The 56,034-nt window shown below is 71.4% G+C and carries 55 protein-coding genes and 1 pseudogene (1 of these 56 only partly in view); 17 read left to right on the top strand and 39 right to left on the bottom strand.

Features of this window, described 5'->3' with window-relative positions:
• The 5 genes from QM621_RS10970 to QM621_RS10950 form a co-directional block, all read right to left on the bottom strand.
• On the bottom strand, window positions 1-1,326 hold the 5' portion of the coding sequence (locus QM621_RS10970) for a TrkH family potassium uptake protein (RefSeq protein WP_414990420.1). Its footprint begins 21 nt before the window's first position; the window shows 1,326 of its 1,347 coding nt (coding positions 1-1,326); it begins with the start codon at window positions 1,324-1,326; its stop codon lies beyond the left edge, outside the window.
• A gap of 182 nt (window positions 1,327-1,508) precedes the next feature.
• A complete protein-coding gene (locus tag QM621_RS10965; protein ID WP_414990419.1) occupies window positions 1,509-2,327 on the bottom strand; it encodes a glycosyltransferase in 819 nt (272 codons plus the stop codon).
• Window positions 2,324-3,289: a glycosyltransferase gene (locus tag QM621_RS10960; RefSeq protein WP_414990418.1), complete on the bottom strand. Its 966-nt coding sequence runs from the start codon at window positions 3,287-3,289 to the stop codon at window positions 2,324-2,326. Before QM621_RS10960 ends, QM621_RS10965 begins: the two co-directional genes overlap by 4 nt.
• Entirely contained in the window at window positions 3,282-3,974 is a 693-nt protein-coding gene (ispD, locus tag QM621_RS10955) for a 2-C-methyl-D-erythritol 4-phosphate cytidylyltransferase (protein WP_414990417.1), read from the bottom strand. Before ispD ends, QM621_RS10960 begins: the two co-directional genes overlap by 8 nt.
• Window positions 3,971-4,762, bottom strand: a complete 792-nt coding sequence (locus QM621_RS10950) for a siderophore-interacting protein (protein WP_414990416.1) — start codon at window positions 4,760-4,762, stop codon at window positions 3,971-3,973. The genes ispD and QM621_RS10950 overlap by 4 nt, the downstream gene beginning before the upstream one ends.
• Window positions 4,763-4,779: 17 nt before the next feature.
• Between QM621_RS10950 and QM621_RS10945 the strand changes: the two genes are divergently transcribed.
• Together QM621_RS10945 and QM621_RS10940 are read left to right on the top strand one after the other, a co-directional pair.
• Window positions 4,780-6,732, top strand: a complete 1,953-nt coding sequence (locus QM621_RS10945) for a M13 family metallopeptidase (RefSeq protein ID WP_414990415.1) — start codon at window positions 4,780-4,782, stop codon at window positions 6,730-6,732.
• The gene (locus tag QM621_RS10940) at window positions 6,729-7,937 is read left to right on the top strand and encodes an MFS transporter (RefSeq protein ID WP_414990414.1); all 1,209 of its coding nucleotides are present in this window, start codon (window positions 6,729-6,731) and stop codon (window positions 7,935-7,937) included. The genes QM621_RS10945 and QM621_RS10940 overlap by 4 nt, the downstream gene beginning before the upstream one ends.
• 103 nt (window positions 7,938-8,040) lie before the next feature.
• Here the strand turns inward: QM621_RS10940 and QM621_RS10935 are convergent, their stop codons facing one another.
• The 6 genes from QM621_RS10935 to fdxA form a co-directional block, all read right to left on the bottom strand.
• Window positions 8,041-8,574, bottom strand: a complete 534-nt coding sequence (locus QM621_RS10935) for a hypothetical protein (protein ID WP_414990413.1) — start codon at window positions 8,572-8,574, stop codon at window positions 8,041-8,043.
• Complete coding sequence (locus tag QM621_RS10930; RefSeq protein ID WP_414990412.1) at window positions 8,574-8,858, bottom strand: hypothetical protein; 285 nt, start codon at window positions 8,856-8,858, stop codon at window positions 8,574-8,576. Before QM621_RS10930 ends, QM621_RS10935 begins: the two co-directional genes overlap by 1 nt.
• A gap of 116 nt (window positions 8,859-8,974) precedes the next feature.
• Window positions 8,975-10,036: an HTTM domain-containing protein gene (locus tag QM621_RS10925; RefSeq protein WP_414990411.1), complete on the bottom strand. Its 1,062-nt coding sequence runs from the start codon at window positions 10,034-10,036 to the stop codon at window positions 8,975-8,977.
• Complete coding sequence (locus tag QM621_RS10920) at window positions 10,036-10,782, bottom strand: DUF5819 family protein (RefSeq protein WP_414990410.1); 747 nt, start codon at window positions 10,780-10,782, stop codon at window positions 10,036-10,038. The genes QM621_RS10925 and QM621_RS10920 overlap by 1 nt, the downstream gene beginning before the upstream one ends.
• A 393-nt stretch (window positions 10,783-11,175) precedes the next feature.
• A complete protein-coding gene (dapC, locus tag QM621_RS10915; protein WP_414990409.1) occupies window positions 11,176-12,285 on the bottom strand; it encodes a succinyldiaminopimelate transaminase in 1,110 nt (369 codons plus the stop codon).
• Between the two features lie 3 nt (window positions 12,286-12,288).
• On the bottom strand, window positions 12,289-12,612 hold the full coding sequence (gene fdxA, locus QM621_RS10910; protein ID WP_414990408.1) for a ferredoxin: 324 nt from the start codon (window positions 12,610-12,612) through the stop codon (window positions 12,289-12,291).
• Window positions 12,613-12,687: 75 nt separating this feature from the next.
• On the opposite strand from fdxA, the gene QM621_RS10905 reads away from it, so the two are divergent.
• Window positions 12,688-13,467, top strand: coding sequence for a hypothetical protein (locus QM621_RS10905; RefSeq protein ID WP_414990407.1), 780 nt, complete (start codon window positions 12,688-12,690; stop codon window positions 13,465-13,467).
• A gap of 1 nt (window position 13,468) precedes the next feature.
• Here QM621_RS10905 and QM621_RS10900 read toward each other — a convergent pair whose 3' ends face one another.
• Genes QM621_RS10900 through mshB form a run of 4 tightly spaced genes read right to left on the bottom strand, consistent with a single transcriptional unit; the run spans window position 13,469 to window position 17,113 of the window.
• Window positions 13,469-15,346, bottom strand: coding sequence for a VanW family protein (locus tag QM621_RS10900; RefSeq protein ID WP_414990406.1), 1,878 nt, complete (start codon window positions 15,344-15,346; stop codon window positions 13,469-13,471).
• Window positions 15,343-15,876: a flavin reductase family protein gene (locus QM621_RS10895; RefSeq protein ID WP_414990405.1), complete on the bottom strand. Its 534-nt coding sequence runs from the start codon at window positions 15,874-15,876 to the stop codon at window positions 15,343-15,345. The genes QM621_RS10900 and QM621_RS10895 overlap by 4 nt, the downstream gene beginning before the upstream one ends.
• Window positions 15,876-16,211, bottom strand: coding sequence for a hypothetical protein (locus tag QM621_RS10890; RefSeq protein WP_414990404.1), 336 nt, complete (start codon window positions 16,209-16,211; stop codon window positions 15,876-15,878). Before QM621_RS10890 ends, QM621_RS10895 begins: the two co-directional genes overlap by 1 nt.
• Window positions 16,208-17,113 (bottom strand): N-acetyl-1-D-myo-inositol-2-amino-2-deoxy-alpha-D-glucopyranoside deacetylase, encoded by a 906-nt coding sequence (mshB, locus tag QM621_RS10885; protein ID WP_414990403.1) that lies wholly within the window; start codon window positions 17,111-17,113, stop codon window positions 16,208-16,210. The genes QM621_RS10890 and mshB overlap by 4 nt, the downstream gene beginning before the upstream one ends.
• A gap of 46 nt (window positions 17,114-17,159) precedes the next feature.
• Here mshB and QM621_RS10880 point away from each other — a divergent pair, with 46 nt between their 5' ends.
• Window positions 17,160-19,226 carry a prolyl oligopeptidase family serine peptidase gene (locus QM621_RS10880; protein ID WP_414990402.1) on the top strand — a complete coding sequence of 689 codons (2,067 nt, stop codon included), beginning with the start codon at window positions 17,160-17,162 and terminating at the stop codon, window positions 19,224-19,226.
• Between the two features lie 277 nt (window positions 19,227-19,503).
• Here QM621_RS10880 and QM621_RS10875 read toward each other — a convergent pair whose 3' ends face one another.
• From QM621_RS10875 to QM621_RS10860, 4 genes are read right to left on the bottom strand one after another with little or no spacing between them, the layout of a single operon-like run.
• Window positions 19,504-21,219 carry a hypothetical protein gene (locus QM621_RS10875; RefSeq protein ID WP_414990401.1) on the bottom strand — a complete coding sequence of 572 codons (1,716 nt, stop codon included), beginning with the start codon at window positions 21,217-21,219 and terminating at the stop codon, window positions 19,504-19,506.
• A 49-nt stretch (window positions 21,220-21,268) separates the two neighbouring features.
• Window positions 21,269-21,553 carry a hypothetical protein gene (locus QM621_RS10870; RefSeq protein WP_414990400.1) on the bottom strand — a complete coding sequence of 95 codons (285 nt, stop codon included), beginning with the start codon at window positions 21,551-21,553 and terminating at the stop codon, window positions 21,269-21,271.
• Window positions 21,554-21,560: 7 nt separating this feature from the next.
• A complete protein-coding gene (locus QM621_RS10865) occupies window positions 21,561-22,913 on the bottom strand; it encodes a phosphomannomutase/phosphoglucomutase (protein ID WP_414990399.1) in 1,353 nt (450 codons plus the stop codon).
• A gap of 23 nt (window positions 22,914-22,936) precedes the next feature.
• Window positions 22,937-23,269 (bottom strand): DUF3499 domain-containing protein, encoded by a 333-nt coding sequence (locus QM621_RS10860; protein WP_414990398.1) that lies wholly within the window; start codon window positions 23,267-23,269, stop codon window positions 22,937-22,939.
• 50 nt (window positions 23,270-23,319) lie between these two features.
• On the opposite strand from QM621_RS10860, the gene QM621_RS10855 reads away from it, so the two are divergent.
• Complete coding sequence (locus QM621_RS10855) at window positions 23,320-23,796, top strand: metallopeptidase family protein (RefSeq protein ID WP_414990397.1); 477 nt, start codon at window positions 23,320-23,322, stop codon at window positions 23,794-23,796.
• A gap of 32 nt (window positions 23,797-23,828) precedes the next feature.
• Here QM621_RS10855 and QM621_RS10850 read toward each other — a convergent pair whose 3' ends face one another.
• From QM621_RS10850 to QM621_RS10840, 3 genes are read right to left on the bottom strand one after another with little or no spacing between them, the layout of a single operon-like run.
• Window positions 23,829-25,205: a DUF5719 family protein gene (locus QM621_RS10850; protein ID WP_414990396.1), complete on the bottom strand. Its 1,377-nt coding sequence runs from the start codon at window positions 25,203-25,205 to the stop codon at window positions 23,829-23,831.
• Window positions 25,202-28,021 carry a glycosyltransferase gene (locus QM621_RS10845; RefSeq protein WP_414990395.1) on the bottom strand — a complete coding sequence of 940 codons (2,820 nt, stop codon included), beginning with the start codon at window positions 28,019-28,021 and terminating at the stop codon, window positions 25,202-25,204. The genes QM621_RS10850 and QM621_RS10845 overlap by 4 nt, the downstream gene beginning before the upstream one ends.
• A 32-nt stretch (window positions 28,022-28,053) precedes the next feature.
• Window positions 28,054-28,308, bottom strand: coding sequence for a WhiB family transcriptional regulator (locus QM621_RS10840; RefSeq protein ID WP_414990394.1), 255 nt, complete (start codon window positions 28,306-28,308; stop codon window positions 28,054-28,056).
• Window positions 28,309-28,410: 102 nt separating this feature from the next.
• Between QM621_RS10840 and QM621_RS10835 the strand changes: the two genes are divergently transcribed.
• Together QM621_RS10835 and QM621_RS10830 are read left to right on the top strand one after the other, a co-directional pair.
• Window positions 28,411-29,097, top strand: coding sequence for a 2-phospho-L-lactate transferase CofD family protein (locus QM621_RS10835; RefSeq protein ID WP_414990393.1), 687 nt, complete (start codon window positions 28,411-28,413; stop codon window positions 29,095-29,097).
• Window positions 29,094-29,759, top strand: a complete 666-nt coding sequence (locus QM621_RS10830; protein WP_414990392.1) for a TIGR03089 family protein — start codon at window positions 29,094-29,096, stop codon at window positions 29,757-29,759. Before QM621_RS10835 ends, QM621_RS10830 begins: the two co-directional genes overlap by 4 nt.
• 13 nt (window positions 29,760-29,772) lie before the next feature.
• Here QM621_RS10830 and QM621_RS10825 read toward each other — a convergent pair whose 3' ends face one another.
• On the bottom strand, window positions 29,773-31,275 hold the full coding sequence (locus tag QM621_RS10825; RefSeq protein ID WP_414990391.1) for an LCP family protein: 1,503 nt from the start codon (window positions 31,273-31,275) through the stop codon (window positions 29,773-29,775).
• 39 nt (window positions 31,276-31,314) lie between these two features.
• Here QM621_RS10825 and QM621_RS10820 point away from each other — a divergent pair, with 39 nt between their 5' ends.
• Window positions 31,315-32,418 (top strand): LCP family protein, encoded by a 1,104-nt coding sequence (locus QM621_RS10820; protein ID WP_414990390.1) that lies wholly within the window; start codon window positions 31,315-31,317, stop codon window positions 32,416-32,418.
• A 13-nt stretch (window positions 32,419-32,431) separates the two neighbouring features.
• On the opposite strand, the gene rdgB is transcribed toward QM621_RS10820, so the two are convergent.
• Both rdgB and rph read right to left on the bottom strand, forming a co-directional pair.
• Entirely contained in the window at window positions 32,432-33,046 is a 615-nt protein-coding gene (gene rdgB, locus QM621_RS10815; RefSeq protein ID WP_414990389.1) for an RdgB/HAM1 family non-canonical purine NTP pyrophosphatase, read from the bottom strand.
• Window positions 33,046-33,777, bottom strand: a complete 732-nt coding sequence (gene rph, locus QM621_RS10810; protein WP_414990388.1) for a ribonuclease PH — start codon at window positions 33,775-33,777, stop codon at window positions 33,046-33,048. The genes rdgB and rph overlap by 1 nt, the downstream gene beginning before the upstream one ends.
• 78 nt (window positions 33,778-33,855) lie before the next feature.
• On the opposite strand from rph, the gene QM621_RS10805 reads away from it, so the two are divergent.
• Entirely contained in the window at window positions 33,856-35,970 is a 2,115-nt protein-coding gene (locus QM621_RS10805; protein WP_414990387.1) for an acyltransferase family protein, read from the top strand.
• Window positions 35,971-35,983: 13 nt separating this feature from the next.
• Here the strand turns inward: QM621_RS10805 and QM621_RS10800 are convergent, their stop codons facing one another.
• From QM621_RS10800 to QM621_RS10780, 5 genes are read right to left on the bottom strand one after another with little or no spacing between them, the layout of a single operon-like run.
• Window positions 35,984-36,742, bottom strand: coding sequence for an MBL fold metallo-hydrolase (locus QM621_RS10800; protein WP_414990386.1), 759 nt, complete (start codon window positions 36,740-36,742; stop codon window positions 35,984-35,986).
• Window positions 36,739-37,560 (bottom strand): glutamate racemase, encoded by an 822-nt coding sequence (gene murI, locus QM621_RS10795; RefSeq protein WP_414990385.1) that lies wholly within the window; start codon window positions 37,558-37,560, stop codon window positions 36,739-36,741. The genes QM621_RS10800 and murI overlap by 4 nt, the downstream gene beginning before the upstream one ends.
• 35 nt (window positions 37,561-37,595) lie before the next feature.
• Complete coding sequence (locus QM621_RS10790) at window positions 37,596-38,546, bottom strand: PLP-dependent cysteine synthase family protein (protein WP_414990384.1); 951 nt, start codon at window positions 38,544-38,546, stop codon at window positions 37,596-37,598.
• Between the two features lie 4 nt (window positions 38,547-38,550).
• The gene (locus QM621_RS10785; RefSeq protein ID WP_414990383.1) at window positions 38,551-38,826 is read right to left on the bottom strand and encodes a MoaD family protein; all 276 of its coding nucleotides are present in this window, start codon (window positions 38,824-38,826) and stop codon (window positions 38,551-38,553) included.
• Window positions 38,826-39,284 (bottom strand): Mov34/MPN/PAD-1 family protein, encoded by a 459-nt coding sequence (locus QM621_RS10780; protein ID WP_414990382.1) that lies wholly within the window; start codon window positions 39,282-39,284, stop codon window positions 38,826-38,828. The genes QM621_RS10785 and QM621_RS10780 overlap by 1 nt, the downstream gene beginning before the upstream one ends.
• 112 nt (window positions 39,285-39,396) lie before the next feature.
• On the opposite strand from QM621_RS10780, the gene QM621_RS10775 reads away from it, so the two are divergent.
• Window positions 39,397-40,275 (top strand): hypothetical protein, encoded by an 879-nt coding sequence (locus QM621_RS10775; RefSeq protein ID WP_414990381.1) that lies wholly within the window; start codon window positions 39,397-39,399, stop codon window positions 40,273-40,275.
• Window position 40,276: 1 nt separating this feature from the next.
• Here the strand turns inward: QM621_RS10775 and QM621_RS10770 are convergent, their stop codons facing one another.
• From QM621_RS10770 to QM621_RS10740, 7 genes are all read right to left on the bottom strand, one after another.
• A complete protein-coding gene (locus QM621_RS10770; RefSeq protein ID WP_414990380.1) occupies window positions 40,277-40,855 on the bottom strand; it encodes a DUF2017 domain-containing protein in 579 nt (192 codons plus the stop codon).
• Window positions 40,852-41,148 carry an ATP-dependent Clp protease adapter ClpS gene (gene clpS / locus QM621_RS10765; protein WP_414990379.1) on the bottom strand — a complete coding sequence of 99 codons (297 nt, stop codon included), beginning with the start codon at window positions 41,146-41,148 and terminating at the stop codon, window positions 40,852-40,854. The genes QM621_RS10770 and clpS overlap by 4 nt, the downstream gene beginning before the upstream one ends.
• Before the next feature lie 82 nt (window positions 41,149-41,230).
• Entirely contained in the window at window positions 41,231-41,785 is a 555-nt protein-coding gene (locus QM621_RS10760) for an LLM class flavin-dependent oxidoreductase (protein ID WP_414990378.1), read from the bottom strand.
• Window positions 41,779-42,249, bottom strand: coding sequence for an MsnO8 family LLM class oxidoreductase (locus tag QM621_RS10755; protein WP_414990377.1), 471 nt, complete (start codon window positions 42,247-42,249; stop codon window positions 41,779-41,781). The genes QM621_RS10760 and QM621_RS10755 overlap by 7 nt, the downstream gene beginning before the upstream one ends.
• A 78-nt stretch (window positions 42,250-42,327) precedes the next feature.
• Window positions 42,328-42,642, bottom strand: coding sequence for a hypothetical protein (locus QM621_RS10750; protein WP_414990376.1), 315 nt, complete (start codon window positions 42,640-42,642; stop codon window positions 42,328-42,330).
• A 258-nt stretch (window positions 42,643-42,900) separates the two neighbouring features.
• Window positions 42,901-44,583 carry a DEAD/DEAH box helicase gene (locus QM621_RS10745; RefSeq protein WP_414990375.1) on the bottom strand — a complete coding sequence of 561 codons (1,683 nt, stop codon included), beginning with the start codon at window positions 44,581-44,583 and terminating at the stop codon, window positions 42,901-42,903.
• Window positions 44,580-44,858 carry a DUF3039 domain-containing protein gene (locus QM621_RS10740; protein WP_414990374.1) on the bottom strand — a complete coding sequence of 93 codons (279 nt, stop codon included), beginning with the start codon at window positions 44,856-44,858 and terminating at the stop codon, window positions 44,580-44,582. The genes QM621_RS10745 and QM621_RS10740 overlap by 4 nt, the downstream gene beginning before the upstream one ends.
• A gap of 145 nt (window positions 44,859-45,003) precedes the next feature.
• Between QM621_RS10740 and QM621_RS10735 the strand changes: the two genes are divergently transcribed.
• Entirely contained in the window at window positions 45,004-45,777 is a 774-nt protein-coding gene (locus QM621_RS10735; RefSeq protein ID WP_414990373.1) for a MerR family transcriptional regulator, read from the top strand.
• Between the two features lie 83 nt (window positions 45,778-45,860).
• Here QM621_RS10735 and QM621_RS10730 read toward each other — a convergent pair whose 3' ends face one another.
• Window positions 45,861-46,367 carry a hypothetical protein gene (locus QM621_RS10730; RefSeq protein ID WP_414990372.1) on the bottom strand — a complete coding sequence of 169 codons (507 nt, stop codon included), beginning with the start codon at window positions 46,365-46,367 and terminating at the stop codon, window positions 45,861-45,863.
• 145 nt (window positions 46,368-46,512) lie between these two features.
• Between QM621_RS10730 and QM621_RS10725 the strand changes: the two genes are divergently transcribed.
• Entirely contained in the window at window positions 46,513-47,181 is a 669-nt protein-coding gene (locus tag QM621_RS10725; RefSeq protein ID WP_414990371.1) for a TetR/AcrR family transcriptional regulator, read from the top strand.
• Window positions 47,182-47,187: 6 nt separating this feature from the next.
• Here QM621_RS10725 and QM621_RS10720 read toward each other — a convergent pair whose 3' ends face one another.
• Window positions 47,188-48,198: a DUF3048 domain-containing protein gene (locus QM621_RS10720; protein WP_414990370.1), complete on the bottom strand. Its 1,011-nt coding sequence runs from the start codon at window positions 48,196-48,198 to the stop codon at window positions 47,188-47,190.
• A 60-nt stretch (window positions 48,199-48,258) separates the two neighbouring features.
• Here QM621_RS10720 and QM621_RS10715 point away from each other — a divergent pair, with 60 nt between their 5' ends.
• From QM621_RS10715 to QM621_RS10695, 5 genes and pseudogenes are all read left to right on the top strand, one after another.
• Window positions 48,259-52,731, top strand: coding sequence for an ATP-dependent helicase (locus tag QM621_RS10715; RefSeq protein WP_414990369.1), 4,473 nt, complete (start codon window positions 48,259-48,261; stop codon window positions 52,729-52,731).
• 78 nt (window positions 52,732-52,809) lie between these two features.
• On the top strand, window positions 52,810-53,766 hold the full coding sequence (locus QM621_RS10710) for a DNA cytosine methyltransferase (RefSeq protein ID WP_414990368.1): 957 nt from the start codon (window positions 52,810-52,812) through the stop codon (window positions 53,764-53,766).
• 1 nt (window position 53,767) lies between these two features.
• Complete coding sequence (locus QM621_RS10705) at window positions 53,768-54,661, top strand: NgoMIV family type II restriction endonuclease (protein WP_414990367.1); 894 nt, start codon at window positions 53,768-53,770, stop codon at window positions 54,659-54,661.
• Window positions 54,654-55,628, top strand: coding sequence for a DNA-formamidopyrimidine glycosylase family protein (locus tag QM621_RS10700; protein ID WP_414990366.1), 975 nt, complete (start codon window positions 54,654-54,656; stop codon window positions 55,626-55,628). Before QM621_RS10705 ends, QM621_RS10700 begins: the two co-directional genes overlap by 8 nt.
• Window positions 55,629-55,823: 195 nt before the next feature.
• Window positions 55,824-56,034 (top strand): annotated as a pseudogene (locus QM621_RS10695) (hypothetical protein); the annotation flags it as partial.

Below are 56,034 nucleotides of genomic sequence, written 5' to 3'. Positions count from 1 at the left end.
TTCGGGCAGCGTGTAGCGCGGCGCGCGGCGCCGCAGGACGAAGGCCGAAGCGGCGGTGATGGTGCCGACCCGGCCGATGAACATCAAGACGATCAGCACCAGCTGCGACCCGACGTCCAGCGTCGGGGTGAGGCCGGTGCTGAGGCCGACGGTGCCGAAGGCGGAGGTGACCTCGAACAGCGACTGCTCGAAGGGCGCCCCGGACGCCAGCATGAGCGCCCAGGTCGATCCGGTGACCAGCATGACCGCGATCAGCGCGATCGTCAGGGCGGTGCGGACCACCTGCGGCCCGATGGCCCGCGACCCGATGGTGACCTGCGGGTCGCCGCGCAGCTCCGCGAGCACGACGTAGGCCAGCAGCAGGAAGGTGGTGATCTTGATGCCGCCGGCCGTGGACGCGCTGCCGCCGCCGATGAACATCGAGACGGTGGCGAAGCTCAGCGTCTCCGGCGTCACCGCGCCCCAGTCGAAGCTGTTGAAACCGCCTGAGCGGGTCATCACGCCGCTCTCGACGCCGGTCAGCAGCCGGTGGTCCCAGGGCATCGGGGCGAGCGTGCCGTCGTTGTTCCACTCCAGCAGCAGGAAGCCCGCGACGCCGATGACGAACAGGCCGATGGAGCCCCACACCGTCAGCCGGGTGTGGATCGTCCAACGGCTCGGGCGCCGCCAGCCCTGGAACAGCTCGGCGAGCACCGGGAAGCCGACCGCGCCGAAGAACACGCCGACGCAGATCGGCAGGACCACCAGCCAGTCCCCGGCATAGCCGGTGAGGCTGTCGGGGTGCAGGGAGAACCCGGCGTTGTTGAAGGCCATGACCGCGTCGAACACGCCGTGCCACAGCGCGGTTCCCCAGCTGTCGAAGTACTCGCCGCGGTAGCGCAGGGTGAGCGCCAACGCGATGACCGCCTCGAAGCTCAGCATCACCGTTCCGACGCGACGGAACAGCGGACGCACCTCGCCGAGGCTGACCACGTGCATATCGGTCTGGGCCACGAGGCGGGTGCGCAGGCCTAGCCGTCCGCCGATGAACAGGCCCAGCACCGTGGCGAGCGCGACGATGCCGAGGCCGCCGATCTGGGCCAGCGCGACGATGATGCCCTGCCCGGCCGGAGACCAGTAGGCCGCCGTGTCGACGGTCGCCAGGCCGGTGACGGTGACCGCCGAGGTCGCGGTGAAGAAGGCCGCCATGAAGTCCGGCGAGTCCACGCCGGACCGTGCGAACGGCAACAGCAGCAGACCGGTCCCCAGCAGGATGAGCGCGAGGAAGCTCAGCGGCAGGAGCCGGACCGGATGCGCGATGGCGGCCGGGAGGGCCAAACGGGACACAGGCCGACGCTACACCCGCCACCTCCTCCCCCGCGGCCCGTTCCCGCCAAGGCGGTGAGTTATCCACGTTTCACCATCCGTCGGTGCGCTGTCCACGTTATCGACGCTCATAGCGTGGATGAGCCACCGACCTTGCGGCAAAGGTGGACAACTCACCGCCTCAGGGGGTCGGTGGGCCGGGATCAGCCTTTGCGGACGAACACCGCGCGATAGGCCAGTCGGCGGACCGACTCGGGGACGAGGCGGTAGGGCGCGCGGATCGCGACGTTGCGCAGCCACTGGCCGGTGGACACGAAGCCGAGGCGGCGCATCCGGCCCTGCAAGACCAGTTCCGAGCGCAGCAGCCGCAGGCCGCCGCGACGGCTGTAGGCCCCGTCGTCGACCCGGTAGCGCAGCAGCGGCTCGGGCAGATTCTCCGCGCGGGCGCCGCCGTGCAGCATGCGCGCCCACAGCCAGTAGTCCTCCATCAGCGGCAGTTCCTCGTAGCCGCCCGCCTCGCGCACCGCCGAGGCCCGGTAGACGACGCTCGGATGCTGGAAGGGCGAGCGGGAGCGCGCCTGCCGGACGATCTGCTCCTGACCGACCGGCACCGGACGCACCTGTTCGGCGACCCCGTCGCCGAACTCCACCAGCGCCGAGCCGACGATGTCGTAGCCGTCGGCGATCAGCGGGATCTGGCGGGCGAAGCGGTCCGGCGTGCTGACGTCGTCGGCGTCCATGCGCGCGACGACGTCGTGGCTCGCCTCGGCCAGGCCTGCGGTGAGCGCCGCCGACAGACCCCCGTTGCGCTCCAAGACCACATGGCGCACCGGCACGGACGAGGCGTCGATCATGCGCTCGACCCGGGCCGCCAACACCTCGCCGACGGGACCGTCGCGCACGAGGACCACCTCGTCGGGCGGCAGCTCCTGACCGGCGGTGACACTGTCGAACGCCTCGGCGAGCTGCCCGGCGTCGTCGCCGTCGTAGTAGGACATGAGCACCGTGAACGGGACGGTCATCGCCGCTCCCACCGACGTTGGGCGAGGTCGAGCTCGGCGATCACGGCCAGCGCGCGCTCCGGCACGCCGACGCCGTCGAGCGCCTCCCGGTTGGGACGCGGCCCGGCCGCCCGGGCGTCGCGCCAACCGCGACGTCGGCCGTCGCGGATCACCTCGGGGTCGCTGGAGGTGCGGGCCGCGCGCCACCAGCGGCGCAGCGTCGCCAGGGCGAACAACAGCTTCTCATGGACGGCGAGACTTCTGGAACGCGTGAACACCCACAGCTTGTTGCGCACCTCGTAGTAGAAGCGCGGCCCCGGATCGGCGTCGGAATCGGCGAGCGCCTTCGTCTTGTGCAGCACGACGCTGTCGGCGACCGCGAGGCCGATGCCGCCGCGCACGATGCGCGTGGAGTACTCGAAGTCGTCGTTCCAGATGAAGTAGTCGGCGATCGGCAGACCCCGCTCGCGCACCGACGACGCCCGGTACATCGACGAGACGAACGACAGCGACCGCACCGCCGTCGCGCCGGCCGACGCCGCGAGCGCCTTCTGCGCGCCGGTGGCGAGCACCCAGGGGCGCGGGGTGTTCATCGGATGCTCCGAGCCGTCGGTCCAGACGGCTTTGGAGCACACCGCGTCGACGGTCGGACCGGGCGCGCGGGTGGCCGCGAGCAGCGCCTCGGCCGCGGCCGGCTCGGGCACCACGTCGTCGTCCATCACCCAGATCCAGTCGGGGTCGTGGTCGGCGAGGGCGACGGCCATCGCGGTGGCGAAACCGCCCGCGCCGCCGGTGTTGGCGCTCAGCCGGACGAGGTGGACGTCCGGGCGGTCGGCGACCTCGGCCGAGCCGTCGGTGGAGGCGTTGTCGACCACCACGACCGCCGCCAGCGGCAGCGTCTGGGCGGCGAGCGCGTCGAGCGTCTCGGCCAACAGCGGCCCTCGGTTGTAGGACACGACGACCGCGACGACCCGTTCAGACATGAGCCGCCTCCCTCCGTTGAAGCACGCGTTCGGCCACGGCGAGGTCGCCCGCGCGGGTGATCTTGAGGTTGTCCTCGTCGCCTGGCACGACCAGGATCGGCGTCTCGGGGAAGGCCGCGCGCACCACCGAGCAGTCGTCGGTGTGAGCCGCGGCGACTGCGGCGTGCGCGCGGCGCAGCAACCCGGCGCGGAAGCCCTGGGGAGTCTGCACGCGGCGCAGCCGGGCGCGGTCGGGGGTCGCCACGATCCGGCCCCCGGCGTCGACCTCGACGGTCGTGTCGACGCAGTCCACGCCGACCGTCACCGCGTCATAGTCGTCCAGCGCCGCCACCACGCGCGCGATGACCTCGGCGGAGACCAGCGGACGGGCGGCGTCGTGTACCAGCACGAGGGCGTCCTCGTCGTCGGGGACGGCCGCGAGCCCCTGACGTGTGCTCTCGGCGCGCGTCGCTCCGCCAGCGACCACCGCGGCGACCTTCGGCTCGCCCTGCGCGATCCGCTCGGCCTCGGCGCGGCTGCCCTCCCCGGTGACGATGACGACCTGATCGATCAGCGGAGAGTCGGCGAACGCCGCGACGGAGTGCGCGAGCACGCTGCGCCCGGCGAGCAGGCTGAGCTGTTTGGGCTGGCCGGAGCCGAAGCGCTCCCCCACCCCGCCGGCCAGCACGAGGGCGTGGACGGTCATGCGTCGCCCTGTTCAGGACGGACGACCACGGGGTCGCCGGCGGCGCGCTGCTCGGCCTTCCAGGCCCGGAAGCCCTCCTCGGTCACACCGCGCCGCCAGTACGCCGACACCGACAGGTCGGCGCGCTCCACACCCCGCTCCTTCACATAGGGACGGACGGTTTTGAGCAGCGCCGACTCGCCGTGCACGAAGACCCGCACCCGGCCCTCGGGCCAGGCCCAGGCGCGCACGGCCTCGTCGAGCAAGGAGGTGGTCCCGGCGGCGGCCGGAGCGCGGCGCAGCCAGCGCAGGTCGACGTCGGCGGCGGTCTCGACGTCCTGCTCGTCGCCGGACCCGTCCACCTCGACGAACGCCGTGGCACGGGCGCCGGCGTGCAGCGCCTCCAGGCTCGCCGCGACAGCCGGCCAGCCCGCCTCGTCGCCGACGAACAGATGGTGGTCGGCCTCGGGATCGGGCCGGTAGCCGCTGCCGGGTCCGCGCAGGTCGATGGTCGCGCCGGGCTCGGCCGCGCGCGCCCACGGTCCGGCCAGCCCCTCGTCGCCGTGCACGACGAAGTCGATCCAGATCTGACGGCTCTCCCGGTCGAAGCGGCGCACCGTGTAGGTCCGCAGCACCGGCTCGTCGGAACCGCCCGTGACGAAGGCGAGTTTGACGTAGGCGTCGGTGTCGCCGTTCCACCGTTCGACGAACGCGTCGAAGTCGTCCGAGGTCAGCACGAGACGCCGCATGGACCGCGTCAGATCGACGGCCCGGACGACGGTCCATCGGGTCAAGGGGATGCGCGACACGCCTGTAGCCTAACGAGGTGACTTCCCCGGGCATCGACCTCGCACAACTCGACCCGGAGGTCCGGGTCGCCGACGATCTGTTCCGCCACGTCAACGGACGCTGGCTGGCCTCGGCCGAGATCGCGCCGGACCGCGCCACCGCAGGCTCCTTCGTGACCCTCGTGGACGAGGCCGAGAAGAAGGTGCGCGCCATCATCGAGGCGGCCGCGGAGAACGCCGACGACGAGAACGAGCGCAAGATCGGCGACCTCTACGCGTCCTTCATGGACACCGAGCGGGTCGAGGCGTTGGGCGCGTCGCCGCTGCGCCCCGACCTCGACCGGATCGACGAGGTGGCCGACATCGCGGGCTTCACCCGTCTGCTCGGCTCCTTGGAGAAGACCGGGACGCGCGGCGTGCTGGGCCTCTACATCGCGCCCGACCGCGGCCGGCCCGACCGCTATCTCGCGCACATCGTGCAGTCCGGGATCAGCCTGCCCGACGAGTCGTACTACCGCGAGGACGAGTTCGCCGAGATCCGCGAGGCCTACGTCGCCCATGTGGCGAGCCTGCTGACGCTGGCCGGGGTGGACGACGCCGAGGCCCGCGCCGCACGGGTGCTCGACCTGGAGACGAAGGTCGCCGCCTGCCACTGGGACCGGGTGGCCTGCCGGGACGCGCAGAAGACCTACAACCTGCACACCTACGCCGAACTGGCCGAGGCGCTGCCCGCCTTCGACCTGACCGCCTGGCTCGCCGCGGGCGACATCGAGCCCGCCGTGCTGGCCGAGTCGGTCGTGTCGCAGCCGTCCTATCTGGCCGGTCTGAACGAGCTGCTGACCGAGGAGCTGCTGCCGTCTTGGCTCGACTGGCTCCGCTGGCAGGTCGTGCACGCCTCCGCGCCGTACCTGTCGAACGACCTGGTCGAGGAGAACTTCGCCTTCTACGGCCGCACGCTCAGCGGCACCGACGAGCTGCGTCCCCGCTGGAAGCGCGCGGTGTCCTTCGTCGAGGGCGCGATGGGCGAGGCGGTCGGCGAGATCTACGTGCGCACCGAGTATCCGGCGACGTCGCGCGAGCGCATGGACGAGCTGATCGCGAACCTCATCGAGGCCTACCGCCAGTCGATCGCCGAACTGCCGTGGATGGGCGAGGAGACGAAAGCCCGCGCGCTGGAGAAACTCGACGCGTTCACCCCGAAGATCGGCCACCCGGAGGAGTTCAAGGACTACTCCGCGCTGGAGACCGACCCGACCGACCTGCTCGGCAACGCCCGCCGGTCGATGGCGGTCGAGACCGCGCGCGAGCTGGCCAAGATCGGTTCTCCGATCAATCGCGACGAGTGGTACATGACGCCGCAGACGGTCAACGCCTACTACAACCCGACGATGAACGAGATCGTCTTCCCGGCGGCCATCCTGCAGCCGCCGTTCTTCCACGCCGGCGCCGACGACGCGGTCAACTACGGCGCCATCGGCGCGGTGATCGGCCACGAAATCGGCCACGGCTTCGACGACCAGGGATCGCAGTTCGACGGCACGGGAGCGCTGTCGAACTGGTGGACCGACGCCGACCGGGAGGCCTTCGAGCAACAGACCGCCGCGCTGATCGAGCAGTACGACGCGCTGAGCCCGGAGGGCGCGGACGGCGGATGCGTCAACGGCGCGCTGACGATCGGCGAGAACATCGGCGACCTGGGCGGCTTGAGCATCGCCTACCGGGCCTTCCGCATGACCGAGCCGGGCGAGGAGCTGATCGACGGCCTCACGCCCGACCAGCGCTTCTTCATCTCGTGGGCGCAGGCCTGGCAGTCGAAGGTGCGTCCGGCCGAGACGGTGCGCCGGCTGACCGTCGACCCGCACTCGCCGCCGGAGTTCCGCTGCAATCAGGTGGTCCGCAATATCGACGCCTTCTACGAGGCGTTCGGCGTGACCTCCGACGACGCCCTGTGGCTCGACCCGGAGCAGCGCGTCACCATCTGGTCGTCATGAGCGCGCCGGAGCAGGCCGCCTACCCGCAGACCCGGCTGGTCGCCTCGCTGGCGGCGGTCCAGGTGATCGGCGGCATCGGCAACGGCGCGGGCTTAGCCATCGGCGCGCTGCTGATCAAGGAGGTCAGCGGGTCGTCGGGCTGGGCGGGCATGGCGACGGTCATGCTGACCCTCGGCGCGGCGCTGTCGACGGTGCCGCTGGCCCGCTGGGCGATGCGCTCGGGCCGTCGTCCGGCGCTGACGGCGGGCTGGCTCGTCGGCGCGGCCGGCGCGCTGGTGACGATTCTCGGCGCGGAGCAGGACTCGCTGCCGGTGGCGCTGCTCGGCCTGTTGATGTTCGGCGCGAGCACGGCCGCCAACCTGCAGTCGCGCTTCGCGGCGGCCGACCGGGCCGAGCCGAGCACGGTGGGTCGCTCGCTGTCGATCGTGGTGTGGGCGACGACGATCGGCGCGGTGTCCGGGCCGAACCTCACCCAGCCCGGCGCCCGGGTGGCCGAGACACTCGGCATCGAGCCGTTGGCCGGGCCGCTGGTGTTCACGGCGGTGTCGTTCGCGTTGGCGGGCCTGCTGACCTTCGCCCTGGTCCGTCCGGATCCGCTGACCCGACGCGGCGACGAGCCGGAGCGCGAGCGCGTCTCTCCGTGGCCGCACCTGCGCGGCCCGGCGCTGACCGCCGTCATCGCCATCGCCGCCTCGCACGCGGTGATGGTCGGCGTGATGTCGCTGACGCCGGTGCACATGCACGACCACGGCTCGGAGTTGGAGCTGATCGGTCTGACGATCAGCCTGCACATCACGGGCATGTTCGCGCTGTCGCCGGTGTTCGGCTGGCTGAGCGACAAGGTCGGCGCGCCGACGGTGATCGTGCTGGGCCAGCTGGTGCTGATCGCGGCGGTGGCCGTGTCCGGCTCCTCGGGCCACTCCGAGCCGCAGACCATGCTCGGCCTGATCCTGTTGGGCGTGGGCTGGTCGATGTCGGTGATCGCCGGGGCGGCGCTGCTGACCACCTCGGTGGAGTCCTCGGCGCGCCCGGCCGTGCAGGGCGTCTCGGACTTGACGATGAACCTCGCCGGGGCCAGCGGCGGCCTGCTGTCGGGGCTGATGATGGCGTGGCGCGACTTCCCCACCCTCAACATCGCCGCCGGCCTGCTCACCCTCCCCGTCCTGGTCTTGGTCCTCACCACCCGCCGCACGCCCGTACCCTGAGGCGCGAGGAGGAACGACGAGCCTCGAAGGGAGCCTGGATATCGACGGCCCCTTTACAGCCAACTCCCCCGCACCGCCCACGAAGTGTGAGAGCCACGCGCTCTCAGCGGCTCTTGGCGACCTTCACCCCGCCGAGCGCCAACCCGAGGAAACGCTGATAACTCGGCTCGCCTTCGGCGTACAACTCGTCAGAGACCTCGACAACCCCTCGAGCGACCACGACGCACGACACGACGAAACGACGCGATCCCTCCCAACCGTTGTTGTAGTCGGCGTCATGGCGAGTGGCCTGCAAATCGATGAAATCCTCAGCGGCACCCCGCAACTGCGGATCGGAGCCCTCCAACACTCGTCGCAGCGCGACATTGCCTTGTCCGCTCACAGCACTCGCAAGAGCCAACAAATCCGTGTGGCTCACCCAGCGGGAAACAAGCGTATGGTTCTCGGTCCATGTGTGCTCTCCCAGCAACCGCCATGCCGCATGACGAGCCCAACGATGGAAGGCCGCGTAGTAAGCGGTGCTGGCTGCTCGTCTCAACTGAGCATCGATTGTGCGCTCGTCGCTCTCCGACTCGGCGATCAAACCATCGGCGAGGTCTAACAGCTGGTCGGATTCGATCAAGCGGCTGGAGGACATCAGCGCCCCTCGGGATCGGCCGTGTAGCTCACTCTGAAGCGATGCTTGTCTCCGATAACCTCATAAACGATGGCGCGCGCCTCATGGCGGATCACGAAGAACGACTCAGGATCGAACATGTCGCCGACGCCGTCGTCCTGGATCCTGACCGTCACCACGACTCCTTCGCCGTCCGGCCCGTCGCCCTGGGTCACGGTCACGTCCTGCGTGCTGATCGGCCCAGCCGTCAGACGCATGATCCGGTCACGGATCTGTGTCGCGTCCTCATCAGAGATGGCGGGCATGACAGCAGTGTGCCAAATCGTCATCAGAAGCACTTCCCTTCGTCGGTCGTCGCCTCGGTCCATTCTGAGGCGGCTCCTCGGCATCAAGCCAGGAAAGCGTTCAGTCGGGCGGTACGTCAGCCCCGACGGAAGCGGTCGGTGAAGTCGTACCAAGGCTCGGTGATTTTGAACCACACGTCGTCCCACCACGCGACGACCGGCTCCATGATCTCGGCGAGCCAGTCGATCCGCTCCTCCAACAAGTCGTCGGGGAAGACCACGAAGGTCACCGCCATGATCGCCAGCGAGGCGGTCACCGAACCGAAGACGACGGCGAAGAAGATGTTCACGATCAGCGCGACGGTCACCGCGATCACCCGCGAGGGCCGGGTCAGCATGAGCGGAGCGAAGAACAGCTGGGTCAGCAGGACGGCGTAGGTCAGCAGTGCGAGCACGACCGAACTCGACGAGACGGCGTCGGAGATCGCCGGGAAGGGCCGGAACTCGGGCAGCTGCGTCGTGTAGTAGAGCGCCTCGCCAGAGCGCCACGCGGAGCGGGCGATCTTGTCGAAGCCGGCCGTCGTGTAGAGCAACACCGTCTGCACCGCCAGGCCCAGCACGCCGATGTTGTGCAGACTGACGCCGAGCCACTTGGGCAGCGCCTCGTAAGCGTCGCGGACACGCTGCCCGCCGCCGGCCATCGCGATCTTGAGCTCCTTGCGACGGCTGTCGAGCGAGCAGCGCTCCCCACAGGCGGTGAGCAACAGCCACAGCAGCGCCAGACGCACCGCATTGTCGCTGGACGCGCCGATCATCGGGTTCTGACCGGCGATGGCGACGAAACCGACGAAGGTCATCGCGTTGGCGACCTTCGTGTACCAGCCGAAGACGAGCGCCAGTGAGAAGAACACCGTGACGGCGTAGACGACGGTGACGACGCCGTCGGTGGCGTTGCGGACGAGCCACAGCTCCGGGAAAGCGGTGGCGTCACGCGCTGGTTCGGCCCAGATCGAGCCGTTGCCGACCCACAGCGACCGCTCGGAGAAGTTGACCGCCAGCGTCAGGAACACCGCCGACCCCAGAAGGATGCGACACAGCGCCAGCGCCGTCAGCGCGTGCCGCTGGCCGAAGAGCCACCGTTCGCACGCCTCCCGCGCCTGCGCGAGCACATCGACCGCGATCCACCACGCGTCACGCATCAGAGCCGTCCGTCCACATAGTCGTCGAATCCACGCTGCGCCTGCGGGTTGCCCGCCTGCGCCTCACGCCATCCCAGCGTCACCCAGTCGAAATCCACGTCGGCGAGCTTCGTGTCGTGCCGCTCATCGTAAGGCGGCACCCGTCGCAGACCGACCTTGATCTGCACCTGCTCGACGGTCCCGTCCTCGGCGGCGCCGACGAAAAGCGTCGCGAACCGTGCCGCCATCGACCAGTTCGCGAACAGCACCCTCGTGGTGTACGGCGTCGCTCCCGCCGCCTGAAGCTCCCGCATACGCGTCTCGATCTCAGCGTCGGGCAGGTCCTGCGCCACCACGTCTTTGGCCTCGCCGGGAAGCGGCACGACCGCGACGTTGAGGTTCGTGGCCAGGGAACGCGCCGAGAGCGACGCCCGCGAGGCGAACAGCCCCATGTCGGCCATCTGCACCTCCGTCACGTCGATCCAGTCGGTCGCGATCTCCTCGCCCTCTCGCGTGAGCACCTTGGCCCGGACCCGCATCGCCTCGTCAGCCCGCTGCATGGCCGGGTCCATCGCCATCGGGTCCTGCCGGAAGTACGGGTTGACGTAGGACGCGAGCTTGTCGTCGCCGATCGACTCCCGGATGGGGCTGGTCGGGCTGAGCCAGAGCCCGACGATGGCCGAGTGGACCACCACCGCAGCGGCCACCGTCAACATCACGCCGCTCTGCCACCGGGCGACCGAGGGAGCAGGAGCGGAGGCAGACACGCCCGTCATCCTAGTTCAGCGACCGCGAGGAAACGGCCACGAAACGTGTGACGCTCGCCAGCGCCCGCACATTCACCACGTGACTCACCCGGACAAGAGTCTGCGGACCTCAGGCCGTGCCGCCACACCTGGGGTCGTCGCTACGACACACATCCCTCACCGAACGGTTAATTGAGGCAACGTGGCGCGGCCGGACGAACGAGAAGTGGCGGCGGCCGAGCGTGACAATGCCGTCTCGTCCGAGGATGACAGGCAGGCGCGGACCATCCTGGATCCATTCGTCCGCCGGAGGCGGGCCAGCATGCTCCTTGACTCGAAAATGCCGATTTTCGACCTCCCGGAGGGCGCGAAGGGCACCCGGCGCCCGAGCCCCGAAAGAGTCCAGGAACGCATTCAAGCGAGGCGGTCGGCGGCGGCGGCGATGCGCTCGTCGGTGGCGGTGAAGGCGACGCGGACGTGGTGGGAGCCGGCCGGGCCGTAGAAGTCGCCGGGGGCGACGAGGATGCCGCGCTCGGACAGCCAGTCCACGGTGTCGCGGCACGGCTCGTCTCCCCGCTCTGTTTGACGCCGTGCCCACAGGTAGAGCGAGCCCTGCGAGTGGTCGATCCGGAAACCGGCCCGCTCCAACGCCTCGCGCAGCACCGTGCGGCGGCGGTCGTACCGTTCGCGCTGCTCGGCCACGTGCGCGTCGTCGGCGAGGGTCGCGGCGAGCGCCTGCTGCACCGGCGTCGGGACCATGAAGCCCAGATGTTTGCGCACCGCCAGCAGCTCGGCCACCACCGCCGGATCGCCCGCGACGAACGAGCCGCGATAGCCGGCCAGATTCGACCGCTTCGACGCCGAGAACACCGCCAGCAGACCCGTCGTGTCGCCGCCGCAGACGTCCGGGTGCAGCACCGAGACGGCTGGCTCGTCCCACGCGAAGTCGAGATAGCACTCGTCGGAGACCAGCAGCGTGCCCCGCTCGCGCGCCCACTCGACCACCTTGCGCGCATGCTCGACCCCGAGGATCTTGCCACTCGGATTCGCCGGGGAGTTCAGATAGAACAGGGACGGACGGCGCGGCCCCACCGCGACCGTCGAGTCGGTGGCCAGCACCTCGCAGCCCGCGTACCGGGCGCCCACCTCGTAGGTCGGATAGGCCAGCTCCGGGAAGACCACCAGGTCGCCCGCGCCCAGGCCCAGCTGGAGCGGCAGGTTCCCGATCAGCTCCTTGGAGCCGACCGTCATCAGGACGTGGTCGGCGGTCAGGCCCGTCGCGCCGGTCGCCCGCCCCAGCCAGTCGACGATCGACTGCCGCACCGCCTCCGGGCCGGCGACCGTCGGGTAGCCGTGCGCGTCGGCGGCGCCGGCCAGCGCCTGCCGCGCCAGCGCGGGGGCCGGGTCGACCGGCGTGCCGACCGACAGGTCGACGATGCCGCCCGGGTGGGCGCTCGCGCGGGCCTTCGCCCCGGCGATCGTGTCCCACGGGAAATCCGGGAAACGCTGCGACACCCGGCCCATGGATCAGTCCTGGTTCTGCGGCGGGAGCGCCTCGATCATCGGGTGGTCGCGCTCGATGACGCCCATCTTCGCCGCGCCGCCGGGCGAGCCCAGCTCGTCGAAGAAGTTCACGTTGGCGTCGTAGTAGTCCGCCCACTCCTCCGGGGTGTCGTCCTCGTAGAAGATGGCCTCGGGCGGGCAGACCGGCTCGCAGGCGCCGCAGTCGACGCACTCGTCGGGATGGATGTAGAGCATGCGCTTGCCCTCGTAGATGCAGTCCACGGGACACTCGTCGACGCACGCGCGATCCTTCACGTCCACGCACGGCTGGGCGATCACATACGTCACTGCTCTGTCTCCTTCGAGTGGGCCGTCTACCAGTATCGCCGCAGATCAGGCGTCCCGGCACGTTAGGTTCACCTCATGGACACCCAGCTCGTCGGACGTCGGATCAGCGTGCGTTTCCGCACCTCGGACGGGGCGGCGAGCGACGTCGTCGGACGGGTGCTCGCCGTCGATCCGCTGCTCCGGCTGGAGCGCCGCGACGGCACGCTCGCGACCGTCGACCCCGACGCCGTGCTGATCCTGCGGGTCGTTCCGGACCGGCCGCTGCGCACCCGGCGCGCCACCGCCGCGCCCGTCGACCTGATCCGCCGGATCGCGCAGCGCGCCTGGCCGGCCGAGGAGTCCCTCCCCCTCGACGGCTGGGAACTGCGCCACACGCCCGGCGCCGGCCCCCGGCTCAACTCCGCGCTGGCGCTGGAGTCGGTCGACGAGCGACTCCTCGCGGCCGCCCGCGACTTCTACGCCGCCCGCGGTCTGCCGCCGCTGGTCGAGGTGGAGGCCGGGAGCGCGCTGGAACGACAGGCGGGCGAGTTCGGCTGGCGGCCCGTCGGCGACCGGACCCGCGTGCTCGTCGCACAGCTCGACCGCCGCTGGCCGGTCGACGCCGGGGTGAGCGTCGAGGCGCCCGGACGCGCGACCCTCCGGCGCGGCGACGCTACCGCGACCGTCGTGGTCACCGGCGAGTGGGCGGGTGTCACCGCCGACGACGAGGCCCTGCTCGCCGCCTGCCTCGGCTGGGCGGTCGAGGCGGGCGCGGACAAAGCCCACGCCCGCCTCGACCCGGCCGACGACGAGTCGCCCTGGCGCGTGCTCGGCTTCCTCGACCATCACGACCTGGCCTACCTGACGTCGGTGTGAGTCAGCCCGTCGGCTGCGGCGTCTCCCCCGGCGGCGGACCACAGATCACGTGGTCGGCCGCCTGGTAGACTGCCGTGTCGGTCTCGGTCTTGACGACCTCGCCGTTCTGCTTGAACGTGCGGACGATGTCGATGTCGAAGCCCTGGATCGGCGACTGCGAGACGCAGGCGGCGCTGGTGTCGTACCGGGTGCCGCCGCTGCGGAAATTGCGGCGCGGCGACTCGCTCGCCTCGATGTCCCAGATCTTCGTGCTCCACATCTCGACGTGCATCTCGCCCCGTCCGCCCGGCGTGCTCTTGTTGACCCACGCCTTGACGAGGACGCCGTGGTCGGTCGGATTGGTGAAGCGCAGGTCGAGCGAGCCGTAGTACACCGTCGCCTCCCGGCCGACCGGATAGCGGTCGATGTAGAACATGTGCGGGTGGTGCTCGTCGTCGTCAAGGCCGGCGAAGAAGGCCGCGTTGTAGAGCGTGGTCACCACCTGCGACACCCCGCCGCCGGTCTCGTTGCGGAACTGGCCGCCGTTGATGACCGCGCCGCTGGTGAAGCCGTTGGCCTCGGTGCGCTCGCCGACGGTGTCGTTGAAGCTGAACGTCTCGCCAGGCAACAGCAGGTAGCCGTCGACCAGCTCCGCGGCGCGGCCCTGGTTGACGTTGCGGTACTCGGCGTGCGGGTAGTAGGTGGAGAACTCACTGACCTTCTCGGTGATGCCCAGCGCCCCGATGTCCTCGGCGGTCAGCTTCGGCTCGACCGTCGTCGCCTCGGTCGCCAGCACCCGCTCGGCGCCGACCGCGGTGAGCACGGGCAGCAGCGCCGTGGCGGTCTCCTCCGGGTGCAGGCCGGTGCCGGGCTCGCCCTCGGTGATGACGGGCGCGCCGTCGACGATGTCGATCGTGGCGTCCTTCGGCGGATCGCCGAGGCTGGCGGTCGCGTCGGCGAGCGGGTCGGCGAGGATCTCCGGGTCGATGTAGGGGGCCATGGCGCCGTCCTCGACCCGCACTTGCAGGGCGGGGGCGTAGGCCATGACCGGCAGTTCCATGGTCTGGTCGCCGACCTGCAGTTGGATCGGCGCGCTCACCGCGGGCGCGGCGATGTCGGCCATCGCCTGCTCCAGTCCGGCCGCGTCGACGGCCGGCTCGACGACCTGGACGGGGATCTGGACCGGCTCGTCGCCGACCAGGTAGACGTCACGGATCGCCTCGAGCAGTCCCTCGGTGGTGACCTTGCGCCCGTCGGCGGGCTGCGTCGGCGTCGGCTGGGCCTCGGGGAAGGTGATGAGCGCCTCGGTCACCGGGACGTCGACCGACTGCGCCACCGCGTCGTGCGCGGAGCCGAAGGCGGCCTCGTCGACCGTCAGCTCGGGACGGTGGTCGCCTCCGCCGAAGATCGAGCGGACCATCGCGACCGGATTCCAGGTCCGCTCGCCGCCCGCCGCGTCGACCGACCCCTCCGTGTCGAGCGCCAGACCCATGTCCTGGGCCGGGTGGACGAACTCGGACTCCTCGAAGACCAAGGTGAGCTCTTGGTTCTCACGCGGCCCCAGCTCCTTCTCCAGCTTCGACTCGGCCTTGGCCGGGCTGAGACCGCCGACGTCGACGCCGCCTATGGTGGTGTCGGCGGGCAGCCGGGAGCCGCTGAGGAAGTAGCCGCCGACGTAGAGGCCGCCGAGCACGACGACCGCCGCGGCCAGTGCCCACCGCTTCCAGTGACGCTTCTTCGGCTCGTCGTCGCCTGCGGAACCGTCCGGGGACGGCGCGCCGGGCGGGGGCGGCGGCAGGTCGACCGGCGGGAGGTCGTCGGCGGCCTCCTCGGCGACGACCGTCTCGTCGGGGGCCGACTCAGGCGACGGGGTCGACGGATCGTCGCTGTCGCTGGTCATCGTTCTCCTTGGCGATAGGTCTTCTCAGACGCGTCCGACCGCATGATCGTCCCGTAGTGCGAGCGGTAGTACAACAAGGGAGTGTCCTCGAATTCGTGGACACGGGCGGCGAGGACGTCGCCGACGAGGATCGAGTGGTCGCCGCCGTCGTGCACGGCCGCGGTGCGGCACTCCAGCCAGGCGAGGCCGTCGTCGAGCAGCATGACGCCGGTGTCGCCGCGATGATGGGCGAAGCGTTCGATCTGACCGTCGAGGGGCCGGCCCCGCCACGCGAACCACGCGGAGGCCTCCTGCGCCGCCTCGGCCAGGACCGACACGCCCCACACGCCGGACTCCAGCACGGCGTCGTGGAACCGGCTCACCTTGTGGGCGCAGACGAGCACCTGGGGCGGGTTCATCGAGACGGAGGTGAACGCGCTGGCCGTCATCGCGTGGTCGACGCCGTCGACCACGGTGCTGACCACCGTGACGCCGCTGGCGAAACGACCCAACGCCCCCCGGAAAGCCGTATCGTCGACCACGTCTCTCATCACCTTCTCAGTTTAGAGTTCCCTAACACGACACCGCCGAGGCACCCTAGGCCGAGCCCGAGGAACGCCCAGCTCACCAGGTCGTTCGCGACCAGATAGTCGCCCGGCGAGATCGAGCCTTGCAGCGCCACCATCAGCCCCCAGCCGATCAGCACCGCCGCGCTGCCCGCCGACACCGCGCGGTCGGCGACGAGCGCGACCGGGACCAACGGCGCCACCGCCACCACGATCCCCCAGGGCAGGTCGAGGCCGACCGCGTGGACGTCGTGCCGATGCGCGAGCGCCCCCAACACGCCGAGCACGAGACCCGCGAGCGCCCAGAGCCCGCGGATCACAGCCCGGCGAACAGGTCCTCCTCCAGGCCGGACGCGCCCACCGGGCCGCGGACGCCCTTGACGAGGCGATAGTGCTCGGTGGCCCAGACCAGCTTGGCGAGGTCGAGGCCCATCGCGAAGAACTCGCCGTCGGCGGTGATCTGGGTGGCGTGCGCGCGCATCGCGGCGAGTTTCGCGTCGACGTGCTCGGCCGACTCGACGACCGCGTCGAGGTCCTCGTCCTCGACCATGAACGGCGGGAGGTTCTCGGGGTCCATGCCGCCGAAGGCCTCCATGCCCATCTCGCGCATGGCCCGGATGCCCTCGCGGGCGCGGGAGGCCGACATCGCCGTCCAGTAGACCTTCGGCACGTCCCACGCCTCGCCGAGGTCGCGGCGGTGGCTGGGCGCGGCGGCCAGCGCGACGGCGTAGTGCGTCACCCGGTGGGCCTGGACGTGGTCGGGGTGGCCGTAGCCGCCGAACTCGTCATAGGTGACGACGACCTGCGGACGGGTCTCGCGGATCACCTCGACGAGGCAGTTCGCGGCCTCCAGCAGGTCGGCGTTCCAGAAGGAGCGGGGGTCGATCTCGTCGGCGGCGGTGGCGTTGCCGTCCTCGTCCCACTTCATGCCGGAGTCGCGGAAGCGTCCGGGGCCGCCGAGCACGCGGTGGTCGGTGACGCCCAGCTCGGCCATCGCGGCGGCCAGCTCGCCCGCGCGGTGCGCGCCGAGGGCGTCGTCTGCGTCAGCGGCCAGGTGCGCGAGCTCGGGCACGAGCACCTCGCCGAGGTCGCCGAGCGTGCAGGTGACGAGGGTGACGGCGGCGCCGTCGGCGACGTACTTCGCCATGGTGACGCCGTTGCTGATCGACTCGTCGTCGGGGTGGGCGTGGACGAGCAGCAGTCGTCGCTCCGGCAGGGTCATGGGGACCAGGCTACGGGGCGGGCGCGGCCGGTGATTGCATGCTCCTATGAGCTTGTCCTACCCGCGCCTCGCCGCCCGCACGCTGCGTTTCTCGCTCGGCGTTCCCCGGAACGTCACGGTCTCGCCGGACGGGGCCGCGGTCCGCTTCATCCGCACGCCGGACGGCCTCACCCGCACTGGGCAACTGTGGGAGCACGACGTCGCCACCGGGGCGGAATCCCTGCTGGTCGACCCAGTCGCACTGCTCGGCGGCGACGACGAGGAGATGTCGGCGGCCGAGCGGGCACGGCGCGAGCGGGCGCGCGAGGGCAGCGGCGGGCTCGTCTCCTACGACGTCGACGAGACGGGACGCTGGGCGGTCTTCGCACTGTCGGGGCGCCTGTGGGCCACCCATCTCGGCACGAAGGCCACGCGCGAGCTGCCGTCGGAGGGCGCGGTGATCGACCCCCGGCTCGATCCGACGGGACGCCGCGTCGCCTACTCCGAGGACGGCGCGCTGTGGGTGGTGGAGTTGGCCGGCGACGAGCGGGTCCGGGTGGCCGGCGGGGACGGGGCCGTCTGGGGGCAGGCGGAGTTCATCGCCGCCGAGGAGATGGAGCGCATGCGCGGCTTCTGGTGGTCGCCGGACGGCCGGTCGCTGCTGGTCGAGCGCTACGACGAGTCGCAGGTGCCCGTCTGGCATATCGCCGACCCGGCTCACCCGGAGCTCCCCGCCACCGCGCACCGTTATCCGGCGGCGGGCACGACGAACGCCGACGTGTCGCTCTGGCACATCACCATCGACGGGCGGCGGACCGAGGTCGTGTGGGACCGCGACGCCTTCGAGTACCTCGGGCGGGTCACCTGGACCGAGGACGGACCGCCGCTGCTGCAAGTGCTCTCGCGCGACCAGAAGCGGTCGCTGGTGCTGTCGGTCGACATCGCCTCCGGCGCGACGACGACGCTGCGCGAGCTGGCCGACGAGGCGTGGGTCGAGCTGGGTCCGGCGCCGCGGTGGGCCGGCGAGCGGCTGATGACGGTGGAGGACCACTCGGGCTGGCGGCGCGTCCTGATCGACGGGGAGCCGGTGTCGCCGGACGGCTGGCAGATCCGCTCGGTGGCGTCGGTCGAGGAGGACCACGTGGTCGTCACGGCGTCGGCGGAGCCGATCGAGGTCCAGGTGGTCCGCTGCTTCTTCGACGGGTCGTTCGAGCCGGTCACCGACGCGCCAGGCGTGCACGGGGCGGTCGTCGAGGGCTCGACCGTGGTCCTCACCCGGACCGGGCTCGACTCGACGCTGGTCCGCCACACGGTCCACTCCGGCGGCGAGGCGATGGGCGATCTCGGGAATGTCGCCGAGCCGCTGCCCTTCCACCCCGCGCCGACCTTGGTCCACGCGGGCGAACGGGAGTTGCGCACGGCCGTGCTGTTCCCGCAGGACCACACGCCGGGCACGCCGCTGCCGGTGCTGATGGACCCGTACGGCGGCCCGCACGCGCAGCGGGTCTGGTCGTCGGCGCGGGCCTTCGCCGAGTCGCAGTGGCTGGCCGACCAAGGGTTCTGCGTGGTCGTGGCCGACGGGCGCGGCACGCCGGGGCGCGGGTCGGCGTGGGAGCGCGCGGTGCTGCACGACTTCGCGGGCGTCACCCTCGACGACCAGGTCGCGGCGTTGGAGGCGGTGGCCGAACGGTTCGAGGGCGACGTCGACACCAGCCGGGTGGGCATCACCGGCTGGTCCTACGGCGGCTATCTCGCGGCGCTGGCGGTGCTGCGGCGGCCCGACGTCTTCCACGCGGCGGTGGCGGGCGCCCCGGTGACCGAGTGGCGGCTCTACGACACCTGCTACACCGAGCGGTACCTCGGCGACCCGAACGAGCAGCCGGAGGTCTACGACCGCAACTCACTGCTGCCGCTGGCCGACCAGTTGGAGCGTCCGCTGCTGCTGATCCACGGCCTCGCCGACGACAACGTGGTCGCCGCCCACACGCTGCGGCTCTCCTCGGCGCTGCTCGCCGCCGGCAAGCCCCACACCGTCCTGCCGCTGTCCGGCGTCACCCACATGACCCCGCAAGAGGTCGTCGCCGAGAACCTCAAGCTGCTCCAGGTCGAGTTCCTGCGCGACCACCTGGGCTGAGGGCGTGGGAGGTACCTCAGCAACCCAACGATCGAGGCGAAGGTAGCTCAGTAACCCAACGACGCCTCCGTAAGGTTCCTCCGCTACCCCCAGGCCACTCGTAAGGTTGCTGAGCTACCTCCCCGGGCTCTTTGTCATCAGCCCTGTTGCCGGGGCGCTGTGAGCCGGAAAGTCGCGCGGAAATCGGGCCACAGGGTGAGCCAGGCGCGCTCAGAATCCCCGCGAACGACGAAGGCCCCCGCGTCCACAGGGGACGCGGGGGCCTTCGGTCAGGCGATCAGCCCTGCTGGCGCTGGGCCAGCGCGGCGTTGATCTCCGGGTCGTTCAGCTGGCCGAGCCACTCCAGCATGCCCGGATAGGCCTGCGGGTTGAGCGCGGCGGCCGCCCGGGCCTGCGGGTAGTTCTGCACCAGATCGGCCAGCTCGGCCTGCGAGACCGTCGGGTCGGAGGCGCGCTGCACCACCGGGTCGGCGACCGGCGCGGCCGGGGGCTCCACCGGGGCGGGAGCGCCCGCCAGAGGCTCGACGGACGTCGGCGGGCCGACCGGGGGAGCCGTCGGCGCCGGGGCGGGAGCGGAGGCCGGCGCCTGGACGATCGGCGCGGTCGGGGCCGGGGCGACGGGCAGCGGGGCGCCCGTCGCAGGACCGGCGGCCTGCGCGTTCTCGAAGGCCTTCTTCGTCACCTTCGTGACACCGCCGAAGCCCACCAGCGCGAAGGCCAGCAACAGACCGACGAGAAGAGCCCCTAGCCAGGTGTCGGCGGCGACCGGGTCGCCGTAGCCGAAGCCGAAGCCGCTGGTGAGCATCGTGACGAAGCCCGCGCCTCCCTCGTCGATGATGGCGACGATGACGACGAGCACGATGGTCAGCACCATGTAACCGCCCGCTGCCGCCAACGACAGCACCTTCGAGCCCTCCGAGGAGGTGGTGACCACGCCGAGCGCGGTGACGCCGACGATCAGCACCGAGAAGATGATCGTGACGATCACCGGAGCGTCGAAGTCGTCGGTGACGATGCCCCGGAAGACCGCGCCGAGCAGGTGCAGGACGCCGGCCAGCGCCAGCACCACGAAGCCCCACTTGGCCGCGCCGGCCAGCGAGACCGGGTGGGTCGCGCCGCCCGTGGCGCGCGAGGCGCCCGGCGAGAACGCGGCCGCAGCCGCGCCGACCACCAGGAAGCCGCCGAAGCCGGGCAGGTCGAGACCCTCCCAGCCCATCGGGAGGGTGAGGAAGCCGGTGACTTGCGAGGAGTTCTGGCCGTCGATGTGGAACATGCCGAGCACCAAGAACAGCGAGCCCAGTCCGCCGGTGAGCGCGACGCCTGCGGGCTTGGCCAGCAGCGTCGGGACCGCCACGACGCCGAGCAGCACCGTGTACAGCACGCCGGCGAGCACGAAGACGATGATCTCGGGGGCGTCGGCGACGTCGTTCAAGTCGTCGATGAACAACAGGGTGGACAGGAGGCTGAACAGCGCCGCGAGGGCGACCAGGCCGCCGGTGACGTACACCCAGATCCGGTCGCTCGGGGCGAGCGAGGCGGGCGGCAGCTCGTGCTTGCGCGGCTGCGCGGCCAGCAGCGCGGCGAACAGGCCGACGCCCACGCCGACGCCCACGCCGCGGTCGTCGGCCAGGTCCAAGATCACCACGACGAGGACGCTGATGAAGTACGGGACGGCCGCGCCCAGCCGGATGAGGCCGTTGGTGCGCTGCTGCCAGGCCGGGCCGAAGACGCCCAGCTTGGACAGGTAGGACGGCAGCAGTCCGAGGACCGCGAAGGCCGTCGCCACGTCGACGAACCACAGTTCGGCGCCGGAGTCGCCCTCGCTCCAGTCGTAGAACAGGGCCGTGATCAACAGGATCAACGCCGCGACGTCACGCAGGACGTCGGTGAGCGGAAGGCCGGAGAAGGGGTTCTGGACCTGCTGAGGCGCGACGGCCGCCGACGGCTGGACCGGCGCCCCGACAGGCGGCTGCATAGGAGGCTGCGAAGTCATAGCCCGACAATAGCCCGATCAGGCCACCTTCGCCGAGACCGGTCCGGACTCAGCCCAGGTCGGGACGCTTCCGCCGTCGCGGGGCGTCTGGCAGCTCCGCTGCCTCGCCGTCGACGGGCAGGCGCTCGTCGCCGGGCATCCAGCCGCCGTAGACGTCGACCATCTCGACCACGCGGTCGTCGAAGGGGGTCACGGCCAGCGTCCAGGCCTTGTCCTCGGCGTCGTCGTCGCCGGCGAAGGCCTCGGCCCGCAGGCTGGTCTCGTAGCCCTCGGCCTGCAACGCCTTGACCAGATCGGAAGCGTCGTCGGCCTCGTCGAAATAGATGTCGGGCACGCCCGTCTCACTTACCGATGACGGCCAGCGCCTCGTCGCGGACGCGGGCCATGACCTGCTCGTCGTCGCCCTCGACGTTGAGCCGCAGCAACGGCTCGGTGTTGGAGGCACGGACGTTGAACCACCAGTCGGGGCCGGTGACGGTGAGCCCGTCGAGCCGGTCCTGCGGGTGGTCGGCGTAGGCCTGGGCCAGCTCCTCGATGACGGCGGACGCGTCGGCGACGGTGCTGTTGACCTCCCCGGAGGCGGCGTACCGCTCGAACTCGGCCATCAGCGCCGAGACAGGGCGGTCGCTCTCGGCCAGCGCGCCCATGACGTGCAGCGCGGCCAGCATGCCGGAGTCGGCCAGGTAGAAGTCGCGGAAGTAGAAGTGGCCGGAGTGCTCGCCGCCGAAGACCGCGCCGGTGCGGGCCATCTCGGCCTTGATGAGCGAGTGGCCGACCGGGGTGCGCACCGCCGTGCCGCCGCGCTCGGCGACGATCTCGGGCACCGCCTTGGAGCAGATGGCGTTGTGCAGGATCGTCGCGCCGGGCTGGGCGGCCAGATAGCGCGCGCCGATGAGCGCGGTGATCGCCGACGGAGAGACCGGCTCGCCGCGCTCGTCGACCACGAAGCAGCGGTCGGCGTCGCCGTCGAAGGCGAGGCCGAGGTCGGCGCCGTGCTCGCGGACGGCCGCCTGGAGGTCGACGAGCGTGCTGGCGTCGAGCGGGTTGGCCTCGTGGTTCGGGAAAGTCCCGTCGAGCTCGAAGTACAGAGGGAGCACGTCGACGTCGAGCTGGTCGAGCACGGCGCGGGCGGTGTGACCGGCCATGCCGTTGCCCGCGTCGACCGCCACGGTGAGGCGTCGTCCGGAAACCGGGGCGAGCCCGACCACCAGATCGGCGTACTCGGACAGGAAGTCGCGTTCGGTCAGCGTGCCGCGCGGCTCCGGCGCGGGCTCGTCGAGCAGCTCGGAGGCGACCTCGGCGATGGCCGACAGGCCCGTGTCGAAACCGATCGGCCGCGCGCCCGCCCGACACACTTTGAAACCGTTGTAGCCGGCCGGGTTGTGGCTGGCGGTGACCATCACGCCGGGCAGGTCGAGGCGGCCGGAGGCGGCGTAGAGCATGTCGGTCGAGGCGAAGCCGACCATCACGACGTCGCCGCCCTCGGCGCGCACGCCGTCGGCGATGGCGCCGGCGAGCTCGGGCGAGGTGTCGCGCATGTCGTGGCCGACCACCACCGCCCCTCCGCCGCCGGCGACGCCGACTTCGCGGGCGTAGGCCCGGCCGAAGGCCAGCGCCAGGGAGGCGTCGAGTTGGTCGGGAGTGGTCCCGCGGACGTCGTAGGCCTTGGTGACGGCGCTGAAGCGAGCGTGCATGGGGTCGATCCTAGAGGGCGGCCTCAGTCACGCGGCCGGACCACACGCAGGCCGCCCGTCGTTTCGGCATCGGCGGCCGTGCGGGGGTCGCGTCCGGCCTCGCGCACGGCGTCGGCGAGCGCGAGGAGGTCGTCGTGCGACGGCGCGGCGGCGGCCGGGTCGATCTCGCGGCGGATGACGTTCCACCCCTGGGGCACCGACAGCCGCGTCGCGTGCTCGCCGCACAGGTCGTAGCTGTGCGGCTCGGCCGACGACGCCAGCGGGCCGATGACGGCCATCTGGTCGGCGTAGACATAGGTGAGGGTGGCGGTCGCCGCGCGGGGGCAGCCAGCTCGAGTACAGCGACGGACACTCACGCCCGCGAGACTACCCCGCCCCGCCTCACGTCGACCGTTAGGCTCGCCTCGTGTCTCCCGCGCATCCTCCCCGGCGACGCCGTTTCGTCGGCCCCGGACTCGATCCGGTGATCGTCGGGCCCCGCCCCGGACGCCTGCGCGACCGGCGCGGACGCGGACTGCGGGGGCCGATGGCGCTGCCGGGGCCGCTCTCGCCGTCGAGCCTGCCGATCCACCGCACCCGCCGGGAGGCCTTCGACCGCCTGGTCGCCGAGGCGCTGACCCTGCTCGACCCGCACTTCCGCCATCACGGGGGCGACGTCGAGATCGTGGTGGAGGAGGCGCCGCTGCTGCCGGACGGCTGGTCCGAGCCCATCCCTACCTGGCACGTCGCCGAGGAGCCGGTCCGCGTGGTGCTCTACCGGCTGCCGCTGAGCCGCTCCCGCTCCGCCGACGAACTGGAGAAGGCCGTCTGGACCGCCTTGGTCGACGCCCTGGCCGAGGCATGGCACACCACCCCCGCCGACCTCGACCCCGCCCGCTCCTGATCCTGGGGTCGTTCCTCGTCGACGCTCCCGACTCAGAATCCTGGCTGGACGCGGGGGCCGCGGGCGTCGACGGGGGCTTCGGCGAGCGGCAGCAGCGCCAGCTTGTCGTCGGCCCGGTAGACCGCCGTGCCGTGCACCGGCTCGCTCGCGGTGACGACCGCGTAGGCGACGTCGGGCGACTCGAAGAGCGCCGTGTCGGCCAGATCGACCTGCGTGAGCACCTTCGGGCCGACGGTCACCGCCGTGGAGCCGACGGACTTCATCGCCGCGTCGAACACCTCGACCGTCACTGCGGACTCGGCGTCGGCGGCGACCAGGTGCAACACCGGACGCCGGGCGCCGTCGGCGAGCCCGATCGGCACCACGACCGGACCGGACCACACCGGGGCGCTCGTGGCGTAGGCGTAGTCGGTCTGCGAGGAGGTCACGCGGACGACCGGCAGCACCGGCTCGTCGGAGAGCACCCGGAAGGCGGTGGCCTCAGACCCGACAGTCTCCGGCAGCGGGACCGCCAGCACGGTCTCGGCGGGCACCTGCAGCGCTTCGAGGCCGAGGGGCACGAGGTCGCCGTCGGCGCCGGTCTGACGCACCTCGACGGTCGCCACGACCTCGCCGGGGTTGGCGACGAGCAGCACGCGGGTGCCCCCGGCGGCCACACCGGGCAGGACGGTCTCGGTGGAGGGGACGCCGCTCGACGGCACGAGCTCGGAGCCGGTCAGGCCCGCGGTCGAGGCGTCGAGGAAGGCCGTGGCGACCGCGCCGCGCCGACGGGTCACATGCACCGCGACGTCCTCGGCGCCGACGGCGAGGTCGCCGACCTGCACCACGCGCGTCTCGCCGGCGGCCACCGCGATGCCGTCGCCGCCGATGGCGTCCAACCGGCCGGCCGGGCTCCACAGCTCGACGTCGACCACGCCGGGGACGTCGGCGAGATTGGTCAGCAGGATCGCCGTCGAGCGGCGCTCCGAGGTGCCTGCGCCGACGAACCAGGACTCGTCGGCGACGCGTGGGCATGCCGACACGGCCAGGCCCCCGCCGCTTGTGAGCACGCCGGAGGCGAAGGCGACGCCGCCGCCGTCGCCGGTCTGCCGCACGACGGCGCCGCCGGCCACGGCCGCCGGGGTCCACGCGTCGGCCGCCGCGTCGACCGGCTCGGCGTCCTCGGCGAGCGGCGTGAGGGTGGTGCCCTCGCCGGGCACCGCCTGGCCGACCGACACGCCCAGACCCTCGAGCGCCGGGCAGGCCGACGCCGAGGACACGACCTCGACGTCGTGCGGGCTCACGGTCGGCGGCGCGGACGGTCCCACGAGCACGCCGACCACGACGACTGCGACCACGACGACCGGGATCCCGAAGGGGACCAGCTCGCCGACCGCGTTCCGACGCGAGACCTGCTTGCGGCGGCTCATCGGATCACCGCCTCCCCGACGGGAGCGTCGTCGACCGGTTCGACGTCGGCCTGCGGCTCGGGGCGACGACGCACCGGAGCCGTCAGCACGACGGCGACGACCCAGAGGAGCACCTGCACGCCGCCCAGGCCGACCCGCCATAGGGCGACGCCGCGCGTCACGTCGGCGCTGTCGCCCTCGATCGTCCAGACCCGCGACGTGGGGCTCTCGCTGCCCGCCGGGAGCATCGACGGCGCGCTGTCGACGCGAGCGGTCAGCTCCTCGTCGGCGTCGGGCATGTAGACCGCGCTGACGCCCGTCGCGAGCAACGCCTCGACATCGGCCTCCGACGGGGCGCTCAGCAGGTGGTCGACGGCCTCGCGCACGCGCTCGGCGTCCTCGGTGTCCCGCACCATCGCCTCCTCGCCCAGGCGGTCGCCGTCGTCGGCGACGACTTTGTAGCGAACGCCGGTCTCCAGGTCGCCGTCGACCACCAAGGTCGACCCCTCGCGCTCGGCCAGATAGGCCGGGACGATGGCGCTGGACCGGTCCTGCAGCGGGTCGTCGACGCCGCGCACGAGCCAGAAACCGGCCGCGAGCAGCGGGAAGACCAAGGTCGCGGCCGTCACGACGACGACCAGACGGCGCGGCAGGAACTCCACCTCGTCGGCGGCCAGCAGCACGGCCGCCAACAGTCCGCCGAGGAACAGGCCCGCGCCGAGCGCCGTCGTGGGCGCGACGCCGGACTCACCGCTCAAGGTCGTGAAACGGACCGCCTGGCTCAACACCGCCGCGACCGCGCCCAGCAGCGCGACGCCCCAGGCCCAGCCGACGCGGGCCCGCGTCGCGGCCGGGACGAGCGCGGCGACGCCGAGCAGCACGACGGTCACGCCGATCCACCACGGCGCGGGGCCCGCCCCCGAGAGCAGGTCGGCGACGAGACGGGAGTCGGCCGAGACCGGCATCCCGGCGTCCCACCACACTCTCCACGGGCGCAGCGCGCGCTCCCACATCCACGGGCCGAGCAGGATCGCGGCGATGCCCGACGCCCAGAGCGCCCTGACCGCGACCGTCCGGACGTTCCCCGCGCCACGCAGCGCGACGACCGCGGCTGCCAGCCCGACGAGGGTCAGCGGGAACAGCGCCGGGGCGAAGGCCGCGCCGACGGCGATCCAGATCCCCAGCCACAAGGCCTTCTGCCACTGCGGGAGCGAAATCAGCTGCAGCGCCGCGTTGACGATGACGGGGGCGACGACCAGACCGACCGTCGTGCCGAGCCGACCCTGCTCGATCGTCCCGCCGACCGCGACGACCAACCCATAGGACAGCGCCCAGGCGATGCGCGCGGGACGCTGGCCGCTGAGCACGCGGCCGAGCCGGTGCGCGGTGAGCGCGGCGAGCACCGGGGCGAGCACCAGGAGCACCCAGACGAGCATCTGAGGAGCGAACCACAGCGGCGTGCCCGCGAAGGCCAGAAGGAGGACGTAAGGCGGCGCGAGCGCAAGCGACGGAAGGCCGGCGTCGCGGGCGCCGGTGAGCACGAGCGACCACCATCCGCCCGCCGTTTCCGGAGTCGGCAGCAGCGCGCCGCCCGACACGCCGAAGCCGAGGCCGCGCCCGGCGACCAGCGCGACGGCGGTGAACAGCAGGACGGCGGTCATCCACGGGTGGCGCTGCCACAGGGAGGGCGACTCGATCAGCTCGATGTCGTCGAGGCCGCCCTCGCCGCCGTGGCTGCGTCGCCCGACCGTCTCGACGGTCTCAGGCCGTACCGCCGCGCGGACCATCTCCATCAGCACGTCCCAGTTGTGCTGATAGGGAAGCCACCAATGCGGGAACAGGTGGGCGATGTGGCCGTGCGGGACCTTGGCGGTCGACTGCCGCGCCAATCTCGCCTTCTTGAGCCGGCCGGGACGCAGGTAGACCGCCCGCATCGCGAGCAGCTCGTCGGCGGCGCCCTCGGGATAGCGGGCGATCAGCTGGCCGACGAAGCGCAGCAGCGAGCCGAAGAAGAACCGTACGTACTGCCAGAGGAAACGCCGGGTGGAGGAGTTCGCCAGCACAGTGAACATCTGAGCGCGACGCCGCTCGTAACGGGCGGGGTCGCCCGCGCTGACCTCGCGCAGATACCGCTGGCTCGCCTCGGCGTGGAAGACGACGGCCGACGGCGCGATCCGCACCCGGTAGCCGGCGCGGTTGACCCGCCAGCCGAAGTCGAGGTCGTCGGCGAACAGCGGGAGAACGGGGTCGAGGCCGCCGAGTTCGTCCCACACGTCGCGGCGCACGAGCATTCCGGCGGTGTTGACCGCGAGCACGTCCTCGGCCCAGTCATGCTGTCCCGCGTCGGGCTCGCCGGTCTCCAGGCCGGTCTCGCGCGAGCCGGTTCCGGTGATGCCGATGCCGACCTCCAGGAGACGGCGCAGCGAGGGCCACTCGCGGATCTTCGGCCCGACGACTGCCACGTCGTCCGCGGCGGTGGCCTCGTCGAGCAGCGCGGCGAGCACCCCCGGCGTGACGTTCATGTCGTCGTGGAGCAGCCAGATCCAGTCGGTGCGCGGCAGTTCGGCCAAGCCGAGACGGACCGCCTCGCCGAAGCCGGTGCCCGAGGGCGCGTAGGTGATGCGCTCGGAACCGAAGGAGCGGCGAAGGAGGTCGGCCGAGCCGTCGGTCGAACTGACGTCGACCGCCCGCCAGGCGGTCGGGGCGTAACTGAGACCCGCCAGCGACGACAGCACTTTGGGCAGCCAGGCGGCTCCGTCATGGGAGACGAGAACCGCAGCCACCGTCGGCGGGGCGCTGCGCCACACGGGTTCGACCTGCTCGGCGTCCATGGTCATGGACCTTACTGGACCGGGTCCGAACGCGACTTCTAGGCGCGCTTCTTCAGCTTGCGCCGCTCACGCTCGGACAGACCGCCCCAGATGCCGAAGCGCTCGTCGTTCTGCAGGGCGTAGTCGAGGCACTCTCCGCGCACCTCGCAGGTCAGACAGACGCGCTTGGCCTCGCGCGTCGAGCCGCCTTTCTCGGGGAAGAACGCCTCAGGGTCGGTCTGCGCGCACAGGGCCCGCTCCTGCCACAGGAGCTCCTCGGCGTCGCCGTCCAGCAATCCCCGATCAAATGACATGCCTGTGATTACATCCCGCACGAGCGACACGCGTCAAGCCCGAAACCTGAGATTAACCAACACGGCGGCACGGCGGCCCGCGCGTGCGGCACGATGGTGGCCATGCGACTTGCCTTGTTGTCCGGTTCCGACGGCGTCGGTTTAGCCCTCGAACTCGCCTCCCGCTGCGAATTGACGGTGATCTCCCCGACCACCCGGGACTCCTGGTCCGACGGTCTCAAACGCTGCCCGGATCTTGATGCTTTTCTTACCGTTCCCGGCCAGGAGCCCACCTACGGCGTCGCCCGCGCGCTGGAGGACCTGGGCTTCGGCGCGGCGTGGAGCCAGACCCACGACGACGAGATCGCACTGCGCATCATGCGCACCGAGCTGCTGCACGCCGACTTCACGCTGACCCAGGCCATCACGGCGCTCGCCGAGCGGCGCGAGTTGCCGTTCACGCTGTTGCCGTTGAGCGACGACCGGGGCGAGATGCGCGTCGTGGTCAGCGAGGCCGACGAGGAGCGCCGCGCCGTGCACTACGACGAGCACCGCGCCTCGCTGCCGGTCGGCGAGAGACCGGAGCCGTCGATGGTCGCGCTGGGCTGGTCGGTGAGCGACGAGGTGGTCGCGGCGGTCGAGGCCTCGCACCAGGCGACGGTGGCCGTGATGGGCCATGGGCCGGTGATCGACCACGCGGTCGCGGCGGTCGCCGAGAAGGCGCCGGGCGCCCGGTTCGTGGACGTCACCGACGCGGGGGTGGCCGAACTGCTGCGCGCGGTGACCACGCCGCGCGACGACGCCGAATGAGCGACACGCTGGCGGGCCTGGCCGGCCGGGTCGCCCCGTCGGCCCCGCTGATCACCTACTACGACCTGGACACCGGCGAGCGGGTCGAGTTGAGCGGGGCCACCACCGCCAACTGGGTGGCGAAGACCGCGAACTTCCTCACCGAGGAGGCCGACGTCGAGCCGGGCACTCGGGTGCGGGTCGGCCTGCCGACGCACTGGCTGCGTCTGGTGTGGCTGCTGTCGTGCTGGCAGGCGGGCGCGGTGGTGGCCGCAGCGGACGCCGAGGTCGGGGTGAGCGGGCCGGAGCTGTCCGGCGAGGAGCCCTTCCGCGCGGCGTCGGCGCTGCTTCCGTTCGGGGTGCGTTTCCCGGAGCCGCCCGAAGGCTTTCACGATCTGGGGGTCGAGATCCCCAGTCAGCCGGACATCCTGCTGAGCCTCGACGAGCCCGAGGCCGACGACCTCGCGGCCGACCTGCCGGACCTGCGCGCCACGCACGCGGAGCTGCTGGCCGCGACCACCCCCGACGCGCGTCGTCTCGTGGTCGGCCCCGGCCCTCTGGAACGCGACGTCTCCTTGGTGGTGGCGGCCTGTCTCGGCGGCGGCTCCCTCGTCCTCGCCTGCGGCGGCGGTCCGGCCGACCTGGACAAAGTCACGGCGCAGGAGCGCGCCGAACGCGGGTGACCCCGCACGCCGCCTAGCAGGTGGAGGCGAGGTCCTCGGAGGCGTTGGACTGCTCGGGGCTGTTCTCGTCGTCCTCTGGATCGCCCGAGGACTCCTCCGCGTCGGTCGGCGAGGCGGGGAACGCCGGGGCGACCATCTCGAACGCCGACACCGGGCGCGACGGGCTCTCGTCCTCGTCCTTCGCCGCCTCGTCGGCCGCCTCCGACGCCGCGATCGCGTCGGCGATCATGCGATGCACCTCGTCGATGTCGGGGTCGGCCGTGTCGACCGCCGGCGGCACCAGCGACACCGTGGCGATGGGAAGACCCCGGGCCTTCAACGCCAGGTCGGCGAACCGGTCGAGCTCGGACGCCGGAATGTCCGAGGTGAGGATCGCCGCGCCGGAATCGGCGATGTCCTGCACGTTCATCAGCACCTTCTGCGGGCTGAGCTGCGACAGCATCGCGTTCATGACGCACTTCTGACGCCCCATGCGCGCGAAGTCGTCGTCGTATTTACGGGTGCGCGCGTACCAGAGCGCCTCGTCGCCGTTGAGCTTGTGCTGGCCGGGCTCGAGCCACCGCTCCACCGCGTCGTTGATGCCCGCCAACGCGGTGCGCTCCTTGACGTTGATCGTCACCCCGCCGACCGCGTCGACCAGCTGGGAGAACCCGGCCATGTCGATCATCACGGTGTAGCTGATCTCCAGACCCGTCGTCGCCTCGACCGCCTGCCGGGTGGCGTAGGTGCCCGGGTCGTCGACGCCCTCGAAAAGCTCCGTATGGTCCATCGCCCAGGTGTAGACCCCGTTGAGCATGCAGTCGTCGCAGTCGAAGCCGTCGGGGAACTCGTCGTGCATCGGCGTGCCCTCGGGGAAGACCGCGCCCTGCAGGTTGCGCGGCAGACCGACCATCACCGTCCGGCCCGTGTTCGCGTCGACGCTCGCCACGTTGATCGAGTCCGGCCGCAGACCCCATCGGTCCGCGCCCGCGTCGCCGCCCAACAGCAAGACGTTGTAGCGGCCCTCGGCCTCCTCGGCGACCTCGTCGCCGGAGAACACCTCGTCGACCAGCCGGTTCTGCGCCGCGAGCACCCGCACGGCGAACACCGACGTCGCGATGATCGCCACGCACAGCATGCCGTTGACGCAGGTGATGCCGAGCCGCTGCCACCGCACGAGCGACAGCGGTGCGCTCAGCCGCCACGCGTCGATCAGCAGCGCCACCCAGCCGATCGCGAGGACCACCAGGATCCACCGGCCCAGCGTGTTGAGCCGCTGGTCGAGGACCAGGCTCAAAAACGTCGAGCGCGAGGTGAACGCGACGACCGCGACGACCACGACCAGTGCGAGCAGAGCGGCCCAGATCCGCAACGCGATCCGGCCGATCCGGCGATGACCGGCGACCATCTGGGCCAAGCCGGGGGCCACCAGCGTCATCACCGTGAGCGAGAGGGCGCGCCGGAACTGCACACCGCTCGACGGCGCGACGACAGCCGCCCGACGGGCGGGCGGGCGACGGCGGCGATCCTGGGGCATAAGGCCTCATGATGGCAGACAGGCGCTACCGTCATAGCCATGCCTCAGTCGAACGACGGGTCCTACGACTGGCTGTACGACGACCCGCCCTCCCGCCGCCCGGCCCCGACGCCCCCCTCGGCGCTGCCCCCGCCGAACCTGCCGCCGCCCGGACGCTCCCGACGGGCCGCGCGCGGCGGGTCGTCCGGCGGGAGGAGGGGGGTGCGCTGGGGACGGATCGCGCTCGGCCTGCTCGCCGCCTGGCTGGTCTTCCTCGTCGCGACGCCGATCTGGGCCGTCCAGACCACCTCGAAGGTCGACGCCGCGCCCGACGGCGAACGCCCCGAGGACGGCCCGGGCATGACCTATCTCGTCGTCGGCTCCGACAGCCGCGAGGGCCTGACCCCCGAGCAACAGGCCGAGTTCGCCACCGGCTCCGACAGCGGCGCCCGCACCGACACGATCATGATCCTGCACGTCGGCGGCGGCCCGGCGATGCTGCTGTCCATCCCCCGCGACTCGCTGCTCGAGGTGCCCGGCTACGGCACCACCAAGGTCAACGCCGCCTACGCCTACGGCGGGCCGAAGCTGCTCGTGGAGACCGTCGAGAACGCCACCGGCCTCTTCATCGACGCCTACGTGGAGATCGGCCTCGGGGGCCTGGTCAACGTCGTCGACGCGGTCGGCGGCGTGGAGATCTGCCCGGAGTCCGCGATGGACGACCCGAAGGCCGGCATCGACCTGGAGGCCGGCTGCCAGGAGGCCGACGGCAAGACCGCGCTCGGCTACTCGCGCTCGCGCCAGACCTACGCCACCTCCGACATACAGCGCGTCCAGGCCCAGCGCGAGGTCATCGGCTCGCTGGCGTCGAAGCTGAAGAGCCCGTGGAGCGTCGTCAACCCGTTCCGCTACTGGGGCATCAACCGCGGCGCGGCCTCGTCGCTGACCATCGGCGACGACGTCGGCTTCGTCGACCTGCTCCGCTTCGCACAGGGCATGAGCTCGGCGATGGGCGAAGGAGGCCTCAACTGCACCGTCCCGCTGGCGGACTTCTCGGTGCGGTGGGACAGCGACCGGGCCGGACAGCTGTTCAGCATGATCGCCGCCGGCGACGTCGGCGACGTGGGCGGCCTGTGCACGCCCGACGGCCTGCCCGCCGCCTGAGGCCGCGAGTCGCTCAGGCGAGCGCCGCGACGACGCGCGGGACGATCGCGGCGAGGGCGCGGCCCCGGTGGCTGATCCGGTCCTTCTCGGCGCGGTCGAGCTCGGCGGTCGAGACGTCGTGGCCGGTGGCCGCGAACAGCGGGTCGTAGCCGAAGCCGCCCGCGCCGCGCTCGGCACGCAGCACCCGTCCGGGCATCTCGCCCCGCTCGACGATCTCCGTGCCGTCGGGCAAGCACAGCGCGACGACGCAGACGAAGCGGGCGCTGCGCCGCTCGTCGGGCGTGTCGGACAGCTGGCCGAGCAGCAGCGCGTTGTTGGCGGCGTCCTTGGCCGCGCCGGACACGCCCGCCCAGCGGGCCGACAGCACGCCCGGCATGCCGTTCAACTCGTCGACGCACAGGCCGGAGTCGTCGGCGAGCGCGGGCAGGCCCGTCGCGGCCACGCAGGCGCGCGCCTTGATGAGCGCGTTGCCGACGAAAGTGGGCTCGGTCTCGGCCGGCTCGTCGTAGGCGGCGACGTCGGACAGGCCCAGAATCGTCAGCTCCGGGGCGAGCGGGGCGACGATACGACGCAGCTCGTCGAGCTTCTTGGCGTTGTTGGAGGCGAGGACGAGACGCTGGTCAGTCATCAGCCGAGCGTCCCCAGCAGCGCCTCGTGCTGCCAACGGGTCAGCTGCGCGCAGCCGGTGGCGGCGAGGTCGAGCAGCGCGTCCAGCTCGGCCTTGTCGAAGGGGGCGCCCTCGGCGGTGCCCTGCACCTCGACGAACGACCCCGAGCCGGTCATCACGACGTTCATGTCGGTCTCGGCGCGCACGTCCTCGACATAGGGCAGGTCGAGCATCGGCACGCCGTCGACGATGCCGACGCTGACCGCCGCGACCGAGTCCTTCAGCGGCTCGCCGGTGGTCGCGCCGATCTTCTTCAAGTGGGACACCGCGTCGGCCAGCGCGATGTAGGCGCCGGTGATCGCGGCGGTTCGGGTGCCGCCGTCGGCCTGCAGCACGTCGCAGTCGACGGTGATCGTGTTCTCTCCGAGCGCGGCGGTGTCGACGACGGCGCGCAGCGAACGGCCGACGAGGCGGGAGATCTCGTGCGTGCGCCCGCCGACCCTGCCCTTGACCGACTCGCGTCCGGAGCGCTCGTGGGTGGCCTGCGGGAGCATCGCGTACTCGCCGGTGACCCAGCCGAGGCCGCTGCCCCTGCGCCAGCGCGGCACGCCCTCGACCGCCGCCGCCGCGCACAGCACGCGGGTCTTGCCGAACTCGATCAAGCACGACCCCTGGGCGTGGTCGAGCCACCCCCGCTGGATCCGGATCTCACGCAGCTGGTCGACGGCGCGGCCGTCCTCACGAGTGGTCATGTCCCGAGCCTAGAGCCTGGCGCCGACCGCGCAATTTTGCCCTCATGGCATCCGAACCCGTATCGTCAGGGCGCGATCATGACCGACTCCTCCCCCGCGACGCCCGCGCATCGCCACGACATCGACGGCCTGCGGGCCCTCGCCATCGTGTTGGTGGTCGCCTATCACGTGTGGTTCGGCCGGGTCTCCGGCGGCGTCGACGTCTTCTTGATGATCTCGGCGTACTTCCTGACTCTGTCGCTGACTCGTCGGGCCACGTCGGGCCAGCCGCTGAGGCTGGGGGCCTTCTGGCTACGCCGCTTCGCCCGGCTGCTGCCCGCGGCGGTCGTGACCCTTCTCGGCATGCTGGCGACCGCCTACCTCGTCTTCCCGGAGTCGTCCTGGCCGCGCCTATGGGAGGAAGCCTGGGCGAGCCTGTTCTACGTCCAGAACTGGTCGCTCGCCTTCGCCGAGGTCGACTACTACGCGCGCGCGAGCGCCACGCCGAGCCCCTTGCAGCACTTCTGGTCGCTGTCGGTCCAAGGACAGGTGTTCCTGCTGTGGCCGCTGCTCATCGCGGTGGTCGTGTCGGCGCTGCGCGGACACCGCCACCTGATCGTCCGGGCGCTCCTCATCGTCTTCACGATCATCTTCGTCGCCTCCCTCGCCTTCTCCGTCGTCACGACCCACACCGACCAGGTGTTCGCCTACTTCGACACCCGCGCTCGACTCTGGGAGTTCGCGGCCGGCACGCTCGTCGCGCTCGCGCTGCCTCGGCTGCGTCTGCCCGCCGTCGTCCGCGCACTGCTCGGCTGGACCGGCGTCGCGGGCGTCGTCCTGTGCGGGATCGTCATCGACGTCCAGGGCGGTTTCCCCGGCTACCTGGCACTCTGGCCGATCCTCTGCACCGCGTTCGTCATCGTCTCCGGCGTCGAGCCGACTCGAGGCGGTCCGGGTCGGCTCCTGTCGACACGACCGCTGCTGGCGCTCGGTCAGAGCGCCTACGCCCTCTACCTCGTCCACTGGCCGGTGCTCATCACCTACCGGGTGATCACCGGCAAGACGACGGTCGGCCTCGTGGACGGCGTCGCCATCGTGGCGATCTCGCTCGTCCTCGCCCGCGTCCTCTCGCGCGACGTCGAACAGCCGGTCACGGCGTTCGCCACTGCGACCGCGAGGCAGTGGCGGCCCTCCGTCGTGATCGGCCTCGCGGTGGTGGTCGTCAGCGTTCCCCTGACGGTCTGGACCTCCCATGTCGAGCGGCGGACCGAGGCGCTCGACGCCCAGATCGAGCACGACCTCGACCAGCAGTACCCGGGGGCCGCCTGGCTCGACGACCCCGACCAGGGCTCGCTCGACCAAAGTCTGCCGCTGACCCCGCTGCCCACCCAACTCGACGACGAATGGGTCGGCGGGAATCTGCCCTGTGACGGGAAGTGGCTCCCCGAGGCTCCCGAACTCGCTGAGAACTGCCACCGGACGGCCGGGCCCGACCCCGACGCCAAGACCGTCCTGGCCATCGGCGACTCCCACGTCCAGCAGCTCTCCGGGCCGCTCGTGGACGTGGCGGAGCGCGAAGGGTGGAACGTCGTCTTCCTGCTCAGGGGGGCCTGCGCGATGGGGTTCGGGGAGCCCGCCAAGGCCGAAGGATGCGAGGAGTGGCGTCGCGCCGCGCTTCAGTACGCGCTCGCCGTCCACCCCGAGGCCGTGTACCTCGTCACCACCAAGACCTTCCCCGCCGAGGACGAACGCCTCATCGTCGGGGTCGACGAGGTCGTCTCCGGCCTGTCGTCGGCCGGCATCGAGGTGATCGGCGTGCGCGACAACCCCCGCTTCGAGTCCAGCATGTACGACTGCGCCCTCCGGGATCCGAACTGCTCGGTCGACGCCGCCGGGCATCTGGCCGCTTCCAATCCCGCCCTCGCCCTCGGCGGCAACGTCGCGCACGTGGACTTCACCCCGTGGCTGTGCCCGGACGGCGCATGTCGCGGAAGGATCGGCAACGTCGCCCTGTACATCGACTACAACCACCTCTCCAAGTCCTACGGACGGACGCTAGCGCCGATACTGGCCCGCCAGCTCGACGAACGGCGCGTGCAACTCCCCCGGCTGACGCTCGACGCGACCCTCGGCGACGACTTCGACGCCGCCGCCTCCGGCGCGCCGAAGCCCGGCGAGGCCCCGACGACGCTGCTCCGCCCGCGCGGCCGCTGAGCGGCGCGCTCGCTCAGAACTCGAAGCTGTCGCCCGGCTTGACCATCACGTAGGCGCGGTCGTAGACGGCGCGCAGGTCGGACTCGACCTCGTCGGCGTCGGTCCAGTCCGGGATGTGCGTGATGAGCAGCCGCCCGACGTCGGCCTTCAGCGCGCACTCGCCGGCCTCCTTGCCGGTCAGGTGCAGGTCGGGCGGATTGACCGCCGACTCCACGAAGGACGCCTCGCACAAGAACACGTCGGCGTCGGCGGCCAACTCGTCGAGCGCCTCGGTCGGGCCGGTGTCGCCGGAGTAGACCAGCACCGAGTCGCCGGCCTGGATGCGCATCGCGAACGCCGGCACCGGGTGCTTGACCGGGGCGACTCGGATCGAGAAGGGGCCGAGCTGTTGCTCCGGCTCGTCCTCCCAGACGCCGAAGGTGAGCGCGTCGAGGGGCGGCTCGCCGCCCGGGCCGCCCGCGGCCGCCAGGTACTCCTCGCCGCCGCGCGGGGCGATGACCTTGACCCGGTCGTAGGGGCCCTGCGGGTGGTACTTCGCGAGCACCACGAGGCTCACGAGGTCGATGCAGTGGTCGGGGTGGAGATGGCTCAGCGCGACCGCGTCGATGCCGCGCGGGTCGATGTAGCGGTGCAGCTGGCCGAGCGAGCCGTTGCCCATGTCGAGCACGAGCCGCCACACGCGCCCGTCCTGCTCGGCCTCGACGAGATAGCAGCTGGCCGCCGAGTCGGGTCCCGGATACGACCCCGCGCACCCGACGATCGTGAGCTTCATACGTGGACCTCCCGGTGTGCGGCGGGCGTGAACCCCTCGACCAGATCGACCACCGGCCCGAGGAAGCGTCGGCCGAGCGCGGCGAAGCTCTCCGGGTCCCCGGTGGTCAGGAAGCGGTGGCGCGGGGCGGGCAGCGCGGTGTCGCGGGCGAGGCCCTCGCGCGCCAACAGCCGGTACACGTCCTTGGCGGTCTCCTCGGCGCTGGAGACCAATGTGACCGCGTCGCCCATGACGTAGGAGAGTACGCCGGTCAGCAGCGGATAGTGGGTGCATCCGAGCACCAACGTGTCGACGCCGACTTCTCTGAGCGGCGCCAGATACTCCTCAGCCGCCGCCATCAGCTCGTCTCCCCCGGTGACGCCCGCCTCGACGAACTCCACGAACCGCGGGCAGGCGCGCGTGTGCAACTGGATGCCCGGGTTGGCCGCGAAGGCGTCGTCGTAGGCGCGCGAGGTCGCGGTGGCGGTCGTGCAGATGACGCCGACCCGGCCGTTGCGGGTGGCGTTGACGGCGCGCCGGGTGGCCGGGACGATCACCTCCACGACCGGCACGTCGTAGCGCTCGCGGGCGTCGCGCAGCACGGCGGCGCTGGCGGAGTTGCAGGCGATGACGAGCGCCTTGACGCCCTGCTCCACCAGTTGGTCGAGGCACTCCAGCGCGTACTCTCGCACCTGCGAGATCGGCCTGGGGCCATAGGGCTGGCGGGCGGTGTCGGCGAGGTACAGCACCGGCTCGTGCGGCAACTGGTCGAGCACGGCTCGGGCGACCGTCAAGCCGCCGAAGCCAGAGTCGAAGATGCCGATCGGTGCGTCCGCCACCCCCCGAGACTAACCCGTCCCGGCTCCGCGCGGTCTCAGGCCCAGAGCTGGCCGTCGAGCGCGTCCTCGGCCTCGTCGAGCGTGCCCTCGTAGGCGCCGGTCGAGAGGTACTTCCAGCCGCCGTCGGCGACGACGAAGACGATGTCGGCGGACTCGCCGACCTTGATCGACTTCGCCGCCTGGGCTAGCGCGGCGTGCAGGATCGCACCGGTGGAGATGCCCGCGAAGATCCCCTCGGAGTCGATCAGCTCGCGCACCCGGCGCACCGCGTCGCGGGGGCCGACCGAGAAGCGCGCGTCGATGACCGACTCGTCGTACAGCTCCGGCACGAAGCCCTCGTCCATGTTGCGCAGGCCGTAGACGAGCTCGCCGTAGCGCGGCTCGGCGGCGACGATGCGCACGTCGGGCTTGTGCTCTTTGAAGAACCGGCCGACGCCCATGAGCGTGCCGGTGGTGCCGAGGCCGCCGACGAAGTGCGTCACCTCGGGCAGGTCGGCGAGGATCTCCGGCGCGGTGCCGCGGTAGTGCGCGTCGGCGTTGGCCGGGTTGCCGTACTGGTAGAGCATGATCCAGTCGGGATGCTCGGCGGCCAGGCCCTTGGCGACCCGCACCGCCTCGTTCGACCCTCCGGCGGCGGGCGAGGAGATGATCTCCGCGCCCCACATGCGCAACAGCTGACGGCGTTCCTCGGAGGTGTTCTCCGGCATCACGCAGATCATGCGGTAGCCGCGCAGCTTGGCGACCATCGCCATGGAGATGCCGGTGTTGCCGCTGGTCGGCTCGAGGATGGTGCAGCCGGGCGTCAGCCGTCCCTCCGCCTCGGCGGTGAGGATCATGTTGAGCGCGGCGCGGTCCTTGATCGATCCGGTGGGGTTCTGGTCCTCCAGTTTGGCCCACAGCCGCACGTCCGCCGACGGCGACAGCGTCGGCAACCCCACCAGCGGGGTCGAGCCGACGCTGTCGATCAGACTCGCGTGACGGGTCACCGGTTCACTGGCCGCCGGCGACGGCGGGCAGGATGACGACGGTGTCGCCGTCGGCGACCGCGGTCTCCAGCGCGCCGGTGAAGCGGATGTCCTCGTCGTTGACGTAGATGTTGACGAAGCGGCGGACGGCGCCGTCCTCGACCAGGCGCTCCTTGACGCCCGGATGGGCGGCCTCCAGCGCGTCGACGAGCTCGGCGACCGTGGAGCCGGAGGACTCGACGGCCCGCTCGCCTCCGGTGTAGGAGCGCAGGATCGTGGGGATGCGGACCTCGATGGCCATCAGACTTCTGCCTTCTGCTCGGGGGTGTCGTCGTCATAACGCTCGACGATCACGACTTCTTCCTCAGCGACCTCGCCACCGGTGATCCGATAGGACCGGACGTCGACGGGGCCGGACTCGTGGGCGCCGCCCGCGGTGCTGACGAGCACGTAGTGGGCGTTCGGCTCCGAGGCGAGGTTGACGTCGGTGCGCGACGGGTACGCCTCGGTGGCGGTGTGCGAGTGGTAGATGACGACGGGCTCCTCGTCGCGGTCGTCCATCTCGCGGTAGAGCCGCAGCAGGTCGCCGGAGTCGAACTCGTAGAACGTCGGCGACATGGCGGCGTTGACCATCTCGACGTGACGGGTCGGCCGGTCCGACCCGAAGGCCCCGGCGACGACGCCGCACGCCTCGTCGGGATGATCGCGGCGGGCGTGCGCGATGATCGCGTCCACGATGGCCCGTTCGATGGTCAACACGGTCCCCGAGTCTATCGCCGGACTCCCCCTGGCGGTCCCGCCGTCCGCTCCGTGGTCGCGGCCTGTGGACAAAGCGGGTGACAAAATCCTCGTCTCCCGCTGAGGTGGGCTCATGCCCTCACCTGAGCACGAGGCCGCCATCGAGTTGATGCGCCTCGCCCCGCAGTTGGCGACCGACCTCCTCGGCCGCCTGTTCGGCGTGGACGTGTCGGCGTGTGCCAGCGCGACGGCCTTCGCGGAGACCTCGCGGACGATGACCCCGCGCACCGTCCACGCCGACGCCGCGTTCGTCTATCACGACGCCGACGGCGAGCCGGTGCTCTCCGTCGTCTTCGAGGCGCAACGCTCCTGGGACGACGACAAACGACAGACCTGGCGGCTCTACCTCGCCCATCTCCAATACGAGACGCGGGTCCCGGCGGCCCTGATCGTCTACTGCCCCGACCCGAGGGTCGCCGCCCGGTATCGGTCGACGTTGGAGGACGACGGGATCAGCTCGCTGCTGCGTCCGCTGATCGTCACGCCGGACGACCTGCCGCTGGTCGTCGACCCCGACGCGGCCGCCCGCGACCCGGAGTTCACCGTCTTGGCGGCGCTCGCCCACCACCGGGACTCCCAACTGCTCCAGGCGTTCCCTGCCATCGACGCCGCCTTGGCCTCACTGGTCGGCAGGCTGGGAACCGACCGCGCGATCGCCTACCATGACGTCATCAACGCCGTCATGCCCGAACCCACATCTACGGCTTGGAGGGATTACATGAGCACGACCGCCATCCCACGCGTCTGGCTCAGCGACGAGTTCCAGGAGCTCCATGAGAAGGGCTACCTCAAAGGGGTGGCCGAGGCTGTCCTGAAAGTCCTCGACGTGCGAGGTGTCGCGGTTCCTGAAGCCATCCGTGAGCAGATCATCAGCACCACCGACTTGGATCGGCTGAACCGTTGGATCGAAGTCGCAGGCACCGCGACGTCCCTCGACGACCTCGGCCTCTGACTCAGCCGAGCACGGCGACGAGGGTCTCCTGGACGTAGCCGAGCCATTCGTACACCTCGACCATCGCCACCGCCTGCTCGTCGTCGGAGTGAACGATCAGGTCGGCGTCGTCCTCGTCCTCGATGCCGACACGCACGGCGATGGCGAGGCGGAGGTCGGTGAGCGACTTGAGCCAGGACATCGCCGCCTCGGGGCCGAGCTCCACCTCGACCGGCTCGGCGACCCCCAACTCGTCGGGGTCGAAGCCGCCGACGATCAGCGCGGCGATGACCGCCTCGGCGTTGCCGACCTTCGCGGCGGTGAGCGCCTGCTCGCTGTAGCGACGGAACTCGCCGGACTCCTCGGCGTCGTCGTGGTAGGCGTCGGGCAGCAGCCGGCGCAGCACGGGGTCCTCCGGCGGCAGGCTCGGGCCGTTGAGGCCGAGTTGCGCGGCCAGCGGGTCGGCGTCGGCCACCGCCTCGCCGTGACGGTCGCGCAGCAGCTCGACGAGCTGTCGGGCGAGGTTGGCCAGCAGCGCCGCCTCGCCGGGCTCGAAGACGGCCAGGATCTTGCCGCGACGACGGCGGCGGAAGGGCGTCACTGGTCGTCCTTGCCGACGGTGGCCCAGAGCCCGTAGTCGTGCATGGCCTGCACGTGGCGCTCCATCTCCTCGCGGCCGCCGCTGGCCACGACGGCGCGGCCCTCCTCGTGCACCGCGAGCATGAGCGTGTTCGCCTTCTCCTCGGAATAGCCGAAGTAGCTGCGGAAGACGAACGACACGTAGCTCATCAGGTTGACCGGGTCGTTCCAGACGATGGTGACCCACGGCCGATCGACGGACAGGTCCTCGGCGACCTCGCTGTCGAGGTGCTGAGTCGGCGCGGCGGTGGTCACGCCCCCATTGTGCTACACCCAGATTTGCTGGCTTATCCACCGTTCCCCTGCCGACGAATGGTGGATAAGCCAGCAAATCTGGCTAGAGGGCGGCCCGGAGGAGGTCGAAGGAGGCCAGGCGGGCGGGGGCTGCGGCGGGGTCGACGCCGACGTGCTCGGAGACGGTGGGGTGGAGCATGACCTCGGTGACGCCGAAACGGTCGGCCAGTTCGGTCAGGTGGGCCGCCACCGCGTCGGGGGTTCCGACGCCGCCCTTGCGGAGCTGCGCCGCGACGAGGGGCTCCAGCCGTTCGGGCAACTCGTCGTCGTCGCCGGCCAACGCCAGCGGACGCATCGGCAGCCCTGATCGCAGCAGCGCCATGTTGACCGCGTTCGGGCGGGCCAGCTCCCGCGCCTCCGCGTCGGTCTCAGCCACCGCGACGTTGACCGTCAAGAACGTGGTCGGCTCGGCGCACAGCTCGCTCGGCGTGAAGTGGCTCCGGTAGTGCGCCAACGCCTCCTCGGTCCCATGACCGGAGAAGTGGTGCGCGAAGACGTACGGCAGTCCCTTCGCGGCGGCCAGCTCAGCGGAGTACATCGACGAGCCGAGCAGCCACAGCGCCGGGACCGAGGCGGCCGCCGGGGTCGCCTTCAGCACATAGTCCCGGCGACGCCCACGCCGTCGGGGCTCATCAGCGCCATCACGTCGTCGAGGTACTGCGGGAAGCGCTGGACGTCGGTGTCGTCGCGCCCGGCCGCGCCGCGCAACGCCACCGAGGTGACGGGGTCAGAGCCGGGCGCGCGACCGATGCCGAGGTCGATCCGGCCCGGGTGCGCGGCCTCCAGCAGCGCGAACTGCTCGGCGACCGCGAGCGGCGCGTGATTGGGCAGCATGACCCCGCCCGACCCGATCCGCAGCCGCTCGGTGGCCGCCGCGAGCATCGCGATGAGCACCGGCGGGCTGGTCGCCGCGACCGACGGCATGTTGTGGTGCTCGGCCACCCAGTACCGCTCGAAACCGAGCCGGTCGGCGGCCTGAGCGGTCGCGACGCTGACGGCCAGCGCGTCACGCGTGCGCTGATCGGCACGGACGGGGAGAAGGTCGAGCAGGGAGAGCCTCACGCCCTCATCAACGACGAGAGCCCGTGAGAGCTTCCCTCAACTCGGCGCCATCACCTGCGGACCCCCACTCACGCATGGTCACTGACGCGTGAGGGTCACGATCACGCCGCCGGAGTCGTCCTTGAGGACCATCGTGTCATCGCCGTCGAACTCCACTCGATAAGTCCGCTCGTTGGGCGGCTGTCGCACCACCATGACGTGCTCGCCGCTCGTCCCGTCGCTCAACGAGCAGGTCGCGACGCCGCCGATGTCGAGGGGCTGACCCTGGTTGTAATACATGCCGGAGCACGAGCCGTTGTCGTTGATGGTCTTGACGCCGGTCCCATCGTCCGGCGACCACACTCCAACGATGTCGGGCTCGCCCTCCACGGCGGCGCACGCGACCAGCGACACACCACCGCGGCCAGCCCGATGACACTCGACACGACGCGGCCGACGCCGGGCGTCACCATCCCACCTCGACGACTACCTGTCTCCATCGCTGACTCCTCTCGTCACAGCTCCCTCACGGAGCTACCGGGACACCAACGTCGCCCGGTTTCCGAGGATCGTCAATGGGAGAAGTCCCCCTGTCGCGATCTCCGCCGATCAAGCCGGCGGACAGAACAGCACGAGAATCCCAGAAGTCCCGACGCCAGCCGCCGGAGGCGGCTAGGCCCGGACGGCCCAGCGGCGGATCAGATCGACCCGCTGCTGCAAGACCTCGACGGAGGCCGAGGCGGCGGGCGGGCCGCCGGTGGACTCGCGCAGCTTGGTGTGGATCACCGCGTGCGGCTCGTTCGTGCGGTGGTGCCAGGCGGCGACCAGGCCGTTCAACTCACGCCGCAGCTCGCTGCGCCGCTCGTGCAGCACCGCCTCCTCACGCGGGGTCGGCTCCTTCTTCGCGGCCTTGCTCCGGCGGCTCTGCTTGAGCACCTCGGCCACCTGATCGGGCTCCAACAGACCCGGGATGCCGAGCAGGTCCAGCTCCTCGCCGTCGGCCGCGACGTCCTCGTACTCGAACTCGCCGCCGTCGTACAGGACCTTGTCGAAGGACGCCTGGCTGCCGAGCGCCTTGTACTGGTTCTCCAACTCCGCCGACGCGCCCTCGGACTGCTGGGCGCGGGCCAACAGCTCGGCCTCGGCGGCGAACAGGTCGTCCTCGTCTTCGACCGGCCGCCCGATGACGTGGTCGCGCTGCTGCTCCAAGTCGCTGGCCAACTCCAACAGGCGCGGCACACTCGGCAGGAAGATCGTCGCCGTCTCGCCGCGCCGCCGGGTCCGCACGAAACGGCCCACCGCCTGCGCGAAGAACAGCGGCGTCGAGGTGGTGGTGGCGTAGACGCCGACCGACAGACGCGGGATGTCGACGCCCTCGCTGACCATGCGCACCGCGACCATCCACGGCTCGATGCCCGCCGAGAACTCGGCGATCTTCTGGCTGGACCCGTCCTCGTCGGACAGCACGACCACGGGCGTCACGCCGGTGATGTCGGCGAGGGTCCGGGCGTAGGCGCGCGCGGAGTTCTGGTCCGAGGCGATGACGAGGCCGCCCGCGTCGGGCACGTCGCGGCGCACCTCCACCAGACGCCGGTGCGCGGCGGCCAGCACCTCGGGGATCCACGACCCCTCGGGGTCGAGCGCGGTGCGCAACGCCTGGGCGGTGGCGTCCTTGGTCATCGGCTCGCCGAGCCGCGCCTGGATCTCGTCGCCGGCGCGGGTGCGCCAGTGCAGGTCGCCGGAGTACGCCATGAACAGCACCGGCCGCACGACCCCGTCGCGCAACGCCTGGCCGTAGCCGTAGGAGTGGTCGGCGACGCTCACCTGCGTGCCGTCGTCGGCCATCGCGTACTCGACGAACGGGATGGGACTGTCGTCGGAACGGAAGGGCGTGCCGGTCAGGCACAGCCGCCGCACCGCCGGGTCGCAGGCCTCACGGACCGCGTCGCCCCAGGTGAAGGAGTCGCCCGCGTGATGCACCTCGTCGAGGATCACCATCGTGCGACGCTGCTCGATCCGCACCCGGAAGGCCGTCGGGTTGACCGCGAGCCCGGCGTAGGTGACCGCGAAGCCGCGGAACCCCTGACCGAGCGCGCCGTTGCTGCCGACCGTCGGGTCGAGCGCGATGCCGACGCCCGAGGCGGCCTGCGCCCACTGGACCTTCAGGTGCTCGGTCGGCGCGACGACGACGATCCGCTCGACGACCCCGCGCTTGAGCAGGTCGGCGGCGAGTTTCAGCGCGAAGGTGGTCTTGCCGGCGCCCGGCGTGGCGACCGCCATGAAGTCGCGCGGCTGCCGCCGCCGGTACTCCTCGAACGCCGCCCGCTGCCAGGCCCGTAGACGCGTGCCGCTCACTCAGCGCCCGACGGGCCGGAGGAGCCGTCGCCCTCGCCGTCGCTCATGGACTCCCAGATCTCCTTGCACTCCGGGCAGACCGGGAAACGCTGCGGGTCGCGGCTGGGCACCCAGACCTTGCCGCACAGGGCGACGACCGGCGTGCCCATGACCATCGCCTCGGTGAGCACGTCCTTGGGCACGTAATGGCTGAAACGCTCGTGATCGCCCTCCTCGAGGCGCTGCTGCGTGCGCTCGTCGAGGACCGTCTGCGTGCCACGTCCGAAAAATCCCACCCCGGCAGTCTACGCGCCCCGCGGCCCGGAGCCAACGGCATCAGTCCAGCGCGGGATCGGCCGGCAGCGTCGCCCAGAACCGCGGGCGCCGGGGTGGCGACGAGAAATCGGCCTCGCCACGTGCCCGTACGCCTATGATGCCCGCATGCCCGACAACGCATCCGAGGACGCCGAGCGCGAGTTCACCATCGACGAGCTGGCGGCGCATGTCGGCATGACCGTGCGCAACGTCCGCGCGTACGCCGGGCGCGGCATCCTGCCCCTGCCCCGCCTGGAGGGGCGCACCGGCTACTACGGCCGCGAGCACGTGCAGCGGTTGCAACTGGTGCGCGAGATGCTCGACCGGGGCTTCACGCTCGCGGCCATCGAGTCGAGCATCCGCGACGCCCGTCCCGCAGTCGCCGGACACGCCCTCGACCTGCTGCACCTGCTCGACGAGCCACACGACGTGGAGCCGGAGATCATGACCCGCGACGCGCTCGCGGCGCTGGCCGGGGTGCCCCGCGACGCGCAGCTCATCGACGACCTCGCCTCACTGAACCTCGTCCGCTGGCTCGACGAGGACACCGTCGAGCTGTTGCAGCCGCAGATCGTGCGCACCGGCGCGACGGTCGTGCAGTTGGGCCTCGATCCGTCGACGGTGATCTCCTTCTATCCGCTGATGCGCCGCCAGCTGCGGACGATCGCCGACTCTTTCGTGGCGGCGGTCGCGCGCGAGGCCATCGACCCGTTCTTGGAGAAGGGCCTGCCCGAGGACGAGTGGCAGCAGGTGCTCGGCATGATCCAGAGCCTGCTGCCGATCGCCGGGCAGGTGACCGTCGCGGTGCTCCGCGAGCAGCTGGGCGAGGCCATCGACGACGAGTTGTCGTCGGTCATCGAGCAGTTGCAGGTCGCCGAGGACGCCGCCGGGAAGGACTGATCCCCGGGCGTGACAACGACCCCCGCGGCTCAGCTCCGATGGGAGGGGAGGCGAGCTGCGGGGGTCGTTGGTTCAGAGGGGCCTCAGGCCGCCATCACGTACCGCAGACGCTGCAAGAGCGTCGGCGCGGGCGCCGGGTGGATCTCCGGCAGCACCGACCGCTCGCGGGCGGACTCGGCGATCTCGTGACCCTGCTCGACCAGGTCCGGCGATAACGCCGGCACGCCGGCCGCACGGGCGAGGATCTCGTCCTCCTTGGCGATGGCCTTGGCCATCTCCGGCAGATCGCGGGCCTCGTCGAGCAGACGTCGCGCGCCCGGCAGGGCGGCGGCGGCGTCGACCCAGGCGTCGATCACGCCGATCTGCGGCGTGTCGGCCCCGTCGCCGGCCAGGTTGTCGAGACGGGTGTTGAGCTCGCTCGCCCAGCGCAGCTGGATGTCGAGCAGCAGCAGGGTGGTGTCGGGGTAGACCTCACGGGCCTCGGGCACGGCACGCAGCACGGAGTCGAGCGTGGCGTCGGTATCGGCGTCGGCAACCGTCAAGATCTCTTGAACAACTGTCTTGCGACGGCGGTAAGCATCCCAGGTCATGGTCGCGGTCCTTTCGTCGGGAACCGACGTACTGTCGGTACGTACTCGGAGTACGTACTTCGAGTATGGCGCATTTACGCAGGTCAGGCCACTCACGGCAGTGTGATTCGCCCCACCGGACCATCCCCCGGTTAGAGTGTGACCCATGACGCATCCGGCGAAGGTGCTCCGCGCGGCCCGCAGCAAGGCGACCGGGCGCGGCTACTCCTCGGGGACCAAGAAGGCCCTCGTGCAGAGCGCGCGACGGCTCTTCGCCGACCACGGCTACGCCGGGACCTCGCTCGACGAGATCGTCGCCGCCTCCCGCGTCACCAAAGGCGCGTTCTACCACCATTTCCGGAGCAAACTCGCCCTCTTCGACACGGTCTTCACCGAGCTCCAAGACGTCGCGATCGAGCGCATCCGCAACGCCCAGGACGCCGAGAAGGACCCCTGGGACAAAGCCCGCGCCGGACTGCGCGCCTACCTCGACGTCAGCCGCGATCCGGAGTTCCGCCGCGTCTGCATGCAGGAGGCCCCGGTGGCCCTCGGCCAGGAGGCCTTCAACGAGGCGGAGCGACGCACCTCACACGGCCTGATCAGCGACAACGTCTCCCAGCTGCTCGCCGAGATGGGCGTGGAGGACATGGACCCCGAGGCGCTGGCCGCCGTGTTCCACGGGGCGATCCGCTCCTCGGCGGAGTTCGTCGCCGACTCCAGCGACCCCGACCTCGCCAGCGAGCAGGTGGAGCAGTCGATCAACCTCATCATGTCGGCGCTGCGCCACCTCGGCACCGCCGTCGCCGAGGTCGCCAAGGCCGACGAGGGCGACTGAGCCGGCTCAGCGCAGCTCGGCCGAGCCGGTGCCGTCCGGGACCAGCTCCACCCAGGTCTTGCCGGCAGGGAGCGTGACCGACGCGCCGTCGGCGTCGGCGAAGAACACCGTGCTCGACGCGACGTCCTTGGTCCAGGTGACCTCGACGGCCTGGCCGCCGATCACCACGACGCCCTGGCCCGAGCCGACGAACTGGGTCTCCGGCACCGGATTTCCCTCGCTGTCGGTGTAGCCGGCGTCGACCACAGGCGCGTAGACCACCACGAGGTTCTCGGCCGCGAAGGCCTCCCCCTCGGCGGCGAGGTCGTCGACCCGCGTCCATCGGCCGTCGGCGTAGACCAGACGCGTGGTGTGGCTCGGCGAGAAGGTGACGCTCGCCTCGGTGACCGGACGGGCTCCCGCCGCCGGGGCGATCTCCTGCCCGGCCGGGGAGAAGGCGAAGTACGGGCCGGGGATGTCCGACTTCCCCGCCTCCTCGGCGAGCGCGGAGAGGTCGACGAGCCGATTGAACGGCCGTTCCTTCGCGTCGTCGTCGCTGAAGCCCGGCGCGCCGTCGTCCTCGGAGAAGTAGTCGACCCCCGCCCTCTCCAGCACGGTGATCGTCTCGTCCGCCCCGCCGGAGGCCACCAGTTGTCCGTCCACCGACGCCACGACACTGGCGTCCGTGCCGCGCAGCGAGCGCACATGGCCGACCTTCTCGGGCAGGCTCGAGTGGTAGAAGGCCGCCAGCCGCGTGACGCCGCCCTCGACCATCTCCTCGACGACCAGCTCCGCGTCGGACAGGCCGTACTGCGGCGCGCCGTCGGCGGTGTTCTCGACCTTGACCACGAACACCGGGTTGTCCGGCGGACCCTTCTCGAACCTCACGCCGGTCAGCGGGGAGACCGGGACGACGGAGGTGTTGTCGTCCTTGGCCTCCTCGTCCTTCTTCGCGAGCTCGCGCGCCATCAGCACGACGATGGTCACGACCATGACGGCGGCGAGAGCGAGAGCGATCCAACGCGACTTCCTCTTCATGCGGTTCAGCATGCCGCACGGCGACGCGGATGTGTCAGTGGGCGCTGAGACGATGAGCCCGTGTCCGATCCGCTCGCCCGCCTCTCCCCCGCCGCGCGCGCGTGGCTGACCGAGAGCCTGGGCGCGCCGACCCCCGCGCAGGCGGCGGCCTGGACCGCGCCCGAGGACCAGCACCTGCTCGTCGTCGCGCCCACCGGGTCGGGCAAGACGCTCGCGGCCTTCCTGTCGGCGCTCGACGGCCTGCTGCACGCCGAGGAGGACGCGGGCGGCGTCTCGGTGCTCTACATCTCGCCGATCAAGGCGCTCGCGGTCGACGTCGAGCGCAATCTGCGCTCGCCGCTGGTCGGCGTGGGGCACGCCGCCGCCCGCGACGGCCGGTCGCTGCGGAACGTGTCGGTCGGCGTGCGGTCGGGCGACACCCCGCCCGAGGAACGGCGGCGACTGTCCAGCCATCCGCCCGACATCCTCATCACCACGCCCGAGTCGCTGTTCCTCCTGCTCACCTCGGCCGCGCGCGAGACGCTGCGCACGGTCCGCACGGTCATCGTCGACGAGATCCACGCGGTCGCCGGCACCAAGCGAGGCGCGCATCTGGCGCTCAGCCTCGAACGGCTCGACGCGCTGACCGACCGTCCGGCGCGGCGCATCGGCCTCAGCGCCACCGTCCGCCCCACCGACGAGGTCGCCCGTTTCCTCGGCGGCGGCGGCCGTCCCGTCACCGTCGCCGACCCGCCCGCGCCGCGTCTGCTCGACCTCGACGTGCGGGTGCCGGTCGACGACCTCGGCGACATCCCGGCGGCCTCCGAGGACGGCCCGGCGGGCAGCATCTGGCCGCACGTCGAGCAGCAGGTGCTCGACCTCGTGCTGGCGCACCGCTCCACCATCGTCTTCGCGAACTCGCGCGGGCTCGCCGAGCGGCTCACGTCGCGGCTGAACGAGGCGTGGGCGGCGCGGCGGGGCGAGAACCGACCGCCGGAGGCCGACACACGCGCGCCCGCGCAGATCCTCGGCGGCAGCGGCACGTCGAAGGGCGTCGCGCACGGTGACGTCGAGGTCATCGCGCGGGCGCACCACGGGTCGGTCAGCAAGGAGCAGCGAGCGCTCATCGAGGACGACCTGAAGTCCGGGCGGCTGCCGTGCGTCGTGGCGACGTCGAGCCTGGAGCTCGGCATCGACATGGGCGCGGTCGACCTCGTGGTGCAGGTCGGAGCGCCGCCTTCGGTCGCCTCGGGGTTGCAACGAGTGGGCCGGGCGGGCCATCAGGTCGGCGCGCGCTCCCGCGGCGTGGTCTTCCCCACCTCGCGGGTCGATCTGCTGAGCGCGGCGGTGACCGCCGGGCGCATGGTCGACGGGGCCATCGAGGCGCTGCGCGTGCCCGCCAACCCGCTCGACGTGCTCGCCCAGCAGACGGTCGCGGCCTGCGCGCTCGACCCGCTCGACGTCGAGGAGTGGTTTTCCACCGTCCGTCGCAGCGCGCCGTTCGCCACCCTGCCGCGCCGGGTCTACGAGTCGGTGCTCGACCTGCTGGCGGGCCGCTATCCCTCGGAGGACTTCGCCGAGCTGCGCCCGCGCGTCGTCTGGGACCGCGACGCCGGCACGCTCACCGGTCGTCCGGGCGCGCAGCGGCTCGCGGTCACCAGCGGCGGAACCATTCCCGACCGGGGGCTGTTCACGGTCGTGCTTCCCGCCGACGACGAGTCGGTGTCGGGAGCACCGCGCCGGGTGGGCGAGCTCGACGAGGAGATGGTCTACGAGACCCGGCTGCACGACGTGATCGCGCTCGGCGCGTCGAGTTGGCGGGTGCAGGAGATCACCCACGACCGGGTCGTCGTCACCCCGGCGCCCGGCCTGCCCGCCCGGCTGCCGTTCTGGCGCGGCGACGCGGTGGGCCGCTCGGCCGAGCTGGGCCAGGCCATCGGCGCGGCGGTCCGTCAACACAGCGCCGAGACCGCCAGCGACGTGCTCGACGGACGCGCGGCCGGCAATCTCACCGCCTTCCTCGCCGAGCAGCGGGCGGCCACCGGCGTCGTGCCCACCGACCAGACGCTCGTGGTCGAGTCCTTCCGCGACGAACTCGGCGACTGGCGCGTCGTGCTGCACTCGCCCTACGGCCGCCGGGTCCACGCGCCATGGGCGCTGGCGGTGGCCGCGCGCATCCGCGAGCGTTTCGACTTCGACGGCTCGGTGGTAGCCTCCGACGACGGCATCGTGGCCCGGCTGCCCGACCTCGACGGCGACGCCGCCCCGCCCGTCGCCGACCTGTTCGTCCTCGACCCCGACGACCTGGAGCGCGTCGTCGCCGCGGAGGTCGGCGGGTCGGCGCTGTTCGCGGCGCGTTTCCGCGAGTGCGCGGCGCGGGCGCTGCTGCTGCCGCGCCGCTCGCCGGGTTCCCGCGCGCCGCTGTGGCAGCAGCGGCAGCGCTCGGCGCAGCTGTTGGAGGTGGCCCGCCAGCACGACGACTTCCCGATCCTGTTGGAGACGGCCCGCGAGTGCCTGCAAGACGTCTACGACCTGCCCGCGCTGACCGGGCTCATGCGACGGCTCGCCGACCGTTCGGTGGCGCTGGTCGAGGTCACCACCGAGCAGGCCTCGCCCTTCGCGCAGAACCTCGTCTTCGGCTATGTCGCGGCCTTCCTCTACGAGGGCGACGCGCCGTTAGCCGAACGGCGGGCGGCGGCGCTGTCGCTCGACTCGGGCCTGCTGGCCGAGCTGCTGGGGCACGCCGAGCTGCGCGATCTGCTCGACGCCGACGTGCTGGCCGAGGTCGAGGCCGAGCTGCAACGCCTCGCCGAGGGCTGGCGGGCCAAGGACGCCGAACAGGTGGCCGACCTGGTGCGGCGCGTCGGCCCGCTGCCCGCGGCCGAGGTGGCCGAGCGGTGCGTCGATCCCGACGCCGCGGCAGGCTGGCTCGCCGAGCTGGCGGGGGCGCGGCGGCTGATGGAGGTGCAGGTCGGCGGCGCGCCGATGTGGGCCGCCGTCGAGGACGCCGCGCGCCTGCGCGACGGGCTCGGCGTGGCGCTGCCGCCCGGCCTGCCCGAGGCCTATCTCGAACCGGCCGGCGACCCGCTGTCGGAGTTGGCGACGCGGCACGCGCGCTGTCACGGCCCGTTCGCCGCCGCCGACCTCGCCCGTCGCTGGGGGCTGGGCGTCGCGCCGCTGCTCGACGTGTTGCGACGGCTGGCGCAGGAGGGTCGCCTCGTCGAGGGCGAGTTCCGTCCCGAGGCCGCGAGCGAATGGGTCGACGCCGAGGTGCTGCGCCGCCTGCGACGGCGCAGTCTGGCCGCCGCTCGCCGTCAGGTCGAGCCGGTCGACCCCGCCACGCTCGTGCGTTTCCTACCGTCCTGGCACGGCCTCGGGCAGACCCGGCGCGGCGAGGCGGGCCTGCTGGAGACGGTGGAGCAGTTGGCCGGACTGACGCTGCCCGCGAGCGCGTGGGAGTCGCTGGTCCTGCCCGGCCGCGTCGCCGACTACTCCCCCGCGCTACTCGACGCGCTGCTCGACGAGGGCGAGGTCGTGTGGACGGGCGCGGGCACGCTCGGCGCGAGCGACGGCTGGGTGAGCCTGCTCCCCGCCGACCTCGTCGGTCTGCGCCGCGTCGGCGAGGTCGAGTCCTCGGACGTGCACGAGGCGGTGCTCGACGTCCTGGGCCGCGGCGGGGCGTTCCGCTTCACCGACCTCATCGGCATGGTCGAGGACCCGGAGGCGCGGCTGGCCGACGTGCTGTGGGAGCTCGCGTGGGCCGGGCGGGTCTCCAACGACTCCTTCGCGCCATTGCGGGCCCGGGTCAAGGGTCCGGCGCGCGCGCCGCGTCCCACGGCTCGGCCCCGGCGTCTCGGCGCGCGGCCGCTGCGTCCGGTCACCCCTCCGGCCGTGGCGGGCCGTTGGTTCGCGCTGCCCGACGACGACCTCGACCCCACCCGCCGCGCCGTCGCCCAGGCCGAGATCTTGGTGGCGCGGCACGGCGTGCTCACCAAGGGCGCGCTCGGCGTCGAGCAGGTTCCGGGCGGTTTCGCCGGGGTCTACCGGGTGCTGCGCGCCTCACAGGAGCAGGGCACGGTGCTGCGCGGCATGTTCGTCGACGGGCTCGGCGCGGCGCAGTTCGCGGCCCCGTCCACGGTCGACGTCCTGCGCCAGCACGCCCGTGACGCTGAGGAGGGAGTCAGCGGCCCGGCGCTGGCTCTCGCGGCGACCGACCCGGCGCAACCCTTCGGCGCGACCCTGCCCTGGCCCCCGTCGTCCGCCGACGAGACGAGCCACCGTCCGGCCCGGCGGGCCGGGGCGCTGGTGCTCGTCGCGGACGGCTCGCTCGTGGCCTATCTGGAGCGCGGCGGCAAGCGCGTGCTCACCTTCACCGCCGACGCCGACCTGCTGCGCGCGGCGGCCACGGCGCTCGCCTCCACCGGCCGCAGCGGACGGCTCGGCCGCCTGCGCGTCGAACAGGTCGACGGCCGCCCGGTCACCGGCAGCCCCTTCGGCACAGCGCTGATCGCGGCAGGCTTCGAGCCGCATCCCAAGGGAGTCCAGCTGCGATGAGGCAGTGCGCCAGAATGTGTCAGCGACCTGTGGTGGACTGTCCTCATCCAATTTTCTTGTGCTCTAGAGGATGACTCCATGCCGAACTACACATCCGTCGAAGTGTGCGCCGGCGCTGGCGGTCAGGCCCTCGGCCTCGAAGCCGCGGGTTTCGACCACCTCGCGTGCGTCGAGTGGGAACCGGCCGCGTGCGAGACGTTGCGCGCCAACCGTCCTGCCTGGAACGTCATTGAGAGCGACCTACGTGATTGGGAACCGGCCCCTGAGCTGATCGGGGTGGACCTTCTCGCCGGAGGCGTGCCTTGTCCTCCCTTCTCCATCGCAGGACAACAGCTCGGGCGCGACGATGAACGCGACCTCTTCCCCGAGATCGTCCGCCTGGCCGAGGCTCTCCAGCCCCGAGCTCTGATGATCGAGAACGTCCGAGGCCTCCTTGGCTCGAAGTTCGCCGATTACCGTGACGAGATCGTCCGTGAACTCAAAGAACTCGGCTTCGAGCACTGCGGCTGGGAGCTCCTCAATTCCGCTGACTACGGCGTCCCGCAAGCCCGCCGACGTTCCATCCTCGTCATGATGCGCCCCGAGGCGGCGTTCCACTTTCGTTGGCCAAACCCACAGGACGAACAGACCACCGTCGGCGAGACGTTGCTCCCTTATGTGGCCGAGTGGCCCGGCGCCGCCGCCTGGTCTCAGCACGCGCTCGGCATCGCCCCTGCTCTCGTCGGCGGAAGCAAGAAACACGGGGGGGCCGACCTCGGGCCGACACGCGCCCGCGCCCGATGGGCGGAGTTAGGAGTGGACGGACGTGGACTCGCTGACGCGCCACCCGGGCCTGAGACACCGCATGACCACCAACTCCGACTGACCGTGCCAATGGCTGCGGCAGTCCAGGGATTCCCTCCCGACTGGCAATTCCAAGGTCGCAAGACGGCGGCCTACCGGCAGGTCGGCAACGCCTTCCCGCCCCCGGTCGCCACCGCTGTGGGCCAAGCGATCTCCTCAGCTCTGCTGCAAGCCGACGCTGAAGAGGACTGACATGTCGAACCCTCCCGAGTCGCTGATCTTGCGGACACGGTCGGCATTCCACGCCGGCCTGGTCCACAGCGGCACCCTCACCGTCAACGCCAAAGGAGTCGCTTCCATCTCCGACGGCAGCAACTCCCTGTCCACCTCCGTCGGGCGCGAGATCGCCACCGAGCTTCGCGTCGACACCGAGTCCGAACGCGCCGCAGGCCAAACACTGGGCGGCTCGTTCGAAGAAGCCACCGCAGAGTACCTACGGGCGACTTTCCCGGCCTTCCAGATGCTGCGCCCCGGTCAATGGGAGATTCACAAAATCGGCAACAGCCGAAGGTCAGCGATCGCCGCCTATGAGCCTTACCAACATCTAGCGGCCCTCTCCGAAGCAATCCGTCGCGACCCGACTCTTGTGTCAGTACTCGGCAATGCCTACGCGATCTCCCCTGACATCGTAGTCAGTCGCTTTCCAGAGCCTGACTCCCTCATCAACGCCGACGCACGTCTCGTCGACCATGACCACGCTCATCTGACGGTCATACGTGCGGAGAACTCGCCCAGGCCCATCCTCCACGCAGTGGTGTCCTGCAAATGGACACTCCGTTCCGACCGAGCCCAGAACGCCCGGTCGGAGGCGTTGAACCTCATCCGCAACCGTAAGGGTCGGCTGCCGCATATCGTCGTCGTCACCGCCGAACCCACCCCGTCACGGCTGTCCTCCCTCGCGCTCGGAACGGGCGACGTGGACTGCGTGTACCACATCGCACTTCCCGAGCTGGTCGACGCAATGGGCAAACACGGCAACGATGACAACGTCGAGATGTTGAGCACCATGATCGAAGGTCGTCTCGCCTCAAGGACATCAGCGATCTTCCCCTCGACCTGGCCGTGTAAGCGGGCGTTCCGTGCCTGAGGGCGACACCGTGTTCCGCACGGCGGCGAAGCTGCACCGGGAGCTGTCCGGCCACGTGCTGACGCTCAGCGACCTACGCGTGCCGCAGCACGCCACCGCCGACCTGTCCGGGCTCGTGGTCGATGAGACGGCCAGCCGAGGGAAGCACCTGCTGACCCGCGTCGGCCCGTGGACGCTGCACACGCATCTGCGCATGGAGGGCGTCTGGCACGTCCACCCGCACGACACGCGGTGGCGGCGTCCGGCGCACTCGGCGCGGGTCGTCTTGGAGACCGCCGAACGTCAGGCGGTCGGCTTCTGGCTCGGCATGGTCGACCTCGTGCCGCGCGACGCCGAGGACCGGGTGGTCGGCCACCTCGGCCCCGACCTGCTCGGCCCGGATTGGGACACCGCCGAGGCGTTGGCACGGCTGCGCTCCCAACCCGACCGCACGGTCTTCTCAGCGCTGCTCGACCAGCGAAATCTGGCCGGTTTCGGCACCGAGTACACCGCCGAACTGCTCTTCGCGGCCGGAGTCCGCCCGCACACGCCCGTCGGCGAGGTCGCCGATCTGGAGCGGGTGGTGCTGCGCGGCCAGCGCATGCTGCGGGCCGGGGTGGCGCGTCCACAGCGCAGCTTCACCGGCTCGCTCAAGAAGGGCGAGACCACCTGGGTGTTCGCCCGCGAGCACCGCCCCTGCCGCCGCTGCGGCACGACGATCCGCCGCGAGGAGCTCGGCGAGGACCCGGTGCGACGCCGCCGCGCCTTCTGGTGCCCCCACTGCCAACCGGAAGGTGCGGACAAGGCTCCCTTCGAGGCAGGGAGGATGGTGGTGGGTTCTTCCTGGGGCTTGGGTTCTGGCGGGTCTGACTTGCTTAGAGGCTGGCGTGCCTGTGGTTTGGGGACTGCTTCATCGAGAGGTGTCGACCGGTCCGGGTCCAGGTCCGGGGAAGAGCCGCTGGATCGGTCGGCCGGTTCAGGGGTGTGAGCCCTTTGACAGGGGGCCGGGCCAGACGGTCTGACTTCATAGGACCTTGAACCCTGAACGGGGGGTGTTCTCCCTGTCGTGTCGACCTCCTGGCCCACCTTGTGCCCCCTCTTCTCCTCAACGGACATGCCCCGGCCTGTGTCGGCCGATGGAGCGATTCGAGTCACGAAAAGGAAAAGAGGGGACACGCCCGTCATGACCATCACACCCGTCACTCCCGCGACCGAGGTCGTCATCGCCGGGGTCGACACCCACGCCGACACCCACGTCGTCGCGGTACTCACCACCAGCGGACGCCTGTTGACGACCGGCTCGTTCCCGGCGACCGCCAGCGGCTATCGGGACCTGTTGGACTTCGTCGCCTCCCACGGCCTGATCGAGAGGTTCGGGATCGAGCTGACCGGCT

It is taken from the genome of Aeromicrobium sp., from assembly GCF_047606445.1.
Classification (GTDB): Bacteria; Actinomycetota; Actinomycetes; order Propionibacteriales; family Nocardioidaceae; genus Aeromicrobium.
This window is presented reverse-complemented; position numbering and strand designations above follow the sequence as displayed.

What these genes read in the sequence shown, in the direction of transcription:
- QM621_RS10965 (WP_414990419.1), bottom strand. Translation starts at nt 2,327, where the DNA reads ATGACCGTCCCGTTCACGGTGCTCATGTCCTACTACGACGGCGACGAC.
- QM621_RS10960 (WP_414990418.1), bottom strand. Translation starts at nt 3,289, where the DNA reads ATGTCTGAACGGGTCGTCGCGGTCGTCGTGTCCTACAACCGAGGGCCG.
- ispD (WP_414990417.1), bottom strand. Translation starts at nt 3,974, where the DNA reads ATGACCGTCCACGCCCTCGTGCTGGCCGGCGGGGTGGGGGAGCGCTTC.
- QM621_RS10940 (WP_414990414.1), top strand. Translation starts at nt 6,729, where the DNA reads ATGAGCGCGCCGGAGCAGGCCGCCTACCCGCAGACCCGGCTGGTCGCC.
- QM621_RS10935 (WP_414990413.1), bottom strand. Translation starts at nt 8,574, where the DNA reads ATGTCCTCCAGCCGCTTGATCGAATCCGACCAGCTGTTAGACCTCGCC.
- QM621_RS10930 (WP_414990412.1), bottom strand. Translation starts at nt 8,858, where the DNA reads ATGCCCGCCATCTCTGATGAGGACGCGACACAGATCCGTGACCGGATC.
- QM621_RS10925 (WP_414990411.1), bottom strand. Translation starts at nt 10,036, where the DNA reads ATGCGTGACGCGTGGTGGATCGCGGTCGATGTGCTCGCGCAGGCGCGG.
- dapC (WP_414990409.1), bottom strand. Translation starts at nt 12,285, where the DNA reads ATGGGCCGGGTGTCGCAGCGTTTCCCGGATTTCCCGTGGGACACGATC.
- QM621_RS10905 (WP_414990407.1), top strand. Translation starts at nt 12,688, where the DNA reads ATGGACACCCAGCTCGTCGGACGTCGGATCAGCGTGCGTTTCCGCACC.
- QM621_RS10900 (WP_414990406.1), bottom strand. Translation starts at nt 15,346, where the DNA reads ATGACCAGCGACAGCGACGATCCGTCGACCCCGTCGCCTGAGTCGGCC.
- QM621_RS10895 (WP_414990405.1), bottom strand. Translation starts at nt 15,876, where the DNA reads ATGAGAGACGTGGTCGACGATACGGCTTTCCGGGGGGCGTTGGGTCGT.
- mshB (WP_414990403.1), bottom strand. Translation starts at nt 17,113, where the DNA reads ATGACCCTGCCGGAGCGACGACTGCTGCTCGTCCACGCCCACCCCGAC.
- QM621_RS10880 (WP_414990402.1), top strand. Translation starts at nt 17,160, where the DNA reads ATGAGCTTGTCCTACCCGCGCCTCGCCGCCCGCACGCTGCGTTTCTCG.
- QM621_RS10875 (WP_414990401.1), bottom strand. Translation starts at nt 21,219, where the DNA reads ATGACTTCGCAGCCTCCTATGCAGCCGCCTGTCGGGGCGCCGGTCCAG.
- QM621_RS10865 (WP_414990399.1), bottom strand. Translation starts at nt 22,913, where the DNA reads ATGCACGCTCGCTTCAGCGCCGTCACCAAGGCCTACGACGTCCGCGGG.
- QM621_RS10850 (WP_414990396.1), bottom strand. Translation starts at nt 25,205, where the DNA reads ATGAGCCGCCGCAAGCAGGTCTCGCGTCGGAACGCGGTCGGCGAGCTG.
- QM621_RS10845 (WP_414990395.1), bottom strand. Translation starts at nt 28,021, where the DNA reads ATGACCATGGACGCCGAGCAGGTCGAACCCGTGTGGCGCAGCGCCCCG.
- QM621_RS10840 (WP_414990394.1), bottom strand. Translation starts at nt 28,308, where the DNA reads ATGTCATTTGATCGGGGATTGCTGGACGGCGACGCCGAGGAGCTCCTG.
- QM621_RS10835 (WP_414990393.1), top strand. Translation starts at nt 28,411, where the DNA reads ATGCGACTTGCCTTGTTGTCCGGTTCCGACGGCGTCGGTTTAGCCCTC.
- QM621_RS10830 (WP_414990392.1), top strand. Translation starts at nt 29,094, where the DNA reads ATGAGCGACACGCTGGCGGGCCTGGCCGGCCGGGTCGCCCCGTCGGCC.
- QM621_RS10825 (WP_414990391.1), bottom strand. Translation starts at nt 31,275, where the DNA reads ATGCCCCAGGATCGCCGCCGTCGCCCGCCCGCCCGTCGGGCGGCTGTC.
- QM621_RS10820 (WP_414990390.1), top strand. Translation starts at nt 31,315, where the DNA reads ATGCCTCAGTCGAACGACGGGTCCTACGACTGGCTGTACGACGACCCG.
- rdgB (WP_414990389.1), bottom strand. Translation starts at nt 33,046, where the DNA reads ATGACTGACCAGCGTCTCGTCCTCGCCTCCAACAACGCCAAGAAGCTC.
- rph (WP_414990388.1), bottom strand. Translation starts at nt 33,777, where the DNA reads ATGACCACTCGTGAGGACGGCCGCGCCGTCGACCAGCTGCGTGAGATC.
- QM621_RS10805 (WP_414990387.1), top strand. Translation starts at nt 33,856, where the DNA reads ATGACCGACTCCTCCCCCGCGACGCCCGCGCATCGCCACGACATCGAC.
- QM621_RS10800 (WP_414990386.1), bottom strand. Translation starts at nt 36,742, where the DNA reads ATGAAGCTCACGATCGTCGGGTGCGCGGGGTCGTATCCGGGACCCGAC.
- QM621_RS10785 (WP_414990383.1), bottom strand. Translation starts at nt 38,826, where the DNA reads ATGGCCATCGAGGTCCGCATCCCCACGATCCTGCGCTCCTACACCGGA.
- QM621_RS10775 (WP_414990381.1), top strand. Translation starts at nt 39,397, where the DNA reads ATGCCCTCACCTGAGCACGAGGCCGCCATCGAGTTGATGCGCCTCGCC.
- QM621_RS10735 (WP_414990373.1), top strand. Translation starts at nt 45,004, where the DNA reads ATGCCCGACAACGCATCCGAGGACGCCGAGCGCGAGTTCACCATCGAC.
- QM621_RS10730 (WP_414990372.1), bottom strand. Translation starts at nt 46,367, where the DNA reads ATGACCTGGGATGCTTACCGCCGTCGCAAGACAGTTGTTCAAGAGATC.
- QM621_RS10725 (WP_414990371.1), top strand. Translation starts at nt 46,513, where the DNA reads ATGACGCATCCGGCGAAGGTGCTCCGCGCGGCCCGCAGCAAGGCGACC.
- QM621_RS10720 (WP_414990370.1), bottom strand. Translation starts at nt 48,198, where the DNA reads ATGAAGAGGAAGTCGCGTTGGATCGCTCTCGCTCTCGCCGCCGTCATG.
- QM621_RS10710 (WP_414990368.1), top strand. Translation starts at nt 52,810, where the DNA reads ATGCCGAACTACACATCCGTCGAAGTGTGCGCCGGCGCTGGCGGTCAG.
- QM621_RS10705 (WP_414990367.1), top strand. Translation starts at nt 53,768, where the DNA reads ATGTCGAACCCTCCCGAGTCGCTGATCTTGCGGACACGGTCGGCATTC.